We start from the raw sequence: 57,002 nt of genomic DNA on the forward strand, positions 1-57,002 counted from the left end.
AGCCGCACCAGATCCTCGCCGCCGCAGCCTCCGGCGCCGTGGATATCCGGAATGCTCGGGGCGATCGCGATCTCCTCGGTCAGCGCCTGTCGGCAGGCCGAGAGCTGCGGCGCGGCGGGCTCGGCCGGCTTGGCGGCATCAGCGGGCTTGGCCGTCTCGGCGGGCCTTGCCGCCTCGGCAGGCTGCGTTTTGGCTGTGGCGGGAGGCTCCGCCGGCGCCTCAGCCGGGCGTGGCTTCGGCAGCGGCACCGCTGAGCGGCGGGCTGCCTTGTGCGGCCTTTGCGGCCGGGTGCCGAACAGATCGTCCCACGGAAAGCTGGGCGCGCGGCGGGCGGCCTCGGCTGGGCCTGCTTGCATGCCAAGGCAAAGCAGCACGGCGGCGGCGGTAACCATTGCCGCGCCCCCGCGACGAAACGCGCCAACAGGCCATTTTCGGCTTGCTTTCTCCGCGCTAAAGTTCATGTCAGTTCCATGATTTTACTGCCGGCCGTCCAAGATGCCGGCGGATCATGTGTGAGGATCGAGGAGGGATTCGCGTATGCTTGGTTTGATGCAAGATTGGCCCTTGCTGTGTCACAAGATTATTGAGCACGCCGCCAAATATCACGGCACGCAGGAAGTCGTGACGCGGTCGGTCGAAGGCCCGATTCATCGCACCACCTACGCCCAAATCCACGCCCGCGCACTGAAGGTCTCGCAGAGCCTGGAACGCGACGGCATCCAGCTCGGCGACCGCGTCGCCACCATCGCCTGGAACACCTGGCGCCACCTCGAGGTCTGGTACGGCATCATGGGGATCGGCGCGATCTGCCATACGGTCAATCCGCGCCTGTTTCCGGAGCAGATCGCCTGGATCGTCAACCACGCCCAGGACCGCATCGTCATCACCGACCTCACCTTCGTTCCGGTGCTGGAGAAGATCGCAGGCCAGCTGCCGAGCGTCGAGCGCTACGTGGTGCTGACCGACAAGGCGCACATGCCGCAGACCACGCTGAAGAACGCGGTCGCCTATGAGGACTGGATCGCGGCATCCGACGGCAAGTTCGAGTGGAAGACCTTCGACGAGAACACCGCGGCGGCGATGTGCTACACCTCCGGCACGACGGGCGATCCCAAGGGTGTACTTTATTCGCACCGCTCCAACGTGTTGCACGCGCTGATGGCCAATTCGAAGGACGCGCTCGGCACCTCCGCGTCGGACACAATGCTTCCGGTGGTCCCCTTGTTCCATGCCAACAGCTGGGGCATCGCCTTCTCCGCGCCGTCGATGGGCACCAAGCTCGTGATGCCGGGCCCGAAGCTCGACGGCGCCTCGGTGTACGAGTTGCTGTCGACCGAGAAGGTCACGCACACCGCCGGCGTGCCGACGGTGTGGCTGATGCTGCTGCAATACATGGCCGCCAACAACGTCAAGCTGCCGGATCTGCAGATGGTGATCTGCGGCGGGTCGGCGATGCCACGCTCGATGATCCAGGCGTTCCTCGACATGGGCAGCCAGGTGCGCCACGCCTGGGGCATGACCGAGATGAGCCCGCTCGGCACGCTGGCGACGTTGAAGCCACCGTTTACCGAGCGCACCGGCGAGGAGCGGCTCGACATCCTGCAGACCCAGGGCTATCCGCCGTTCGGCGTCGAGATGAAGATCACCGACGATGCCGGCAAGGAGCTGCCGTGGGACGGCAAGACCTTCGGCCGTCTCAAGGTTTCGGGCCCGGCGATCGCCAAGGCCTATTTCCGGGTCGACAGCAACATCCTCGACGATGCCGGCTATTTCGACACCGGCGACGTCTCGACGATGGACGAGCACGGCTACATGCGGATCACCGACCGCTCCAAGGACGTGATCAAGTCCGGCGGCGAATGGATCTCCTCGATCGATCTCGAGAACCTCGCGGTCGGCCATCCGGCGGTCGCGGAAGCCGCCGTGATCGGTGTCCATCACCCCAAATGGGATGAGCGGCCGCTGCTGATCGTGCAACTCAAGCAGGGCCAGAGTGCCACGCGCGAGGACATCCTGAAGTTCATGGACGGCAAGATCGCCAAATGGTGGATGCCCGACGACGTCGCCTTCGTCGACGGCATTCCCCACACCGCGACCGGCAAGATCCTGAAGACGGCGCTGCGCGACCAATTCAAGGATTACACGTTCCCGACCGCCGCGGCGTGAAAACAAACGCTCGTCATGCCCGGGCTTGACCCGGGCATCCACGACTTCATCGTGCGGCAAGACATGGATGGCCGGGTCATAGGCGAGCGCAAGCGACGCCGTCCTTCGGACGGCTATGCGCGGCCATGACGATTCGGGGTAAAGCCCAAATCCCTTGAATTCGCCGCAGGTCCGTGGTCTCACACGACTGATCGCGGCGGCCGAGGTCGCCAGAGGACATCTCAACCGGCAGATTTTTCGACGATGGCGCGCAGGTTTTCCGCTCCCTACCAGCAGGAGCCCGTGTCCGGTCTCGCCACCTGGTCGCGCAACCTCGCCATCTTCTCCGTCGTCGCGGTGGTGGTCTCGATCCTGATCGTCCGCTTCGGGTTCCTGGAGGTCAAGCCGGCGCTGGCGACCTTCTTCGGCGCGCTGGGCCTGGCCGGCCTGTCGATCCTGCTCGGGCTGGCCGCCTTTGCCGCGATCTGGCAGAACGGCACCCGCGGCATGGGCCGGATCCTGCTCGCGCTGCTGATCGACGCGGCGATCCTCGCCTACCCGGCCTACCTCATCTATCAGTACCGCAAGCTGCCGCGGATTTACGACGTCACCACCGACGCGATCGACCCGCCGAAATTCGAGGCGCTGGCGCGGCTGCGCACCGGGGAAGGCACCAATCCTGCCGCCTATGCCGGCCTCTATTCGGCCGAGCGGCAGCGCGCGGCCTATCCCGATATCGAAACCGTCGAGCTCGAAACCCCGGTCGACCGCGCCTATGAGCTGACGCTGCGGCTGGTGAACCGCCGCAAATGGCTCGTCATCGACGCGCGCGCGCCGCAGCCGCCGCGCCGCATCGGCCGCATCGAGGCGGTAGCGCGGACGCCGATCATGGGTTTCCGCGAGGACGTCTCGATCCGGGTCACGCCTGACGACGAGGACTCCCGCGTCGATATCCGCTCGGCGTCGCGCTATTTCGACACCGATCTCGGCAGCAACGCCGCCCGCGTCAAGAAGCTGATCGAAGACCTCAACAGCGCGGCCGAGAACGACAATGCCAAGCCGGCGAAGAAGGCGGCTCCTGTCGCGCCAAAGGCGCCGCCGGCGAAGACGGTGAAGAAGTGACGCGGTAGCGTCATTCCGGGGCATCGCGCAGCGATGAACCCGGAATCTCGAGATTCCGGGTCTGGTGCTTGGCACCATCCCGGAATGACGAACTAGGCCAATCGGTACGTCCCGCCGATCACGGGATCGCCGTCCGTCGCCACGACGCCGCGTGCGACCAGGTCCTCCAGATGCGCCAGCACCGAATAGCCGGCGGCATTGGCGAGCCGCGGATCGAGCCCGATATAGATCGCCCGCACCATGGTCGGAATGTCGGCATCGCCCTTGCCGAGACGATGCAGGATCGATGCCTCGCGCGCCCGGCGATGCCGCGCCAGGAAACGGACGTAACGCGGGCCTTCCGGAATCTCCGGGCCATGGCCGGAGAAATACAGCTGCTCGGGCCGCTGCTCCAGCCGCTCCAGCGAGGCCATGTAATCGATCATCGAGCCGTCCGGCGGCGCCACGATCGAGGTCGACCAGCCCATCACATGATCGCCGACGAAATTGATGCTGCGCTCGGCCCAGGCGAACGCCAGATGGTTGGCGGTGTGGCCGGGGGTCGCGACCGCCTCCAGCGCAAAGCCTGCCCCCTCGATGACGTCGCCGTGCTTGACCTGCACATCGGGCCGGAAATCGCGGTCGGCGCCGGATTCCGGATTGTGCTTTTCGCTCTCGAAGCGCGGCCGCGAGGCGCGGTGCGGTCCCTCGGCATAGACCGGCGCGCCGGTCGCGGCCTTTATCCGCGGCGTGTTCGGCGAATGGTCGCGATGGGTATGGGTGACCAGGATATGCGTCACGGTCTCGCCCTTGACCGCATCGAGCAGCGCCTTGGCATGCGCCTCGTCGTCGGGACCGGGATCGATGATCGCGACCTTCCCCTCGCCGACGATATAGCTGACCGTGCCCGTGAAGGTGAACGGGCTCGGATTGTTGCAGAGGACACGGCGAACGCCGGGGCGGACCTGTTCGACCACGCCGGGCTTCAGCGGAAAGTCGCGGTTGAACGGGATGTCGTCGTTGTCGGCCATGGGGATTTTCTCTGCATCGTCATTCCGGGATGGCCCGCAGGGCCAGACCCGGAATCTCGAAAGAAGGGAAAGGAACGCGGCGCGAGATTCCGGGTTCGCGCCGTCCAAATCGGCTGTTGCCGACTTAGACATTTAAGATCTGCCGAACTCGGGTAAACCTGAGTTCGGTTGGCGCGCCCCGGAATGACGAGCAAGCGCCCTTACGAGAACGCCTGGATGCCGGTGATTGCGCGGCCGAGGATCAGCGCATGGACGTCGTGCGTGCCCTCATAGGTGTTGACCGTCTCGAGGTTCGCGGCGTGACGCATCACGTGATACTCGATCTGGATGCCGTTGCCGCCGTGCATGTCGCGCGCCATGCGGGCGATGTCGAGCGACTTGCCGCAATTGTTGCGCTTGACGATCGAGATCATCTCAGGGGCCATCTTGCCCTCGTCCATCAGGCGGCCGACGCGCAACGAGGCCTGCAGGCCGAGCGCGATCTCAGTCTCCATGTCGGCGAGCTTCTTCTGCACCAGCTGGGTGGCGGCGAGCGGCCGGCCAAACTGCTTGCGGTCGAGCGTGTATTGCCGCGCGCGGTGCATGCAGTCCTCGGCAGCGCCCAATGCGCCCCAGGAGATGCCGTAGCGGGCGCGGTTGAGGCAGCCGAACGGGCCCTTGAGGCCGGAGACGTTGGGCAGCAGCGCGCTTTCCGGCACCACCACATTGTCGAGCACGATCTCGCCGGTGATCGAGGCGCGCAGCGACAGCTTGCCGCCGACCTTCGGCGCCGACAGGCCCTTCATGCCCTTCTCGAGAACGAAGCCGCGGATCTGGTTGTCGTGCGCAGCCGACTTGGCCCACACCACGAACACGTCGGCGATCGGCGCGTTCGAGATCCACATCTTGGCGCCGTTGAGCTTGTAGCCGTCGGCGACCTTCTCGGCGCGGGTCTTCATGCCGCCGGGATCGGAACCGGCATCCGGCTCGGTCAGGCCGAAGCAGCCGACCCATTCGCCGGTCGCGAGCTTGGGCAGATATTTCTTGCGCTGGTTTTCGTCGCCATAGGCGTAGATCGGATACATCACTAGCGACGACTGCACCGAGTTCATCGAGCGATAGCCGCTATCGACGCGCTCGATCTCGCGCGCCACGAGGCCATAGGCCACGTAGCTCGCATTGGCGCAGCCATATTCCTCGGGCAGCGTCACGCCGATCAGGCCGAGCTCGCCCATTTCGTTGAAGATCTCGCGGTCGGTTTTCTCTTCCAGATAGGCCTTGGTGACCCGCGGCAGCAGCTTGTCCTGCGCATAGGCCCGCGCAGTGTCGCGGATCAGGCGCTCGTCTTCGGTGAGCTGGTCGTCGAGCAGGAACGGATCATCCCACTGGAAGCTGGCGGCAGCCGGCTTGTCCTTGGCCTGGGGGCGCACGCTCATGAAACATCCTTTCGCATCGTCTATCGGAAATTGGCGGATAAATTAAAGCGCTATGCTGCGAAGCGCAATTGAATTGGGACCTTCGTCATTCCGGGGCGATGCGTCAGCATCGAACCCGGAATCACAAGATTCCGGGTTCGCGCTATCGCGCGCCCCGGAATGACAGTGCTAGGTCTCCAGCTTCTCGTTCGACACGATCTCGATGCCGAAACCTGACAATCCCTTGTAGTCATGCACCGACGAAGTCAGGTGCCGGATCGAGGTGACGCCGAGATCACGCAGGATCTGTGCGCCGACGCCGACCTCGCGCCACTGCCTGTGGCGATCGGCCTCCGCCGTCTTCTGCTCGCCAACCGGCTCGACCGGAACACCGGCGGCACCATCGCGCAGATATACCAGCACGCCGCGGCCGGCATCCTTGAAATGCCGCAGCACGGCTTCCATTCGCGCCGGCCCGGTGAACAGGTCTTTCACGATGTTCGGCTTGTGCAGCCGCGTCAGCACGTCCCGGCCGTCGCCGATGCCGTTATAGACGAAGGCGGCATGCATGATCTCGTCGAACGGCGAGCGATAGGCGTAGCCCTGCAGCGGGCCGATCGGGCTTTCGGTGGTGAAGGTCGCGACCCGTTCGATCAGCTTCTCGCGCGCCTGGCGATAGGCGATCATGTCCGCGATCGTGACATGCTTGAGCTTGTGGGCGGCGGCGAATTTGGCGACCTGCTCGCCCTTCATCACGGTTCCATCGTCGTTCATCAGCTCGCTGATGACGCCTACCGGCGGCAGGCCGGAGAGCCGGCACAGATCGACCGCCGCCTCGGTGTGGCCGGAGCGCAGCAGCACGCCGCCGTCGCGCGCGATCAGCGGGAAGATGTGGCCGGGACGCGCGAAATCATTGGCGCCGGCATTGGGATTGGCGAGCGCGCGGCAGCAGGAGGCGCGTTCCTCGGCCGAGATGCCGGTGCCACCATCGGGCTTGTAGTCGATCGAGACCGTGAAGGCGGTGGTGTGGTTGGACTCGTTGTGCGCCACCATCGGGTCGAGCCGCAGCCGGCGGGCATCCTCGGTGGTGATCGGCGCGCAGACGATGCCGGAGGTGTGGCGGATGATGAAAGCCATCTTCTCCGCCGTACAGAACGACGCCGCGACGATCAAATCGCCCTCGCCTTCCCGGTCGTCATCGTCGGTGACGACGACGAGTTCACCCTTCGCAAAGGCTTGCAGCACTTCCTGGATCGTATCGGCCATTGTCCTGACATCTCGCTATATGCAGGCAGTGGATTAGCCGGGTTCCGATGTCAGCGCCAGTATCATTATGCAACCCGCCATGCATCCGGCAGGGATACCAGGAGGGGAGATTTCACCTCTCCCAAAGGGAGAGGTCGGATCGCATCGCTCGATGCGATCCGGGTGAGGGGTTCAGCCCTCTCGTGGGACTCGAGCCCCCTCACCCGCTGCGCAAATCGACCTCTCCCCGATGGGGAGAGGTGATGGACAGCCTTGAGACCGGCGTTACGGCAGCACCTCGCGCCGGTCGCTGAGCTGGGCGTCCAGCTCGGCGCGCTTGTCGTCGAGCAGGCCGGCGTCGGCCGCCTCGATCACGGAATAGAGCTCGCCGGCGTCGCTGAGCCGGGTCACCGTCACGTAGTCGGCGCCGGCGCTGTAGAGGTCGTCGACGCCGGTCAACAGGTCCGCGGTGGCAACGATCCGCGCGGTCGGATTGAGGGCGCGGACGTGGCGCACCAGCTTCTCATTGTCGGCGCCGACCAAGAGGAAATCCGGCACGCTCAGGATGATGATCTCGGCCTTGCCGATGCCGGCATGAACCAGGGTGTCGACATTGCTGATGTCGCCATAGATCACATGCATGCCGCGGTCGGACAGCGTGCGGAACACCAGCGGGTTGAAATCGATGACGCTGATCTGCTCGAGCAGCGACTGGTTCTGCCGCTCGATCTGGCTGATCAGCGCGCTCGCCGCGCGGAAAAAGCCGAGGATGACGATGCGCCGGATCTCGCCATGTCCGCCCTCGTGCCCGGCCTCGCCGCGGCCCTGGCCTTCCTGATCGAGGTCGCGCAGCCCGATCCGCTTCAACGGACCGATCAGGCCGCGCACGATCTGGTCGCTGCGCCCCATCGCGAAGGTCGAGAGCACCGCCAGCACGACGAAGGCGAACGAGGCCGCACTCGCGGTTTCGGTTCCGATGTGGTTGGCGGCGACGCCGGTCTGGATCACGACCAGCGAGAACTCGGAGATCTGCGCCAGGTTGATCGCCGGCAGCAGGCTGGCACGCAGGCCCTGCTTCATCAGATAGAGCGGCGTGAACGTCGTGATCAGGCGGCTCGCCACCGTGAAGGCCGCGATGACGAGCGCAAGCCAGATCACCGAGAGGCCCGGAATCGGGATCGTCATGCCGAGCGCGACAAAGAACAGCGTGATGAAGAAATCCCGCAGCGTCGTGACCTTGGCGGTGACGTCGAGCGCATAGGGAAAGGTCGAGATCGAGACGCCGGCGACCAGCGAGCCCATCTCGCGCGACAGATGCAGCCGCTCGGCGATCTCGCCGATCAGGAAGCACCAGGCGAGCGCGCCGAGCAGCACGAGCTCGGGCCGCCGCGCGATCTGGTGGAACAGCCGCGGCAGCACGTAGCGGCTCAGCACCAGCGCGGTCGCGACCAGCACCGCGACGCGGGCAATCGACAACAGCACGACGCTGATCTGCAGATTGTCGAGGCTCGGCTGCACCGCCAGGAACAGGATCGCGAAGATGTCCTGCAGCACCAACACGCCGAGCGTGATGCGGCCCGGCAGCGTATCCAGCTCGCGCTTCTCGTAGAGCACCTTGACGATGATCACGGTCGACGACAACGAGCAGGCGACGCAGAGATAGATCGCGTCGAACTTGCCGCCGCCGACCGCAAGCCCGATAGCGGCAAAGAACGCCACGCCGATCAGGCAGCCGCCGATCAGCTCGCCGGCTCCCGCGAACAGGATGACCTTGCCGGCACGGATGATCTTCTTGAGGTCGATTTCCAGCCCGATCATGAACAGCATGAAGATCAGGCCGAGCTCGGAGATGACGCTGATCGATTCCTGGGACTTGACCCAGCCCATGCCGAATGGACCAATGAAAAAGCCGGCGATAAGGTAGGCCAGTATCAGCGGTTGCCGGGAGAAGTGGGCGAGCAGCCCAATCCCCCAGGCAAACAGGATACAGAGCGTGATATCGGGAATCAGTTCATGCATGCGTCAAAGACTTCCTGTTGCCGCAACCTAGAGGGCCGGGCGTGAGGATCAACCGAGCAATGTGTCACATCCGCGCAGGCGGCATTTTTCTCGCAGTTTTGCTCTGCCTGCTCACCGTGCGCATGTCAGAGGCGCTAGCACAATCCTCGGCAAGTATTGAACAAAATTTCGCGAACTCGTTGACGACGGTGCCATCGGAGGGCCTCACCGCCTCCGGTGCATTCTACGTGCCGGTGTATTCCAGCGTGTCGATGAGCCAGGGCAAGCTCAGGGCCGATTTTTCGGTGACGCTCAGCGTGCACAACGCCTCCGAGACGAAGCCGCTGGTGCTGAAGCGGATCGCCTATTTCGACACATCAGGCAAGATGGTGGAGAGCTACCTTAAATCGCCGGTCGCGCTAAAACCGTTTGCGACCGTCGAGGTCGCGATCGCCACGACCGATACCCGCGGCGGCACCGGCGCGAATTTCGTGGTCGATTGGGCGGCCGCCGGCGAGATCGCGGAACCGGCGGTCGAGGCCTTGATGGTCGGCAGTGTCGGCGCAGGGCACTACGCCTTCATCAGCCAGGGCCGGCCGATCCGGCCGGTCGGCAAGAACTAACCTCATGGAAGGCCGCTTGCCGCGGCCTTCTCAACGATAACAACACGGAGCGAAACGTCCATGTCCACCTCAGCCCAGTTCGACTTTACACCGCTACTCGCGGCCGGCCTGCCTGCCCCGGCCGCACGCTGGACCGGGCTCGCCAAATACAGCTTCGTCGGCGGCAACAACGATCCCGACCAGGTCCCGGTCGACGGGCTGCTGGAGGCGGTCAACGCCGTGTTGAAGCGCGAGGGCAGGAATCTGGCGACCTACAATCTCGCGCACGGGCCGCAGGGCTATCTGCCGCTGCGCCAGTTCCTGACCGAGAAGCTGAAGCGCGACGCCGGGATTGCCTGCACGCCGGACGAGATCATGATCGTCTCCGGCTCGCTGCAGGCGCTCGATCTTGTCAATCACACCTTGCTCGCCAAGGGCGATACCGTGCTGATCGAGCAGGAAACCTATCAGGGCTCACTGAACCGGCTGACACGGCTCGGCGTCAATGCGGTCGGCATTCCCCTCGATGGCGAGGGCATCAGGATCGATGCGCTGGCTGCGGCACTCGCCGATCACAAGCGGCGCGGCATCACGCCGAAATACATCTACACCATCCCGACAGTGCAGAACCCGACCGGCTCGATCCTTCCGGAGAGCCGCCGCGCCGGGATGCTGAAGCTGTCAAGGGAATACGGCGTGCCGATCTTCGAGGACGATTGCTATGCCGATTTGATCTGGAACGGCGAACGGCCGCCCGCGATCTATGCGATGAGCAAGCATGGCGGCGTGATCCATATCGGCTCGTTCTCCAAATCGATCGCGCCTGCGCTACGGGTCGGCTTCATCGTCGCGCCCTGGGGGATCATGTCGCGAATGCTGCCGCTGAAGACCGACGCCGGCTCCGGCGCACTGGAGCAGATGGTGCTCGCGGAATATTGCGCACCGCATTTTTCGACCCATGTGCCGCGCCTGACCAAGGGCCTGCGCGCCAAGCTCGATACGCTGATGGAGGCGTTGAACGAGCAGTTCGGCACCGCGGCCGAATTCGAGGCGCCCAAGGGCGGCATCTTCCTCTGGGTCAAGCTGCCCGACAATGTCGACACGCTGAAGCTCTATCAGGCGGCGCTTGCCGCCGGCGTCTCGATCAATCCGGGACCGGAATGGTCGACCAGCAAGGCCCATTCCGGCAGCCGGCTCCGCCTCTGCTTCGCCAGCCCCTCGCACGAGCAGATCCGCGAGGGCGTTGCCGCGCTGGCCGAGGTGTGCCGCAAGGAGTTCGGCGTGCCGGCGCGCAGCAGCAATGTGGAGAAGCGCGGCTAAATCATGATGACTTTGCGCTGAAGCGAGTTGCGGACTCCGATTCACCTCGCCCCTGCGGGGAGAGGTCGGAACGCATCGTCAGATGCGTTCCGGGTGAGGGGGAGCCTCCGCAACCTCGGCTATCACCGGATATGCGGAGGCAGCCCCTCACCCCAACCCTCTCCCCGTAAGAACGGGGCGAGGGAGCGCAGCGCGCTTGCGGTCGCCATTCGATCTGATCTCATCATGCTCTACGGATCTGCGCGCCTACCTCACCGAGAACGGCGCCTGATAGGGCCGGCCGAACGGCACGCCGTTGACCACGGTCTGCACCGGCTTTAGCAGCAGATTGCCGTCGCGCTTGTTGTTGCGGGTATCGACGAAGGAGACCGGGCCTTCGACGAGATCCATGATCGCGACGTCGCCGGGCGCGCCACGCTGCAGCGTGCCGACCTTCGGGGTCCGGTTGATGATCCGCGCCGGCGCCGAGGTCGCCATCGCCACCACCTGATCCAGCGACGAGCCCATCGCCAGGAACTTGCTCATCACGTTCGGCAGGAACGGAATGCCGGGCGAGTTGCCCGAGAAGACGTGGATGTCGGAGGAGATCGTATCGGGCGCGCAGCCGGCGGGGATCGCGACTTCGGCCACCGTGAAATCGAAGCTGCCGCCGCCATGGCCGACGTCGAACAGCACGCCGCGCTGCTTGGCCGCGAGCGCCGCCGGCAACAGCTTGCCCTCCTGGACGATATTGGTGAAAGCGCCGGACATGTTCGGCGCGCCGGAATAGGCGTGGGTCAGGATATCGCCCGGCCGCAGCAGATCGAGGATGTCGGACATCAGCTCCCTGGTCTCGACGCCGCCGATATGTACCATCATCCGCGCCGGCCAGCCGCACATCTCGCAGGCCTGGATGCCGCGCTTCAGCGGCTCGAGGCCGTGCTTGAAGATGACGTTTTCCGACATCCGCACCTTGACCCCGATCAGGAAGTCGGGGTTCTCGGCCAGCGCCATCGCGCAGGCTTCGACCTGGGCGTTGTCGATGTTGTAGAGCTCGGCCACCGGGAATGCCGACAGGCCGTTGTTGGCGATGTGGACGAAGGCGTAGATCCGCGCCCGCGATTGCGCGACGATGAAGCGCCGCAGCGCCGCGAGGTTGTTGACGCCGGCGTCGCCCGCCGAGACCACCGTCGTGGTGCCCTGGAATTGCACCAGCTCGTCGGCGGGAATGCCGATCGCCGATCCGTACGGGTAGACGTGGCAGTGCAGATCGACCAGACCCGGCATCACGAGCTTGCCCGACGCGTCAATGGTCCTGGCGGCGCGAGCAGCCGGGATCTCGTCTTCGATCGCCTCGATGATGCCCCAGCGGATGCCGATGTCGCGCTTGCCGCGCAGCGACTGGCTGGGATCGATGACATCGCCGTTCTTGATCACGAGGTCGAACTTGTCGTCCGGCCCCATCGCCGCAGCGGCCGGCCTCGCGATGGCTGCGGCAGCGGCCGATCCCGTCACTTTCAAAAAATCCCGGCGTGAAAATTCGCTCATGGCAACGTCCCCCCGAACATTGATTTTTATGGCGCGATGATGCGTCGGACGCAGCGGTTAGGCAAGGCCGGGAAAGCCGCCCGTGCGCTCGCTCATCGGTTGTGCGCACCAACACGCGACGGCAGCAGCGTTCGAGGCAGTTGCTGAACAAGCGTTCAGAAAACTCCTCTGATTCCTGCGGAACGTTTCAACCTCCGTACGGTTTTCTCTTCGCTTATTTGAGGAGGATGAGATGAAAAAGATTGGCTTTGTTCTCGCGGCGGTTGGTGCGCTTGCGGTGGCCGTTCCGTCGATCGCGAGCGCCGAGACGGTCGTGATCAGACATGGCGGTCATCATCACTGGGACCGCGGCTGGGGCGCACGCGCCGAAATGCGCCATGACCGTGGCTGGCATCGCGGTTGGCATCATGGCTGGCATCACGGCCATGACCGGACGGTGATCATCAAGCGTCATCACTACTAAGGACCGACACAACGGAAAATGGCTCCTCACGGAGCCATTTTCTTTTCTGCTTCCTCAGGGCCAGCGGCCTCAATCCCACGCCGGCGCAAACCCCGGATTGACGCAGCGCATGTCCTTGGGCAGCGCGGCAATCGCCTTGCGGTCCGCGTCGTCGAGCTTGACCTTCAGTGCGTCGAGATTGGCCTTTTGGCTTTCGGCGCGCGAGGCTTTCGGAATAGCCGCCACTCCATCCTGATCGAGCAGCCATTTCAGCGCCACCTGCGCCGCGGTCGCATCATGCTTGCTGCCGATTTTCGCCAGCGTCTCGTCGGTGGCGAAGCGGCCCTGGGCGAGCGGACAATAGGCCACCAGCGGGATCGATTTCGCGGCGAGATATTTGCGCACCGGCGTCTGGTCCAGCATCGCGTGATATTCGATCTGGTTGCAGGCGATCGGCGCCTTGATGTCCTCGACCACGGTCTTGAGCAGCGCGGTGGTGAAATTGGCGACGCCGATCGCGCGAGTGCGGCCTTCCTCCCTCAGCTTCATCAGCGTCTCGAAGACGGCAGGCAGCTTCATACTCCGCGACGGCCAGTGCACCAGATAGAGATCGACGTGATCGAGCCGCAGCTTCTTCAGGCTGGCGTCGAACGCTGTCCGGATCGCATCCGGCGCCAGGTTCTCGTGCCAGACCTTGGTGGTCACGTGCAGGTCCCTGCGCGCGACATTCGAGGCAGCGATCGCCGCCCCGATCGCCTCTTCATTGCCGTACATCTCGGCGGTGTCGATATGCCGATAGCCGAGCCCAAGCGCGCTCTCGACCGCCGCGCGGCAGGTATCGCCCTGCATGCGGAAGGTGCCGAGCCCGAGCTGCGGCAGGCTGATGCCCTGTGTCTGCAGATTTTCCATGGATAGCTCCTGACGCGTGGGACGCCGATGCCATCGACGACGTCACGCCAGCAAATCGTTTCGTGGGAATGAAATTGGCAGGACTGCCGACACGCAGTCTGCCCGCAAACCGGGCCCTCGGGCAAGACGCCGGCAATCAAGATGTCGCGACGGATCAGAGACGGCGCTAGATGTGCTGCGCCATGATCTGGCCGGGCCGCGCGTCCGGCCGCGGCTCGATATAGACCGACCAGAGGTCGTGGTTGTCGACGTCCTTCAGCGTCACCGTCATCACGCCGGTCTTGCCGTCGATGTCGACGCGGCCGAAGAATTGCAGCCCGAAGCACGGCGCGAGATTGTCGCCCTGCTCGGCCGAGCAGCCCTTCTGGTACATCGCCTTCGGGCCAAAGGTGTTGTCGAGCTCGCCCGGCGACCAGGTGCCGGCATGCAGCGGACCGGAGACGAACTCCCAGAACGGCTCGAACTCCTGGAACACCGCGCGGTTCGGATCATAGTGATGCGCGGCGGTGTAGTGCATGTCGGCGGTGAGCCACACCGTGTTGCGGACCCCGGCGCGCTTCATGAAGGACAACAGATCGGCGATCTCGTGCTCGCGCCGCGCGGGCGGCCCGTCGCCGAGCGCGACCGCATCGAGGCTGACGAGGCCGATCGGCAGATCCGCCGCGATCACCTTCCAGACAGCATCCGACGCCACCAGCTCCCGCTTCAGCCAGGCGAGCTGGCTCTGGCCGAGGATGCAGGCGTGGTCCGGATCGCCCTGCTTGTTCCAGCTGGAATCGCGATAGGAGCGCATGTCGATGATGAAGACGTCGAGCAGCGGCCCGTAGGGAATCTTGCGGTAGACGCGGCCATCGCGCTCCGGCATCAGCCGCATGGGCATGAATTCGTGGAAGGCGCGGCGTGCCCGTGCCACCAGGCGCGAGCTGCCGTCCGCCTCATAGCCGGTCGCATCGGTGGTGCCGAGTGGCGACCAGTCGTCGGCCACCTCGTGGTCGTCCCACTGCGCGAACATCGGCACCTCGGCGTGGAAGGCGCGGAAACTCTCGTCGAGCCAGTTGTATTTGTAGTTGCCGCGAAACTGATCGAGGCTCTGCGCGACGACGGATTTCTCCTCGGTGACGATGTTGCGCCAGATCTCACCGTTTGGGAGTTTCTGCTCCGACGGCACCGTGCAATCGGCGTAGATGTGATCGCCGGAATGGATGAAGAAGTCCGGACGCTCGTCCAGCATGGTGCGGTAGCTGCGCAAGCCGCCGCGCGCGGGGTCGATGCCCCAGCCCTGCCCGACGACGTCGCCGGACCAGACGAACGAGACGGGACGCCGGTCGGCCGGCGCGGTTCGGAAATGGCCGACCCGGCTTTCGCCTGATGTGCCCTCGCGGTCCTCGAAGCGCACGCGATAGAACAGGTCCTGGCCCGGCGGCAGGCCGTCGAGCAGCAGCTTGGCGGTGAAGTCGCGCTCGGGCAGCGCATCGGCGGACACGGTGCGCAGGATGCTGGCGAAGCTTTCGACCGCGGCGCATTCGATGTGCATCCGCGCGGCGCGATCGGCGCGCGCCCAGATGACAGCGGAATCGCTTGCCACGTCGCCGGACTGGATGCCCGCAATCGCGGGCCGATCCGCGGCGCGGCTCAGATACGGTCTTGCCAGCGCGCCGAATCCCGCCAGCGCCGCGGTCGACGCCGAGCGCACCAGAAGCTGGCGCCGGGTGAGGCCTCGCCGCCTCGCGGAGTTCGCTGTCGGCATCGAATAACCTTCGTCGAATCGCACCGAAGGTTTTGCCTGCGCTCCTTGACTCCGGCCTTACGGTTTCTTGACTCTCCGCCGACGGTTTTGCGACGGCGGGATGACTCGGGGGCGGCTGCTGGGACGGCGGCCCCGGATATCGAGCGCTCAAGCACCAAACCCGTCATCCTGAGGAGGTCGCGAAGCGGCCGTCTCGAAGGATGAACGGCCCGTCCGTGGCCGATCCATCCTTCGAGGCTCGCTTCGCTCGCACCTCAGGATGACGGGTCAAGGATTGACGCACTTCGAGAAAGCAGAGGCGCGAGAGCGCCGCCTCACCGATGCCAGTTGCAGATGCCGCCGGTGCGGCACGGCCAGGTCTGGATCCGTGTGTCACGGGCCTCCGCATCGAGCGGGTTCGAGTGGCGGCGCGCGAGCTTGGCACGGGCGGGCACGCGCGCTTCCGCGCGCTTCTTCTCGTGCGGCGCGGTCACCCTGGTGGTCCGCACGGCTTTCTTCGGCGCGACTTTCGGCTCCTCGACCTGCGGCTCGACATTCGCATGCTGATCGGGGCCATGGTCGGTCTTCGCCTCGACCGGAACGGGCTCGAACTGCGCCGCCGGGCCAAGCGGCTTCGGCGACAACACTGCGCGTGAAAGATCGAGGCTGAAGAACTCGCTGGGGCGATACTCGTCAGCCAACGCCACGCCGCCCAAAGCCAGGCACGCGGTACAAACGGTTGCAACAAAAGCGTTTTTCAGGACCATCAAACGGCCTCCTGAAATCACTCGAACAGACAGCCATCATGTAGGGGCTCGGGCGTACGAATCCAGCCACCGCTTGCAGGCAGGGTTGCCGGTCAACCAGGGCGGCTGTGGAAAGTTCCCCGGCCTTACTCCGCCGCCTGCGCCAGCGGCTGGCTGATCGCGCGCTCCAGCCGAGCGCATTCGGTGCGGTAGCGGGCGACGTTGCCCTCCTTGATGTGGCCATAACCACGCACGAGCTCCGCAGCCTTCGCCAGCGCCACGAGGCGCGGCAAGTCGAGCGGCTTCTTGCCGTCGAGGTGACGCAGGATCATCGCCGAATACTCGACCGGCAATGCGCGCTCCATCTTGCGCTCGGCGGTATAGCCGAAGATGTCGAAGGCGGTGCCGCGCAGGCCCTTCAGCCTTGCGAGCATGCCGAACGCCGTGAAGATCCACGGACCGAATTCACGCTTCTGCAGCCGCCCGGTGACGGGATCGCGCTGGGCCAGCAGCGGCGGCGCCAGCAAGACCTTCAAGCCGGAATTGCCTTGGAATTGTTCCCTCAAGGCCTTGCTGAACTCGCCGTCGGAATAGAGCCGCGCGACTTCGTATTCATCCTTGTAGGCCATCAGCTTGAACAGGCCCTTTGCGAAGGCCTCCGTCAGGTCCTGCGAGCCCGGCGCGGCCGCCGCCTCGGCGGTGCGGACGCGCGCTACATCGTCGAGATAGCGCCTGGCGTAGGCCGCGTCCTGATAGTCGGTGAGGAATTTGGCGCGGAACGCGATCGCCTCATCAAGCGTCTTCTTGGCCGGCGCGGCGCCGGCGCTCTTGAAGCGTGCGGCGCTGACCACGCGTTGCAGATCATGCGCGGCGAGCCGGCCCCACGAGAACGCGGTCTTGTTCATCTCGATGGCGGCGCCGTTGAGCTCGATCGCCTTCAGGATCGCTTCCAGCGACAGCGGGATCGCGCCGCGCTGAAAGGCAAAGCCGAGCATGAAGGCGTTGGTGGCGATGCTGTCGCCCATCAGCGCGGTGGCAAGCCCGGTGGCATCGAGGATATCGAGGTCGCCAGGCGTCACCGCGCCGTTTAGCGCATCGCGCATCGAGCTGGCTTCGAAGTCGATATCGGGATCGATCACGAAGCTCGCGGTCGGCAAGAGATCGGCGTTGACCACGGCGCGGGTGACGCCGCGCTCGGCGCGGCTCAGCGCCGGCACGCTGGTGGCGACGACGAGGTCGCAGCCGAGGATCAGGTTGGCATTGCCCGGTGCGATGCGCACCGTGGTCAGCATGTCGGAGGCGGGCGCGAGCCGGACATGGCTCATCACGGCGCCGTTCTTCTGCGACAGGCCGGTGAAGTCGAGCGTCGAACAGGCGAGCCCCTCGACATGCGCGGCCATGCCGAGCAGCGCGCCGATGGTGATCACACCGGTGCCGCCGATGCCGGTGATCAGGATGTTGTAGGGATTGCTCAACGCGGCCACAGGCGGCGTCGGCAAGTCGGCGAACAACGCCTTGGGATCGGCGGCAGCGCGGTCCGCCTTGCGCAGCTTGGGGTCCTGCACCATCACAAAGCTCGGGCAAAAGCCCTCGATGCAGGAGAAATCCTTGTTGCAGTTCGACTGGTCGATGCGGCGCTTGCGGCCGAGTTCGGTCTCCAGCGGCTGCACCGAGACGCAGTTCGACGCCACCGAGCAGTCGCCGCAACCCTCGCAGACGCGCTCATTGATGAAGACGCGCTTGGCCGGATCGGGGAACAGCCCGCGCTTGCGGCGACGGCGCTTCTCGGCGGCGCAGGTCTGGTCGTAGATCAGGACGGTGAGGCCCTCGATCTCGCGCAGGATGCGCTGCACGGCATCGAGCTCGCGGCGATGATGAATGGTAGCGCCGGCCGGGAAATAATTGGCGGGATATTTGTCTGGATCGTCGGAGACGATCGCGAGCCGCTTGGTGCCCTCCGCCCAGACCTGGTGTGCGATCTGCGACACCGTAAAGCCGCCCTCGGCCGGCTGGCCGCCGGTCATCGCAACCGCATCGTTGTAGAGGATCTTGTAGGTGATGTTGACGCCGGCCGCGGCCGCTGCGCGCAGCGCCAGCAAGCCGGAATGGGTGTAGGTGCCGTCGCCGAGGTTCTGGAACACATGCTGTTCGCTGGTGAACGGCGCCTGCCCGATCCAGCTCACGCCCTCCGCGCCCATATGCGAGATGGTCTGGGTGTTGCGGTTCGGCACCGACAGCGCCATGCCGTGGCAGCCGATGCCAGCCATGGCGCGGCTGCCCTCGGGGATCTTGGTCGACGAGTTGTGTGGGCAGCCCGAGCAGAAATACGGCGTGCGCTGCAGCTTCGCGGTGCCCGTGCCCTCGGCGGGGCGATCGAACGCCTCGAGTTTTGCCAAACGCTGCTCCAGCAGCGGGCTGCGGTGACCGAGCCGGCGCAGCCGCGCCACCACGGCGGCGGCGACCATGGTCGGCGTCAGCTCGCCCTCGCTCGGCAGCAAGGGAGCGCCGCTCTCGTCGCGCTTGCCGACCACCGAGGGACGCTTGGAGGCGTCCATGTTGTAGAGGATGCGGACCAGCTGGTCCTCGATGAAGCCGCGCTTCTCCTCGACGACCAGCACATCCTGCAGGCCCTCGGCGAAGGCGCGCGCGCCGCGCGCTTCGAGCGGCCAGGTCAGCGCCACCTTGTAGATGCACAGCCCGAGCGCCTGCGCATCGGCATCGGTGATGCCGAGATCGGCGAGCGCCTGGCGCAGATCGAGATAGGCCTTGCCGGTCGCCATGATGCCGAGCCGCGCCGGCTTCGAATCCAGCACGATGCGATCGAAGCGGTTGACGCGGGCGAAGGCCGCGACCGCCTCCATCTTGGGCCCGTGCAACCTGCGCTCGGCTTCGAGCGGCGGATCCGGCCAGCGGATCGAGAGCCCGTCCGGCGGCATCTCGAAATCGTCGGGCATGATGATCTTGATGCGATCGGGATCGCTGACGATCGAGGCCGAGCTTTCCACCGTCTCGGAGATCGCCTTGAAGCCGACCCAGCAGCCGGAATAGCGCGACAGCGCGAAGCCGAGGATGCCGAGGTCGAGATAATCCTGCAGCGTCGCCGGATTGACCACCGGCATCAGCGCCGAGGCGAACACCTGCTCGCTCTGATGCGCCAGGGTGGAGGATTGGCAGCCATGGTCGTCGCCGGCCAGCGCGATCACGCCGCCGTTCGGCGAGGTGCCGGCGGAATTGGCGTGCTTGAGCGCGTCGAGTGAACGGTCGACGCCTGGGCCCTTGCCGTACCAGATGCCGAACACGCCATCGACCTTGGCGCCGGGGAACATGCCCACCTGCTGGCTGCCCCACACCGCGGTCGCCGCCAGATCCTCGTTGAGGCCCGGAACGAAGGCGATGTCATGTTCCCTGAGGAAGGATTTCGCCCGCCACAGCGCGTGGTCGTACATACCGAGCGGCGAACCGCGGTAACCGGAGATGAAACCGGCGGTGTTCAGCCCGTGCGCGCGGTCGCGTTCGCGCTGCAACATGGGCAATCGGACCAGCGCCTGGGTACCGGAGAGGAAGATTCGTTTCGTGTCCAACCGGTACTTGTCGTCCAGTCCAACTTCCATCAACGCCATCAGTTTCCCCGTCAGTCAGCCACGCCGGTCCGGACCGGTCTGATTATCTTCCGAAATGATCATGCATCAGCATGCACTGATTTTGTTATGCATGAACAGCCCCGTTCCATGGCCGCAGCACATATCTCATGTTGCGCATGCGAGGCCTTGTCGTTCTGCAAGGCCTTGCCGAACCCCGGCATCTTTGAAACGGTGGCGCGCAAAGGGAGACCAAGGATGATTACAGTCGAATCCGCGTTCACGACGGAAATCTTGGAGAACGGCGATCTGCTGGTGGGTCCCTGGCGCAGCCCGAAGCAGATGCTGCAGGCCCAGACCTACGACTCCCACGCCTCGATTCACGACGATGCAACCGCGCAGAAGCTCGGCTTTCGCGGCGGCACGATCGAGGGACCGACCCATTTCAGCCAGTTCGCGCCGCTGTGCGAGCGGATCTGGGGCCGCGCCTGGTTCATCACTGGCTGCCTATCCGCGCATTACCGCAACCCGGTGTTCGAAGGCGAAGAGGTGCAGGCCCAGATCGAGAAGCCGAAGCCGGGCCAGACCGTTTGCACGATCGGGATGGTCAGGCGCGACGGCACCGAGATCCTGCGCGGCACCGCCTCGATCGATGGCAACGGCAGCGAGACGGCGCTCAGCCGCCGGCTCGGCGAATTGAAGCCGCTGACCGATCCCGTGATCCTCGCCGACATCAAGGTCGGCATGAAGACGCCGCGGCAGGCGATCAAGATGGATTTCGACCAGAACATGGGCGATCTCTATCCATTTTCGCTGGCCGAAAAGCTCAAGGTGATCACCGAGCCTTCGGATTATTATTCGCTGGAGCACAATCCCTGGGGCCGCGCCATCATCCCGATGGAGATGCTGAGCGTGCTGTTCCAGTACCGCGCGCGCGAGGACCGGCTGCCGGTCCGCGGCCCCGCCGTCGGGCTGTTCGCCGACCAGGAGATTCGTCTTCTGCGCGGGCCGCTCTTCCCCGGCGAGACCTATTGGGTCGAGCGCGAGGTCGTGGCGCTTTCCGGCAGCAAGCGCACCGAGAGCATGTGGGTGCGCTCGACCGTGTTCGATGCCGACAACGCGGTGGTCGGAACGATGCTGCTCAACGGCGCCAGCATGAAGGATTCCTACGCCAACTACGAAAGCGAGCACAAAGCCCTCTACGGCTGAAACAACAGCCGCCTCTTCCGCAAGCCGCCGAAACAAGGACAACAACAATGGCCCGCCTGCCCTATCTCGAAGCCGATCAGGTCGCCCCCGAATATCGCGACATGCTCAAGCGCAACACCAATCTGCACAAGCTGCTGGTGAACTCGCCGGACATGGCGCGCGCCTTCAACGGCGTCGGCGGCTATATCCGCTTCAAGAGCAAGCTCGATCCGCGCTTACGCGAACTCGCGATCCTGCAGGTCGGCTGGCTCGAGCAGTCGGAATACGAATTCACCCACCATGTGAAGATCGGCAAGGAGTTTGGCGTCACCGACGAGGATATAAAGGGCCTGATCGCGGAGACCAGTGGCCAGCCGTCGAAGCTCGAGCCGCTGGCAAAGGCGATCCTCAAGGGCGCCCGCGAGATGGTGCGCGAGCTCGCGATGTCGGAAGCGACCTTCGCCGAGATCAAGCAACATCTCTCCGACGAGCACATGACCGATCTCGTGCTGACGATCGCATTCTACTGCGCCGTGGTGCGGGTGCTCGCCACCATGCAGATCGACAACGAACCTTACTACAAGGAGGTACTGCAGCAGTACCCGCTACAGGGAGTGAAGTGAGATGCGCCTGCAAGATCGCGTCGCCATCGTCGTCGGTGCAGGCCAAAGCCCCGGCGAGGGCATCGGCAACGGCCGCGCCACCGCGCTGACCTTCGCGCGCGAAGGCGCCAGGGTGCTGTGCGTCGATTACAATCTGGCTTCGGCGCAGGAGACGGTCGACCTGATCGCGGCCAAGGGCGGGACTTCAGTCGCCTTCAAGGCCGACGTCACCAAAAATGCTGACATCAAGGCGATGGTGGCGGACGCACATGGCCGCTGGGGCAGTGTCGACATCCTGCACAACAATGTCGGCGTCAGCCTCTCCGGCGGCGATGCCGAACTGCTTGATATCACCGAGGAGGCGTTCGACCGCTGCGTGGCGATCAATCTGAAGAGCTGCATCCTCGCCGCCAAGCATGTGATCCCGATCATGCGCGCGCAGCAGCGCGGCTCGATCATCAACATCTCGTCGATGGCCGCGATCACGACCTATCCCTACGTCGCCTACAAGGCGACCAAGTCGGCGATGATCGCCTTCACCGAACAGCTCGCCTACCAGAATGCGCAATATGGCATTCGCGCAAACGTGATCCTGCCGGGATTGATGAACACGCCGATGGCGGTGGACACCCGCGCCCGCGAATTCAAGAAGAGCCGCGCCGAGGTCGAGGCCGAGCGCGACAGCAAGGTGCCGCTGCGTCACAAGATGGGCACCGGCTGGGACGTCGCCAATGCCGCGCTGTTTCTCGCCTCCGATGAAGCAAACTTCGTGACCGGCGTCACGTTGCCGGTCGATGGCGGCGCAAGTGTGCGGCGCGGTTAATCGAGACGATTAACCTGTGTGACAATTTGGGATTAATCAATGTGACGAAATCACGCGTTATTGCGCCGCAATGATTCGAAAAAATTGAAGTATTCCAATGACACGGCGATGTGACGACGCGTCCACATAAATCGAAATCCTGACTCGTTGTGGTCGCACGAAATTCATCTGCGCTCTGTATCTCGCACGCCAAGAACTTCTGGAGTGCCTGGACCGATGAGCGAAGAATTCGAACTCAGACCCGATCAGTGGGATGCGCTGAAAGCGTTGCGGGCTCCCGCAGCAAACCCTTCACGGCTGAACAGGTTCGCCGTCGAAAGCCTGATCACGCTCGGCTATGTCGCCGTGCGCGGCGATTCGTTTGAGCTGACACCCGCGGGCCGCAAGGTGCTGGTCCGCGGTTCATCACAATTGCTGCTCGATATCGCAGCCTGATTCCGTTCGAAGCTGACACGAACGAGAGCTTCAGTTTTGATTGAATCAAAGCTGAAGCTCTCGTTTTTTTGTCTTGCCGCGTTTTCTTCACGCGAACCGGTATCCACTTCGCTCGAAAACGCTCTGCACACGCGGCATCATGCCGCGTGTGCTTTTCCAGGGATGGTCGTCTCGCCGTGCTGCGTCAGCGGCTTCATCCCGGTGAGGCTGCGCAGCAGCACGTAGAACACCGGCGTCAGGAACAGGCCGAACACCGTGACGCCGATCATGCCGGAGAACACCGCAACGCCCATCGCGCGCCGCATCTCCGAGCCCGCGCCGGTCGACAGCACCAGCGGCAGCACGCCCATGATGAAGGCCATCGACGTCATCAGAATCGGTCGCAGCCTTAAGCGACTCGCCTCGATCGCGGCACGGATCGGTGACCGCCCGGCGAATTCGAGCTCGCGCGCGAATTCGACGATCAGGATGGCGTTCTTGGCCGACAATCCGACCAGCACGATCAGGCCGATCTGGGTGAAGACGTTGTTGTCGCCCTTCGACAGCCAGACCCCGAACATCGCGGCCAACAGCCCCATCGGCACGATCATGATGATCGAGAGCGGCAGCGCCAGGCTCTCATAGAGCGCGGCGAGCACCAGGAACACCAGGAGGATCGCCAGCGGAAACACCCAGATTCCGGAGTTGCCGGCGATGAACTCCTGATAGGTCAGGTCGGTCCATTCGAAAGCGAATCCGGGCGGCAGCACTTCGGCCGCGATCCGCGTCGCCGCCTCCTGGGCCTGGCCGGAGGAATAGCCCGGCGCGGCAGCCGCGTTGATGTCCGACGACAGGAAGCCGTTGTAGCGGATCGCGCGTTCCGGACCCGCGCTCTGGCGGACCTTCAGCAACGCCGACAGCGGCACCATGTCGCCCGACGACGAGCGCACCTTCAACTGCCTGATGTCGTCGGCACGCGCGCGGAACGGCGCGTCGGCCTGCACATAGACCGAGTAGGTGCGGCCGAATTTGTTGAAGTCGTTCACATAGTAGGAGCCGAGATAGATCTGCAGCGTGTTGAAGACCTCCGTGACGGGCACGCCGAGTTGCAACGCCTTGGTACGGTCGATATCGGCGAACAACTGCGGCACGTTGACCTGGAAGCTGGAGAACACGCCGGCAATCTCCGGCGCCTTCTGCATCGCCGCCATGAACGCCTTAGTCGCGTCGTTCAGCGCTTCATAGCCGAGGCCGGCGCGGTCCTCGATCTGCAGCTTGAAGCCGCCGATGGTGCCGAGGCCGTTGACCGGCGGCGGCGGGAACATGGCGATGAAGGCATCCTGGATGCCGGCATATTTCTTGTTGAGCGCCGCCGCGATCGCCGGACCGCTGAGCGAGGGATCCTTTCGCTCGTCGAATGGCTTCAAGGTCGAGAACACGATGCCGGCGTTGGAGGAGTTGGTGAAGCCGGAGATCGACAGGCCGGGGAACGCCACCGAGCTTTCGACGCCGGGCTGGGTCAGCGCGATGTCGCTCATCTTGCGGATCACTTCCTCGGTGCGGTCGAGCGTCGCGCCATCGGGCAGGCGGGCAAAGCCGACCAGATACTGCTTGTCCTGGCCCGGCACGAAGCCGCTCGGCACCTGCTTGAACAGCACGCCGGTCAGGCCGATCAGCAGCACATAGAGGCCGATCACCGCGGCCTTGCCGTAGATCACCTTGGTAACGGTGCGGCCGTAGTTCTCGGAGGACTTGGTGAAGACCTTGTTGAAGCCGCGGAAGAACCAGCCGAGCGACCTTTCCATGATCCGGGTCAGCCAGTCCTTCGGCTCGTGATGTCCCTTCAGCAGCAGAGCCGACAGCGCCGGCGACAGCGTCAACGAATTGATCGCTGATATCACGGTCGAGATCGCAATCGTCAGCGCGAACTGCTTGTAGAACTGTCCGGTGAGGCCGGAGATGAAGGCGAGCGGCACGAACACCGCGATCAGGACCAGCGCGATCGCGATGATCGGGCCGGACACTTCGCGCATCGCCTGGTTGGTGGCATCGCGCGGCGACAGGCCGGATTCGATGTTGCGCTCGACGTTCTCCACCACGACGATGGCATCGTCGACCACGATGCCGATCGCCAGCACCAGGCCGAACAGGCTGAGCGCGTTGATTGAGAAGCCGAACACATGCATCACCGCGAAGGTGCCGACGATCGACACCGGGACCGCGATCAATGGGATGATCGAGGCGCGCCAGGTCTGCAGGAACAGGATCACGACCAGCACGACGAGGGCGACCGCCTCGAGCAGCGTGTGGATGACAGCCTCGATCGACGAACGCACGAATTGCGTCGGATCGTAGACGATCTGGTAGGATACGCCTTCCGGCATGTTCTTCTTGATCTCGGCCATCGTGGCGCGGACATGGTCGGAGATCTCCAGCGCATTCGACCCCGGCGCCTGGAAGATCGGGATCGCGACCGCCTGCTTGTTGTCAAGCAGCGAGCGCAGGCCGTATTCGGAGGCGCCGAGCTCGACCCGCGCGACGTCGCGCAGCCGCACCACCTCGCCTGCCGAACCCGTCTTCACCACGATGTCGCCGAACTGCTCCTCGGTCGACAGCCGTCCCTCGGCGTTGACGGAGAGCTGGAGGTCGATGCCCTTGACGCTGGGCGAGGAGCCGACCACGCCGGCGGCAGCCTCGACGTTCTGGGCCTGGATCGCGCGTACGACGTCGCTCGCGGTCAGCGAATGCTCGGCGGCTTTCTGCGGATCGACCCAGACCCGCATCGAATAGTCGCCGGCGCCATAGAGCTGGACGTCGCCGACGCCGTCGATCCGCGCCAGCCGGTCCTTGACGTTGAGTACCGCGTAGTTGCGCAGATACGTCATGTCATAGCGGTTGTTCGGCGACAGCAGATGCACGACCATGGTGAGGTCGGGCGAGCTCTTCTTGGTGATGATGCCGAGCTGGCGCACCACAGCCGGCAGGCGCGGCTCGGCCTGCTGCACGCGATTCTGCACCAGTTGGGTCGCCTTGTCGGGGTCGGTGCCGAGCCGGAACGTCACCGTCAGCGTCATCGCGCCGTCGGTGGTCGCCTGGCTCGACATGTAGAGCATGCCTTCGACGCCGTTGATCTGCTCCTCGATCGGGGTCGCGACCGTCTCGGCGATCACCTTCGGATTGGCGCCGGGATAGGTCGCGCGCACCACGACCGACGGCGGCACCACGTCGGGATATTCCGAGATCGGCATCGCCAGCAGCGAGATCAGCCCGGCCAGGAAGATCAGGATCGAAAGCACGCCGGCGAAGATCGGCCGGTCGATAAAGAATTTTGAGAGATTCATGGCTCCGCCCCCGCGTGCAGCGCCTAGCGCTGCACGACGTGCTGGTTGGTTTCAGTGGATGCCTGCTTCACGCCGCGCGCGCCCATTTCGGCGACTTCCATCTTCAGGAGTGCGCCGGGACGCACGCGCTGCAGGCCGTTGACGACGATGCGGTCGCCGGATTTCAGGCCGGCGGTGACGATCCGCAGGCCATCGACCGAGCCGCCAAGCGTGATGGAACGATAGACGGCGCGGCTGTCGTCGCCGACAAGCATCACGAACTTCTTGTCCTGGTCGGTGCCGACGGCGCGCTCGTCGATCAGCACTAGCGTCTGCTGCTTGGGCTGGCCCATGCGCACACGGGCGAATTGCCCCGGGATCAATCGGCCGTCATCGTTCTTGAACACGGCGCGGACTCGGATGGTGCCGCTCTGCCCGTTGACCTGGTTGTCGATGAGCTGGATGTGCCCCTTGGCGCTGAGGCCGCCCGACGTCACCATGTCGACCGGAATCTGGTCGAGATTGCCGCGCTTGCCGGAGGCATCCGCGATCGAGTTCAGCGCGCGCAGCACCACTTCCTCATCGGCATCGAAGCTCGCATAGATCGGATTGACCGAGACCAGCGAGGTCAGGACCGGTGACGAGGTGCCGGCGGCGACGAGATTGCCGACGGTGACCTCGATCCTGCCGACCCGGCCGTCGACCGGCGCCCGCACCTCGGTATAGTCGAGATTGAGTTTGGCCATCTGCAGCGCGGCCTCGGCGGCCTTGACGTTAGCGACTGCCTCGCGGTTGGCGTTGTCGCGCTGGTCGAAATCGCGCTTGGTCACGATGTTGTTGCCAACCAGCTGCGCGCCGCGCTCGACTTCGCTCGTGGTGAACACGACGCGGGCCTTGGCGGCCTCGAGCTGCGCCTGGGCGCGATCGACCTCGGCGGCGTAGGGCGCGGGGTCGATCTTGAACAGGATGTCGCCGGACTTCACCAGCGCGCCCTCGGTGAAGTTAGTCGAAAGGATCGCGCCCGCCACCCGCGGCCGGAGCTGAACCCGGTCGACGGCTTCGAGCCGGCCCGAGAAGTCATCGAACAGCGTGGTCGGCCGCGGCTGGATCACGGCAACGGTGACCGGGACCGCCGGCTCGGGGGCCGCGGCAGTCGCGGTCGCCTGTGCGGCATGGAAATAGTGGCCGGTCGCGATCGAACCGGCCACCGCTAGGGCGCCAAGGATCACGATACCGCCGACGACACGTCGGAAGCGGCCGGAACGGGGATTTTGGATAGACGAGGGCATTCACGCGCTCCAGATATCTGTAGTGTTCGCTACAGATGTGGAGCTGGACGCCGGTTCGCAAGATACTTATGTATCAAGCACTATGAATTTCTTATCTCATTCATGGGGAAATGGGAAGTCGCGGAAAAACATCACGTGCAACAAGAGGATAAGCCAGGGACAATCCGTCATAGAAACGGCACCCGGCTTACGGAGCAACGAAAAATGGGAATGGGACGCCCCCGCGCTTTCGACGCGGACGCCGCTTTGGACCAGGCCATGGATGTGTTCTGGCGCCATGGTTACGAGGGCGCGACGATCGCGCAGCTCACCGAGGCGATGAGCATCAATCCGCCGAGCCTCTACGCCGCCTTTGGCAGCAAGGAGGGTCTGCTGAAGGCCGCGCTCGACCGCTACACCGAGAAGCGCGACGCCTGGATGGAAAAGGTTTTGGGCGCCTCCACCGCCCGAGAGGTGGCCGAACGATTTCTCATGGAGCACGCGGACGCCCAGACCGATCCCGCCAACCCGCCCGGCTGCCTGCTGGTGCAGGGCGGCCTTGCCTGCGGCACCGGCTCGGAGAATGTTCCATTTGAACTGGCAGCGCGCCGCACCCGAACGGAGGACCAATTGCACGAGCGTTTTGTCCGCGCGAAGGCCGAACGCGACCTGGGCGAAAGCGCCGATCCGGCCACCCTTGCCCGCTATCTCTCCGCGGTGACATCAGGCATGTGCGTGATGGCTTCCTCGGGCGCCGACCGCAACGCGCTGCGCGAGATTGCAGCGGTGTCGCTGAAGGCGTTTGATGAGCAGGCGAAGGGTTAAAGCGGTTGAAGGGGTAGAGCGGTTCACGTCAAGCGCCTGCGGCCCCAACGACGTTGGGAGTGACCGGCGATGAAGCATTGGACCGGCTGGCTGCCGGGTCTCACCACGCTGCGTCGATATCAAGCGGCGTGGCTCCCACACGACATCGTCGCCGGGCTGGTGCTCGCGACCATGCTGGTCCCGGTCGGCATCGCCTATGCGGAGGCGTCCGGCCTGCCCGGCATCTACGGGCTCTATGCGACGATCATCCCGCTGCTCGTCTACGCGCTGTTCGGGCCGAGCCGCATCCTTGTCCTTGGGCCGGACTCGGCGCTTGCGGCCATCATCCTCGGCGTCGTCGCTCCGCTGTCTGGCGGCGATCCGATGCGTGCGGCAACCCTGGCCGCCATGATGGCGGTGGTCTCCGGGACGATATGCATCGTCGCGGGTATCGCGCGGCTGGGATTCCTGACCGAGCTTCTCTCCAAGCCGATCCGCTACGGCTACATGAACGGCATTGCCCTGACCGTGCTGATCAGCCAGCTGCCAAAGCTGTTCGGCTTTTCCATTGAAGGCGATGGACCTCTGCGCAGCCTCTGGGCGGTCATCGGAGCAATCGTCGACGGAAAGACGAATTGGGCGACCCTCGGGATCGGCCTTGCGACGCTGGCGGTGATCCTGCTGCTAGCCCGGAACAAGCGGTTGCCCGGCATTCTCATTGCCGTCGTCGCCGCGACGGTCGTCACCGGGGTTCTCGATCTCGGGGCCCGCTTCGGCGTGACGGTCCTGGGTTCGCTTCCCCAGGGCTTGCCGGGATTTGCCATTCCCCGGATCGGCTATGGCGACATCGTGCAGGTGCTGATCGGCGGCTGCGCCGTCGCGCTGGTGTCGTTCGCCGATACCAGCGTCCTGTCGCGCGCCTATGCAGGACGATTGGGCGATCGCGTTGATCCCAACCAGGAGATGGTGGGGCTCGGCGCGGCCAATCTGGCGGCCGGCTTCTTTCAGGGTTTTCCGATCAGCAGCAGCGGATCGCGAACGCCCGTTGCGGAAGCTGCCGGAGCGCGCACGCAATTGACCAGCGTCATCGGCGCGCTGGCCATCGCCTTCCTGCTGCTGATAGCGCCGAATTTGCTGCAGCACTTGCCCAACGCAGCATTGGCGGCCGTCGTCATCGCCGCTGCGCTCGGCCTGTTTGAGATCGGCGACCTCAGGCGAATCTACCGCATTCAGCAGTGGGAGTTTTGGCTATCGATGGTCTGCTTTGTCGGCGTGGCCGTGCTGGGCGTGATCCCCGGAATAGGCCTCGCCATCGTGCTCGCGATCGTCGAATTCCTGTGGGACGGCTGGCGGCCGCATTCCGCCGTGCTGGGCCGCGCCTCCGGCGTGAAGGGCTATCACGACATCACGCGATACCCGGACGCGTGCCAGATCCCCGGCTTGGTGCTGTTCCGGTGGGATGCGCCGCTGTTCTTTGCCAATGCCGAGTTCTTCAAGGAACGCGCGCTGGATGCCGTGGCGAAATCCCCGACGCCGGTGCGCTGGCTGGTGGTCACGGCCGAGCCGGTCACCAGCGTGGACGTGACCGCCGGCGACATTCTCGCCGAGCTCGACGAGGCATTGCATGCACAGAAGATCGAGCTGTGCTTTGCCGAGCTCAAGGATCCCGTCAAGGACAAGCTGAAGAAATTCGGCCTGCTGGCGCAACTTGGCGAAAACAACTTCTTCCCGACCATCGGCGTCGCCGTTGCGCGCTACCTCGAGATCAATGCTGACGTGACCTGGGAGGACTGGGAAGACCGCGCCGCCGAGGCCTAAAGCGCGATGGGTTCAATCGTCAGCGCGCTATAGCGCTTTTGTTTGAGCATGATCTCCGCGCAAACGCTTCGCGTTTGTCGCAGGGAAAACCGCTTCGCACTTTTCCGGATCATGCTTCCCAGCCGTCCGGGCGCATCACCACATCGTCTGTCGCGCGCGCTCCGGCCATTCCCGATCGTATTTTTCGCCGCCGACCGTGTGCTCGCTCATCTCGGCGAGGATCTGGCCCGGCGTCGGCAAGACCTTCGGATCGACCCGCTTGTCCGGATTCCAGAGATCGGAGCGCACGATCGCGCGCGCACACTGGAAATAGATCTCCTCCACATGCATTACGATCACCGTGCGCGGTGCCTTGCCTTCCATCATGAAGGAGGCGAGCAGCTCCGGTTCGGCCGTGACATAAGCGCGGCCGTTGACGCGCAGCGTGCTGCCCGAGCCGGGAATCAGGAACAGCAAGCCGACGCGGGGATCGCGAACGATGTTGCGCAGCGAATCGCAGCGATTGTTGCCGCGGCGATCCGGCATCATCAGCGTCTTCGCATCATGGATGCGCACGAAGCCCGGCAGGTCGCCGCGCGGCGAGCAATCGAGCCCTTCGGGGCCTGCGGTCGCAAGCGACACGAACGGCGACTTCTCGATGAGCACACGATAGAGCGGCGTCACGTGATCGGCGACCTTCACGGTCGACGCGTCGTTCGGGAAGCCGTAGATCGCCTCAAGCTGCTCGACCGTTTCGATCACCGACATTCGTGCCGTTCTCCTATGGTTGCTAGTCGTCCCAGCGTTCGCCCTTGATGATGCGGACAAGCTGTCGCGCATGATAGTCGGCGGTGCCGGAATTGACGATGGTGAAATCGGGCGTCGACGTGCTCTCGTCGACGGTGCGGGCCAGCCGCCGCTCGAGAAGGCCGTCGCTGCTGCGCGCCCGCATCGCGAGCCGCGCGGCCAGCACATCCGGCGGCGCCGTGACCAGCACCACGACAGCATTGGCATAGTTGCGGCGCGCCGCGGCGATCACGGTGCGCGAGACGTTCGCGATCACGGTGCGCCCGGCGCCGATATCGTCGTTGATCGACCGCGACAGCGCGTAGCGATGGCCGTGCGCTTCCCAGTGCATGGCGTAGTCGCCGGCGGCTACCGCGCGCTGGAAGCTCTCCGCGCTGACCTCCTCATTGTCCTCCGACGCCGAGGCCTGGCGGGTGATCAGCCGGCGCGGAAACACGACATCGCGATCATCGCCACAGGCCGCCTTGGCGAACCCCAGCAGCGTATCCTTGCCGGCGCCGCTCGGGCCGACCACCAGGATCAGCCGGCCGGGACCGATTCCGGCGCGCCGGTCGGCGACGACGGATGCATCGGTCATGCGACCCTCCCTCCCTCGCGCCAGACGCTGCGCACGACAGGCAGATCGCGCGCAACGTGCACGCGGATCAGGTCGGCGCGCCGGCCGACCGCGATCTCGCCGCGGTCGGTGAGCCCGACCGCTTCGGCCGGCGTCTTGGTCACGGTGCGCACGGCGGAAGCGAGATCGATCGCCGGCACATGCCGCGGCAGCTGCAGCGCCGCCATCAAAAGGCTGGACGGGATGTAGTCCGACGACAGGATATCGAGCATGCCCTCATTGGCGAGATCGACGGCCGCGATGTTGCCGGAGTGCGAGCCGCCGCGCACCACATTCGGCGCGCCCATCAGGATGTCGATGCCGGCGGCGTGCAAGCCTCGCGCGGCTTCCATCGTGGTCGGGAACTCTGCCACCGCGACCTTGTCGTTGACGGCGTCGACCACGTTCTCATCCGTGGTGTCGTCATGGCTCGCCAGCGGGATCCGGTATTCATGCGCCAACGCGACGATCGCGCGGGTGTTCGCCACCGCATATTCCTTCTGATAGGCGAAGCGCCGTGCGAACAGCACGTCGAGCTGGGCGTCGGTCATGCCGCCGCCCTTGCCGCGATAGTAGTCGCGCAGCTTGACCTCGTCGCGGAACTGGCGCTGGCCCGGCGTGTGGTCCATCAGCGACATCAGCCGCACGTCCGGCCGGTCGATCAGCTCCTTGGCCTCGGCGACCACGTCCGGCATCGGGACCTCGCAGCGCAGATGTAGGAAGTGATCGGCGCGCAGCAGATTCTCCTCGCGCGCCGCCGCGATCGCCGCCGCCAGCACGCCGGCGCGGCCGTCGACATCCTCGGCGCCGTCCTCGCGCCAGACCCGCAGCGAATCCAGCACCGTGGTGATGCCTGAGGTCGCGAGCTGCCCGTCATAGGAGATCACGGCCGCGACCGGATTCCAGAACACCTTCGGCCGCGGCACATAGTGCATCTCGAGATGGTCGGTGTGCAGCTCGATCAGCCCGGGCATCAGGAGATCGCCGCCGGCATCCTCGGCGGCCTCGGGCGCCCTGCCCTCGTCGAACTCGGCGATCTTGCCATCAGCAATCGCGACCCAGCCCTGCTCGATCACGCGATCGGCGAGGACCAGCCGGGCGTTGCCGATGATAGTGTCTTGCTTGGCGGTCATTTCAAACGGTCCTTCAGGCAGCAGCCGCGAACGAGGTCACATCGACGATGCGGTCGGCAATCAGATGACGGATTTCGTCGTCATGGACAATGGCGACCATCGCGACGCCCTTGGTTTTCTTCTCCGCGATCAGCTCGACCACCACGGCGCGATTCGCCGCATCGAGCGAAGCGGTCGGCTCGTCCAGCAGCAGGATCGGCAGGTCCGAGATGAAGCCGCGCGCGATGTTGACGCGCTGCTGCTCGCCGCCGGAGAAGGTGGAGGGCGGCAAGGTCCACAGCCGCTCCGGAATGTTGAGCCGGCGCAGCAGCTGGCCGGCGCGCGCGCGGGCCTCCTCGCGCGCCACGCCGTTGACGATCAAAGGCTCGGCGACGACGTCGATCGTCGCCACCCGCGGCACAGCGCGCAGGAACTGGCTGACATAGCCGATGGTCGAGCGGCGGATGCTCAGCACCTGGCGCGGCTCGGCGGTGGCAAGGTCGACAACCATGCCGTGATGGCGGATGCCGATCCGGCCGCTGTCGCAGCGATAGTTGCCGAAGATCATCTTCAGGATGGAGGATTTGCCGGCGCCCGACGGGCCCGACAGCACCACGCACTCACCCGGATCGGCGTGGAACGAGACGCCGCGCACCACGGGCAGTTCGACGCCGCCCTGCAGATGCATGGTGAAGGTCTTCTCGGCGTTGGCAAGTTCGATCATCGCGGTCATTGGCACGCTCATGGCGGAAGAATCGAGGAAACGAGCAGCTGCGTATAGGGCTCACGCGGATCGTCGAGCACCTGGTCGGTGAGGCCGGTCTCGATGACGCGGCCGCCCTTCATCACCATCACGCGATGCGAAAGCAACCGCGCCACGGCGAGATCGTGGGTCACGACGATCGCGGCGAGCCCGAGCTCGCTGACGAGGTTGCGCATCAGGTCGAGCAGGCGGGCCTGCACCGAGACGTCGAGGCCGCCGGTCGGCTCGTCCATGAACACCAGCCGCGGCTCGGTGACGAGGTTGCGGGCGATCTGCAGCCGCTGCCGCATGCCGCCGGAATAGGTCTTCGGCGCATCGTCGATGCGGCCGGTATCGATCTCGACCCGCTCCAGCCAGGTCGACGCGGTGTCACGGATGCGGCCGTAATGATTCCAGCCGACCGCCATCAGCCGCTCGCCGACATTGGCGCCGGCCGAGACGCCCATGCGCAGCCCCTGCGCCGGGTCCTGGTGCACGAAGCCCCAGTCGGTGCGGAACAGGAAGCGCCGCTCGGCCTCGCCGAGTTCAGCGAGATCGCGCAGCACGCCGTCGCGCATCCGGTAGCACACCCGGCCCGCGCTCGGCGCGAGCTGCGCCGAGAGCAGCTGCAGCAGCGTCGACTTGCCCGAGCCGGACTCGCCGACGATCGCCAGCACCTCGCCGGGATAGAGCGCGAACGAGACGTCGCGGCAGGCGGTAAGCCGGCCGTAATTCTTGGCAAGCCCCTCGGCCACCAGCAACGGCTCGTCGTTGTCGAGGCTCGAGAGCTCAGACATGCGCCTTCTCCTTGTGCGGCGCTGCGCTCTCGGTGCCGTGATGGCCGGCGGCCTGGCGCTGCTCGCAGAAGTCCGTGTCGGAGCAGACGAACATCCGCCCGCCCTTGTCGTCGGTGATGATCTCGTCGAGATAGGAATTGTCGGCGCCGCACAGCGCGCAGGGCGCGTTGAAGCGGTAGCGCGTGAACGGGTGATCCTCGAAGTCCAGCGACACCACGGTGGTGTAGGGCGGGATCGCGTAGATGCGCTTCTCGCGGCCGGCGCCGAACAGTTGCAGCGCCGCGCAATTGTCCATCTTCGGATTGTCGAATTTCGGCGTCGGCGACGGGTCCATCACGTAGCGTGCGTTCACCTTCACCGGATAGGCGTAGGCGGTCGCGATATGGCCGAAGCGCGCGATGTCCTCGTAGAGCTTGACGTGCATCAGCCCGTATTCGGCGAGCGCGTGCATGCGCCGCGTCTCGGTCTCGCGCGGCTCGAGGAAGCGCAGCGGCTCGGGGATCGGCACCTGATAGACCAGCACCTGTCCGGCATGCAGCGACGCCTCGGGAATGCGGTGCCGGGTCTGGATCACGGTCGCGTCCGTGGTCGAGGTCGTGGTCGCGACACCTGCGGTCTTGCCGAAGAATTTGCGGATCGAGATCGCGTTGGTGGTGTCGTCCGAGCCCTGGTCGATCACCTTCAGCACGTCGTCGGGACCGAGGATCGCGGCGGTCACCTGCACGCCGCCGGTGCCCCAGCCATAGGGCATCGGCATCTCGCGGCTCGCAAACGGCACCTGATAGCCGGGGATCGCGATCGCCTTGAGGATCGCGCGGCGGATCATCCGCTTGGTCTGCTCGTCGAGATAGGCGAAATTGTACGTCGGCGCGTTCATTCCGCGGCCTCCTGCATTTCCACGGCCTCGTTGGCTTCCGCGAACTCCTGCCGCAGCTTGCGCAACAGGCCGAGCTCGGACTGGAAGTCGACATAGTGCGGCAGCTTGAGATGCTCGACAAAGCCGGTCGACTGGACATTGTCGGAGTGCGACATCACGAACTCCTCGTCCTGCGCCGGCGCCGCCGCCTCCTCGCCGAGCTCGCGCGCACGCAGCGCGCGATCGACCAGCGCCATCGACATGGTCTTGCGCTCGCTCTGCCCGAAGGCGAGGCCATAGCCGCGGGTGAAGCACGGCGCCTCGGTCGTCGAGCCCTTGAACTGGTTGACCATCTGGCACTCGGTCAATTCGATCGAGCCGAGCGGCACGGCAAAGCCCGCGTCCTCGGCGAAGAACTCGACCTCGACCTCGCCGAAGCGGATCTCGCCGGCGAACGGGTGATTGCGGCCGTAGCCGCGCTGCGTCGAGTAGCCGAGCGCGAGCAGGAAGCCCTCATCGCCGCGCGCCAGATTCTGCAGCCGCAAATCGCGGTCGGCCGGAAAGCTCAGCGGCTCGCGCGTGAGGTCGCCGACCGGCGTGTTGCTATCTGCCTGCGGCGAGGATTCGATCAGACCGTCACGGCCGAGAATGTCGGTCACCCGCGGCGTGGCGGCCTGCGAGGCCTCCGCGGTCGCCGGCTGCTCCGGCACAAAGCCTTCCGCGAGCTGCGGATCGAGCAGGCGATGGGTGTAGTCGAAGGTCGGCCCCAGGATCTGGCCGCCCGGAACGTCCTTGAAGGTCGAGGAGATCCGCCGCCGTACCTGCATCTCGCCGGTGTTGACCGGCTCGGTGGCGCCGAAGCGCGGCAGCGTGGCGCGGAAGGCGCGGACCAAGAAGATCGCTTCGATCATGTCGCCGCGCGCCTGCTTGATCGCGAGCGCCGCGAGCTCGCGGTCGTAGAGCGAACCTTCGGTCATCACGCGATCGACGCCGAGCGCGAGTTGCTCGGAAATCTGTGCCAGCGTCACCTCGGGCACCTCGCGGTCGCCGCGCCGCTCATGCGCGAGCAGACGATGGGCGTTCTCGATGGCGCGCTCGCCTCCCTTGACGGCTACATACATCGCTCACACTCCGCTTGCGATCAGCCGCGTGGTGCGCGGGATCGCCACAATGGCATCGTCATGGACCAGCACGACATCGATGCCGCGCGGGAACAGGGCTTCGTTGATCGCAAGCCGCTGGAACAGGTCGCGCGGCTTGAGCATCGCCTGCAGCACGGCGCTGCCGTCGATGCCGGGTCCTTTCAGCTCGAAGGCCGGGCCCTGCGACAGGCTGTCGATCTGCAGGATCAGCGTGGTCGACCGGTCAGGATATTCGCTGCTGCCGAATGCGAAGCGATCGAGCGCCGGCAGGCTCGCGGCATCGCCGACCAAAGCGAAGCTCGCGATCGAGGAATCGGTGATCACCGGCGCGCTGGCATGGAACTTCAGCCAGCGGGCAACGTCCGGCGTCGCCGACATCGCGGCGTCGAGCCAGATCGGCGTGTCGTGATCGAACAGCGTCAGCGCGATCGCGGCCGAGCCGCGCATCATGCCGGCCGGTGTTCCGACATCAGCGGCGACGCGCTGCACGCTGCCCGGGCGCGCCATCGCATCCATCACGGAACGGAAAGTCGACTGCGCCGACAGCACCTTGTCGGCAAAGCCCGCGGGCATTTCGGCAATCGTCGTCATTGCATCATCCCTCACCGCGCACCATCGTGTAGAAATCGACCCGCGTCGCCGCGGTTTCCGCTGCCTTGCGGCCGCGTTCGGCGTTCATGGCGACGCGCAGCGGCGCGATCACCTTGGCCTCCACCTCGCCGGACAACTCCGCCGACTGCACCATGGCGTCGCACAGCGCGATCATCTGCGCCTTCCGCGCGTCGCGGCCGAGCGTGTAGCCGAAGCCGACCTCGCCGGTCGCAAGCCTCACCGCCGCGCGCGACACCGTCGCCTCGCCGAGATTGAATGGCGCACCGTCGCCGCCGATCCGCCCGCGCAGCATCACAAGGCCGTTTTCCGGCTCGCGCAGGTTCTCATGCGCGGGCACCGCGATCGCGGCCAGCCTGCCTGCGATGTCCGTAGCGGCGGCGTGCGCCAGCACCGTCATCGCGGCCTTGCGCTGGGCCTGTTTGCTGTTTGGTCCGGTCGGACTCATGGTCGAACTCATGGGCAAACCTTTGGGCAACCTTGCTTGCATCAAGTTGTCTATGATACTAGACAACTTGATAGCGGAGCGCCATGACTGTTTCGTGACAAACCAAAGATTTCTGGTATCACCGCGCCATGAGCATGCAGGAAAGTTCCGGCGTCGCCTTGTGGCGGCAGGTCGCCGACGGCATCGAGCGCGGCATCGCTGACGGCCGCTTCGCCGCCGGCGAAAAGCTGCCCGGCGAGATGGAGATCGCCGAGACGTACCGGGTCAACCGGCACACCGTGAGGCGGGCACTCGCCGCATTGGCCGAGCGCGGCCTGGTGCGCGCGGAACGCGGTAGCGGCACCTATGTCGAAGCCCAGCGCCTCGCCTATCCCTTGCGCTCACGCACGCGATTTTCCGAGATCGTCGGCGCCGGCGGCCACGAGCCGCGCGGCCAGCTGATCGATGCGAGCAGCGATGTCGCCAACCGCGAGATCGCGCGCGAGCTCGGCCTGAAGATCGGTGCGCCGCTGATCCGGATCGAAGCGGTGCGGCTCGCCGACCGGACGCCGATCTGCGTCTCCACCACCTGGCTGTCGACCGAGCGGTTTCCCGATGCCGGCAGCGTGTTCGCCAACGTCCGCTCGATGACGAAGCTGCTCGGGCATTACGGCGTCAAGGACTACCACCGCGCCTCGACCCGGATCACCGCGGCGATCGTCGATGCGACCGACGCCGCACGGCTCGACCTGCCGCTGGGACGGCCGGTGCTGGTGGTCGACGCCACCGACGTCGACATGCTGGACCAGCCGCTGGTGACCAAGCGCTCGCGCTTCGCCGCCGAGCGCGTGGAGTTTCTGGTCGAGAACGGCTGACAATCCCCTTTGTAATCCGAACTAAACGGTCGAGCCCTGCAAGGCCCGATGTCTTGTTACACACGCCCAGGCCAGTATGAACGTTGGTCGTCGTCAGGTGCCCGATATTGCCTCGCTGCGCAACCACGGCTCATCCATGAGCCGATCGAGCACCCCAGGTAAAAGCGCGGTACGATCCACTGCCCTCCAGCGCGAGATCGACCAGCACGGTATCGCGCACTTGGCCCGCGCGTGTTTGCGGCTCCTTCAAGGACATGGCGGGCTCCGACTGGCGTGCGGCCACGTCGCGGCCGGCGAACGATAGACAAAGCGGCCATCAGCTCCTGCCGGGAAGCGGTTGCGGGAGTGGTTGCGGACGCTGGATTCCTGGCCGCCCAGGTCTCGGAGGCCGAGTGACCGGGCGGTGGCCTGGCCGTCGCCATCCGTGCCATCCCGCCGGACCACCCCAACCCATGCCGCGCCTTGAACCAAAACCACACCGATACCAACCGCCGCCGCGCCATCCCCTGCTGTACCAACAGTAGCGGTGGCCCCTCCAGGTGAATTGGACAGTTTCCGCGAGACGAAGCTCGTCGGCGGCCTGGCGCAGACCCAGCGGCGCAATGAGGCCGGCCTGCGAACGACCGCTGGTCGCCGTGATCGCCACCGAAGCAATCCCAAGTGCTAGGCCCCATAGAAACAATTTGCGCATGATTTCTCCCGGCTCCTGGCTGCGCGGAAGGGAAGCGAACGCGGAGCCGAACGCCGCAGCCAACCTCATCGCTGGCGATCCGCCCAAGGACCGATGCTGTTGCGCACTGATCCCCACGCAAGTCCGCAGCGTATTAGGCCGCCACAAGATCGGCGACTAGGCAGCCTTGGCCTGAGTTGCAGCTGCGAGCGCGTCGCGAAGGTGCTGCTCCCTCTTTTCATCGAGCGAGGTCGTCAGGACGATCCCTCCCGCATCCTTGATCGCATTGAGAACCTTGTCTGAGGTCATGGACTTGATCAGCAGGAACAGAACGGCATCTCCCGATTTCACCTTCGACGCGAGATCCTTCATGAACTGGTCTCTGATCCCGAAATCGGTCAGCGCACCGCTCAAAGCGCCTGCGCCGGCTCCGAGCGCCACGCCGAGAAGGGGATTCAGGCCATCCCCAAGAGCAGTCCCCAGAAGCTGCCACTGGCAGCGCCGGTCATGGTGGTGTTCACGAGCTGATTGAGCTTTACAGCGTCCCCGGTTTTGACTGCGATCACGGCATCGCTGATCGTGATCAGGTACTCGCTCTGAAGCTTGAGTATTTTTTGCCGAACTTCCTCTGCTTTGACTTCGGATGGGTACACGATCGCAACGAGATCTGACATTGAACACTCCCTGATGGCTCGAAGTGCTGCCCCTATTCCGCGCGTGATGCACGGCCGAAACTTAGCACAGACCCGAAAGTCTCTTGCCGCGCAATCATGCACGCAGCTTCACAATCCCGAGATGTTTTTAGCGCTCGGTGCAATTGAGTAAGCGACATTGTCGCATGTGTCTTGAACAAGGACTCGCCGCAAGCCTGTGTGCCGCGCCCTTCTGAGTTCGACCCGTGCGACCAAAAAGCCGTCGCTTGATCCGCCGGATGGCGAATCCTCGTCTCCTGCTGACTTCAGGGCGCCGCTGCTTTAGGTTGATTGGTTCAATTGTCGGTGCACTGCGAAGAGAGCACGCATGTCGACGGCGATTTCGATCCTCGGTGGAGTTGGTTTTTTCCTGCTTGGCATGAGCGTCATGACCGCCGGCCTCAAGGGACTCGCCGGATCCAAATTGCGGACAGTCCTGAGCAAGGCAGCAGCAACCCCGCTATCCGGTGCGCTGTGGGGCGCCATCGTGACCTTGATCGTGCAATCGTCCAGCGCCACGACGATGACCACCATCGGTCTGGTAAGCGCGGGCGTGCTGACCTTTCCACAAGGGCTGGCCCTGGTGTTCGGTGCGAACGTCGGAACCACGGGAACCGGCTGGCTCGTTGCGCTGATCGGCGTTCGCGTCTCCCTCACGGCCGCGGCGCTCCCGATGATTTTCGTCGGCGCATTGATCAAGCTGTTGGGCCGTGGCCGTGTATCCGCAGCGGGAGCAGCCCTTGCGGGGTTCGCGCTGGTGCTGTTCGCGCTGACGACCCTGCAGCAGGGCATGGGAGGACTAGCCGAACGGTTGCACCCGGCGGACTTGCCGGCCGTTCTCGGCGCCACCTGGTGGGCCGGCTTGTACGGGGTGCTGGCGCTGGCCGTCGTCGGACTGGTGATGACCGCCGTGATGCAATCGTCGACCGCGGCTATCGCGGTGACGCTCTCGGCACACTATGCTGGAGCCATCGGCCTAGACCAGGCATGCGCACTGATCATTGGGCAGAACATCGGAACGGCGACCAGTTCCGCCATGGCGGCAATCGGCGCGAGCAGCACCGCCAAGCGATTGGCCTTGGCGTACATCCTGTTCAAGCTGATTGCGGCGGCTATTGCGCTGGTGCTCTTCCCCGTGACCATTCCCCTTCTGGTCCGCGCCTCAGACAGCATTGGTGGTGTAACGCTGCTTGCAGCTTATCACACCGCCTACAACGTCATCGGCGTCCTGGTGCTGCTGCCTGTGATCAATGGCTTTACCCGGTTCGTCGAGCGCATCCTGCCCGAACGAGGCTCACCGCTGACCAGGTGCCTGGATCCGGCAGCGCTCGCGACCCCGATCGCAACCGTCGAGGCAGTGCGACGCACGGTCGCGCGCGCGCTTGAAGCGATGTGCGGATCATTGGCGACAGCACTGTCAACAGCGAGTCAGGACGCCTCCGTCCCGGCGAGACAGAACACAGTGCCAGCGGGGGAAGCTGCCTCTGCCCTGCGCCAGGCGCAGGAGTTCATGTCAGAAGTAAGTGGACCTCCTGAATCGCAGAATGAGCAGCGGCGGCTCACCAGCACGGTACATGCACTTGACCACGCGTCTCGCCTGGCCGAAACCTTCGGCGAGGAAATCGAACTCGGTCGGCTCCCCAGCGGCTCCCAGGACATGCGCGCGGTGGAAATCTGCGTGGAGGCCATGCGTAGCGCGGCATCGCTCGCCGCTGAAGTCGCTGTCGTGCCCGACGCTTCCGATTCCGCCAGAAAGATCAAGCCGAGAACAGCGCCGACGCGGTCGCACCACCCAGGGAAGGCACTCGCCACAGCCGGGACATCGACCGAGCAGGCCCTTGCGCATCTGGAACACTGCGCGAAAGCACTCGGCGAAGTGCGGAGAGACCACCGCAAGGCCACGCTCGACTCTGTGGCGGATGGAACGACGATCGCGGACGACGCAATCGCTCGCGTCGATACCGTACGGCGCCTTGAAACGCTCACGCATCACGCCTGGCGCTCCCTCGCGCATCTTCACGGTCGCAGCGCATAGTGCGGTACAAAACTCGAGGCGCCCCGCAAGAGCAGGGCGAGGCAAGGTTCTACACCACGGCACGCTGGCCGATGATGGCAAAGCGCAGCTTGCTGGAGATGAAGTCGATCGCCGCGACCGCGATTAGGATCATCAGGATCAGGAACGATACCTTCTGCCATTCCAGCACACGGATCTGCTCGGCGAGCTGCAACCCAATGCCGCCGGCGCCGACGATGCCGATGATGGTGGCCGAACGGGTATTCGACTCGATGAAGTAGAGCACCTGCCCGGCGATCACGGGCAGCACCTGCGGCAGCAGGCCGAAGCGGATCTCGTGCAGCGCGTTGCCGCCGGACGCGCGGATGCCCTCGACCTGCTTGCGATCCGCCGCCTCGATCGCCTCCGAGAACAGCTTTCCAAACGCGCCGAAGTCCGACACCATGATCGCGAGCACGCCCGCGAACGGGCCGAGGCCGACGACGTTGATCCAGACCAGCGCCCAGATCAGCGTATCGACGCCGCGGATCGAGTCCAGGAAGCGGCGCACCGGAAAGCGGATCAGGTTCGAGGGGATGATGTTGCGCGCCGCCAGCAGGCTGACCGGGAGTGCCAAAACCGCGGCAAGCGTGGTGCCGAGCACCGCGATCGACAGCGTCTCGCCGAGCGCCTGCATGTAGAGCGGGAACGACGAGCCCGGATTCGGCGGGAGCATCAGCATCGTGATCCAGCCGAGCTGGCCGAGGCCCGCGATCAGCCTGGACGGCGAGAAATCGAGATCGACCAGTCCGAACACGAAGATCGCGAGCGCCGCCACGATCATGGCCGACATCGCCAGCCGTGCCGATGTGGGACGTTCGAAGACGTCGGGGTACTTCGCGCGCAGTTCCGCGGTGTCCGGCCTCGGCATCTGGCTCATCGACGGGTCTCCTTGCCGAACAGCCGGCCGCGCAGCCAGCCGGTCGAGATATCGATGATGAAGACGGTGACGATGATGGTGATGAGGATGGCGCTGACGTCGGAATAGTAGAACTTGCGGATCGCGACCACCAGCTCCTGGCCGATGCCGCCGGCGCCGACGAAGCCCATCACCGACGCCTCGCGGACGTTGATCTCGAAGCGCAGCAGCGCATAGCTGGCATAGCCGGCCGAGACCTGCGGCAGCACGGCAAAGCGCATGCAGGACAGCCAGCTCGCGCCGGTGGAGCGGATGCCCTCGACCGGCTTCATGTCGGCATTCTCGACGATCTCGGCGAACAGCTTGCCGAGCGCCCCGGTGGTGTGGATCGCGATCGCCAGCACGCCGGCCATCGGCCCGAGGCCGAACGCGATCACGAAGATCAGCGCGAACACGATGCCGGGGACGGTGCGGGCGAATTCCAGCAGGCGGCGGATCGTGAAACGTACCCACGGGCCCGGCGACGTATTCTGGGCCGCGAAGAAATTGAGCGCGAAGGCGAGCACGGCACCCGTCAGCGTGCCGACATAGCTGATCAGGATCGTCTCGCCGAGCATCTTCAGCCACTTATGCCAACCCCAGAACCATTCGGCGGGATCGGTCCAGACCCGCGCGCCGGAATCCAGCGTCAGGATGCGATCGAAATAGCTGACGAAATTGCCGAAATAGGTGAACAGCGTGCGCAGGTTCACTTCCGCGCCGAACGCCGCGATCACCAGCACCGCACAGAATGCCGCCGTTGCCAGCGCGGCCTTCAACCGCTTGCGTGCGACGGACTTGCGGTAGGCGTCCCCCAGCGTCGCCAATTGCTGCGCTGGAAGAATGGATACGGCGGTCGCCATCGACGCGTGCCAGTCCGGTTCGGAGTTGAGTGGAGAGAAAGAGCCGGGCTATACGCCCGACCCTCGTGACGTCAGGCGTGCGATCAGCTCGCCTTCTTTCGCAAACCGTCGACGAACTTGATCAGCTCGATGGTGCCGTCCCAATCCTTGGTGGTGGCGGGATGGAAGCCCTTCTTCTGACCGTCGGACAGACGGTCGAAGGCGGCCTTGTCCTTGGTCGGGGCGTCGAAGAAGGCCTTTGCGATCGCGGCCTTCAGGTCCTCCGGAAGATCGGTGTTGTACGCATAGGGGCCGTTGATGATCAGCGCCGACTTGTGGATGATGCGGAAATCATCCTTCTTCATCGCCGAGCCGTCGGCATTCTTCAGCATGCCCTTGGTCAGCATCTGGGCGAGCGTGGAATCATCCTCGTTGGTCCACTGGTTGGCGGCCACATCAACGGTTCCCTGCGACAGCGCCAGGACGGCGTTCTCGTGGCTGCCGGTGAACACGACCTTGCCGAAAAAGCCTTCGGCGTTCGCGATGCCCATCTTGTTGAGTTCGAAGCGCGGCACGTTGTTGCCGGACGTCGAGTTCGGATCGACCAGGCCGAGATTCTTGCCCTTCAGGTCCTCGACGGTCTTGTACGGGCTCGACGCCTTGACGAAGAACACCGAGTAATAGCCGGTCGAACCGTCGGCGTTCATATCGTTGGCGAACGCGTCGGTCTTGACGCCGGTCACGCGCGCGCGAGAGAACGAGGCCGAGCCGTAGCTGGCGATCTGGATGTTGCCGGCGCGCTGGCCTTCGATGACGGCCGCGTAGTCGTTGGCGATGCGCAGTGTGACCTTCACGCCGAGTTCCTTCGACAGATACGCCACGAACGGCGTCCAGCGCTCGGTGACGCCGGAGGCGTTCTCGGCCGGCACCACCGCGAAGGTGAGCTCCGGATACTTTGCCTTCCAGTCCTGCGCGGAGGCCGAACCGGCAAATGCCAGCGCGGCGGCGCCAGCCAGAATGATGCGACGAGTGAACATGACTACCCCTCTTTTGTTGTAGTTGCACCTGTTGGCCGGGCAAAATGCCCGGCCTCCCAGATTGAAAAATGCGCGACGCTCAGGCCGCGGCTGCGGTGCCGAGTGCCGGCGCAGTTGCATCGTCGGGCGCGGGCAGCGGTGCTGCGCCGATGACGTCATTGGCCTCGAGGTCATAGAGCTCGCGGGCGATATGGTCGGTGAGCGCCGCGGGGGCGCCATCGAACACCACGCGACCTGCGGCCATGCCGACCAGGCGGTCGCAATAGGTCCGCGCCAGGTCGAGCGAGTGCAGATTGCAAAGCACTGTGATGCCGAAATGCTTGTTGATGCGCAGCAGCGCGTCCATCACGATCTTGGTGTTGCGCGGATCGAGCGAGGCGATCGGCTCGTCGGCGAGAATGATGTCGGGCTCCTGCACCAGCGCGCGGGCGATCGCGACGCGTTGCTGCTGGCCGCCGGAGAGCTGGTCGGCGCGCTGTGCCGCCAGCTGGGCGATGTCGAATTGCTCGAGCGCCGACAGTGCGAGCGCCCTGTCCTGCTCCGGCCAGACCTGCGCCAGCGAGCGCCATGACGGAATTTGGGCCAGTCGGCCCATCAGCACGTTGGTCAGCACATCAAGGCGGCCGACCAGATTGAACTGCTGGAAGATCATCGCCGAGCGCGCGCGCCACCGCCGCAGTTCCTTGCCGCGCAACGCGGTGACGTCGGTGCCCTCGAACAGGATACGGCCGGAGGTCGGATCGGCGAGACAGTTGATCATCCGCAGCAGCGTCGACTTGCCGGCGCCGGAGCGGCCGATCACGCCGACAAAGCTGCCCGGCGCGATCGAAAAGGACGCGTTGTCGACTGCGGCTTTCGTGCCGAAACGGCACGTCAAACCTTCCACCACCAGCATGTAATGCTCCAACCGCGCCTCGTTGGGCCATCGCTATCCCCGGCGTTTTACAGTTATGTGACGACAGCGCTGCGGTGCGGCGATCGTCCACACCCCTCCCTTGTCGCTCCCTTGCCGTCATCGCAACGTCATGATGTTGTCATCAAGCATCCCGATGACGAGCGCGCATCCCCCGGAAGCCCAAGATTCTTGAAGATTTGCGGAGGCCCTGATGGCCGGAAAAACACTCTCGGTTGTGCCGACCGTCGACCCGACCGCGTCGGTCCGTGAGAGCAAGCTCGGCAAATATACCGAGGTCGGCGCGCGCACGATCCTGCTTGAAGTGACCATGGATGACTATTCCTACGTCGTGAACGACAGCCAGATCACCTACACCTCGATCGGCAAGTTCTGCTCGAAGCGATGACCCGCATCAACCCCGGCAACCACCCGATGCATCGCGCGACTCAGGCGCATTTCACCTACCGCGCCAGCGCGTATTTCCCCGGAGAGAGCGACGACACCGACTTCTTCAACTGGCGACGTGCGCATCACGTGCATATCGGCCATGACGTCTGGATCGGTCATGGTGCGATCCTGTTACCAGGACGGAACGTCGGAACCGGCGCCGTCGTCGCCGCCGGCGCGATCGTGACCAAGGACGTTCCCGGCTACACCATCGTGGCCGGTAATCCGGCGCGGCCGGTGAAGCGGCGCTTCTCCGAGACGATCGCCGACCGCCTCGCCGCGCTCGCATGGTGGGACTGGGATCACGAGACGCTCCGCCGCGTCCTGCCCGACTTTCGCAAGCTCGCGGTCGAGGAATTCCTCGACAAGCATGAGGCCAAGGCCGTATCCCAATCACAAGCCAAACAACGGAGCGCCGCATCGTGACGGACATTTTCATCGAGGGCGGGCGCACGCTGGTTGACGGCGCCTTGGTCGAGACCTCGCTGCGGACCGCTGGTCGCGACATCGGCGCGCTCGACGCCGAGCAGGGTCGCGCCGCGCTTCACATCGATGCTAGTGGCCTCCTGGTGCTGCCCGGCATCATCGACCTGCATGGCGATGCGTTCGAGCGGCAGATGATGCCGCGCCCCGGCGTCGACTTCCCGACCGACGTGGCGCTGATCGACAGCGACCGGCAGGCGATCGCCAACGGCATCACCACCGTGTTCCACGGCACGACCTGGTCGTGGGAGCCCGGCCTGCGCAGCGCGGAGAATGCGCGCAAGCTGCTCGATGCGATCGAGGCGCTGCGGCCGCACCTCGCCGCCGACACCCGCTTCCACCTGCGCCACGAGACCCACAATCTCGAGGCCGAGGCCGAGATCATTCAATGGCTCAGTGAAGGCCGCATCGACCTGTTCGCCTTCAACGACCACAGCAACGTCAAGCCGAAGAAGCGCAACCAGCTGGCCGAGCGCACCGGGCTCTCCGTCGAGGCCGTCAACGACATGCTCGACCGGATCGTGGCGCGTCGCCCCGAGGTGCCGGCCTCGATAGCGCGACTGGCCGCTGCCGCGCGCGCGGCCGATATCCGCATGCTCTCGCACGACGACAACAGCCCGGCGATGCGCCAGGAGTTTCGCGCGCTCGGCGCCACGATCGCCGAATTCCCTGTCAACGAGGAGACCGCGCGCGACGCCGCCGCGGCGGGCGATTTCATCGTGTTCGGCGCGCCCAATGTGGTGCGCGGCGGCAGCCATACCGGCTGGACCAAGGCATCCGACATGATCGCACAGGGCCTCTGCTCGGTGCTGGCGTCGGACTATTACTATCCGGCGCAGCTGCTCGCGGCGTTCCGCCTCGCCGACGACGGCATCCTGCCGCTCGCCAGGGCCTGGGACCTGATCTCGTCGGCGGCGGCCCGCGCGGCCGGGCTCGCCGATCGCGGCGTGCTCGCCGCGGGCCGCCGTGCCGACATCATCGTCGTCGACGACAAGGTGCCGCTGCGGCCGCGCATCGTCGCCGTGATAGCGGCCGGACGGCTGGTGCACCTGGCGGACGCGAGCTGCCTCGTTCATTCGCTCGCGCCGCGCAAGACGGTTGCGGCGGCGTAGCCCAGTCCCATGGCCAGCACTCCGCGCTACGCGATCTATTATGCGCCGTCACCCGACAGCGTCCTGCACCGCTTCGGTTCGACACTGCTCGGTTACGATGCGGTGTCGGGCGACGACCTGCCGTTTCCCGAAGGCGTCACGCCGGACTGGCGCGAGATCACCGAAGATCCGCGCAAGTATGGATTCCACGCCACGCTGAAAGCGCCCACCGCGCTCGCCGACGGTCGAAGCGAGGCCGAGCTTCTCGATGCCTGTGCCGCCTTCGCCGGCCGCGCGCGGCGCATTCCGGTGATCGAACCGGTGGTCGATGCGATCAGCGGCTTCATCGCGGTGATCCCGGCCAGCCGCTCGGATGATCTGCAGCAGCTTGCCGCCGATTGCGTCACCGAATTCGACGCGTTCCGCGCGCCGCTGACGCCGGAAGATCGCGCGCGCCGCAGGCCAGAGAAACTCACCGCGCGGCAGTGCGACTATCTCGACCGCTGGGGCTATCCCTACGTCATGGAGGAGTTCCGCTTCCACATGACGCTGACAGGGCGGCTGAGCGACGAGCGGCGCGGCCCGATCGTGGCGCAGCTGCGCTCACGGTTCGCGGCGATCGACCTCGCGCGGCTCGCAATCGACCGCATCGCGCTGTTCAAGCAGACCGACAGCGCATCGCGCTTCCGCATCATCGGCAGCTGGCCGTTGCGGGCGTAGCGCGCGCTATTCCTCCGCCCGGGTGCGGGCGATGATCTCGGCGGCGCCCTTCTCCAGCAGCTCCATGCCCACGGCGCGGCCGAGTTCGCGCGGCCGGTCCGCGGGTCCGCGCCGCGTCACCTCGATGAAGCCGGCGCCGGCCTCGTCGAGCACGGAGGCGCGCAGCGTCATCTCGGCTCCCGCGAGCGTGGCGTGGCCCGCGATCGGCGAATTGCAATGACCGTTGAGCACCCACAGCACCTCGCGCTCGGCCTCGGCCGCAAGCCGCGACTGCACGTTGTCGATCCCGGCAAGCCGCGCACGCGTCGCCCAGTCGGTCTCGACGCATTCCACCGCGACAATGCCCTGGCCGACCGCCGGCAGCATCTCGCCGACCGAGAAATCATGCGCGATGCGCGCGGTCATGCCGATGCGCTCCAGGCCCGAGCGCGCCATCACCAGCGCATCCGCCGGCCCCACGTCGCCGCCGCCGGGCAGCCGCTGCTTGTCGCCGCGATCGAGCTTGGCCACGCGCGTGTCGGCGGCGCCGCGATAATGGATCACGGTCGCTTCCGGAAACAGCCGGCGCAGATAGGCGGCGCGGCGCACGGCGTTGGTGCCGATCATGAAGCCCTTGCCGCGCGCGGCGCGCAGCGTTTCCAGCGACAGGCCGGGACGCAGCACGAGGCTGTCATTGGCGGCATCGCGCGCCAGCATCGCGGCGATGACAAGACCCGGCGTCTCCTCGTTGCCCGGCACGTCCTTCAGCGAATGCATCGCCGCCTGCAAGGTGCCGGCACGCATGGCTTCGCGGATCTCGGCGACGAAGGCGCCGCCCTTGCCGCCATGACGCAACAGCTTGCTGGTCTGGTCCTGGTCGCCGCGGGTCTCGAACTTGACGATGTCGACGGCAAGGTCCGGCGCCGAAGCGCGCAGCAGGCGTGCGACCTCATCCGTCTGCGCGAGCGCCATCGCGCTCTTGCGCGTCCCAATCCGCAAAACCTGTCCCGACACGAAAGCTCCGCTGCGCGTGATCATCAACGGCTGGGGATTAGAACAAAAAGCCAGTCAAAACAACGGTTTTTGCCCCCCTTTGGCGATGCTCAGACGAGCTCCTCGACAAGCTCCACCCCGGCCTTGCGCATCGCCGCGGTCGCGACGGCAAGCGAACCGCCGAGATCGATGGCGCGGCAGCCCGCCAGCACCACCGTGGTCTCGAAACCGAGCCGGCGCGCATCGAGCGCCGAATACTGCACGCAATAGTCCGTGGCGAGCCCCGCCATCACGACGCGCCTGAGGCCGCGCTCGCGCAGATAGCCGGCGAGCCCGGTCGGCGTCTTGCGGTCGTTCTCGAAAAACGCCGAATAGGAATCGATCGCGGCCCGGAACCCCTTGCGGATCACGAGCTGGGCCCGCTCGGTGGCGAGATCGGGATGAAACGCGGCGCCGGCCGTACCCTGGATGCAATGATCCGGCCACAGCGTCTGCGGCCCATACGGCATGGCGATCTCGGAGAACGGCGCCGCGCCCGGATGCGAGGTCGCAAACGAGCTGTGGCCCGCCGGGTGCCAGTCCTGGGTCAGCACGACATGGTCGAACCGGCCGGCCAACCGGTTGACGACCGGCACGACGGCATCGCCGTCCGCGACCGCCAGCGCGCCGCCGGGGCAGAAATCGTTCTGCACGTCGATGACCAGGAACAGATCGTCGGGCGCAATCTTCATCAGGTGCCTATCCGCAATGACGCGCGCAGCTTGCGCAGGCAGGCGATCACCGACAGCGAGGTGATGCGGCCGGTCTTCGGGTTCTCTGAGGGAATGTTCTCGATCATCATCGAGAACCGCGCGGAATCGGAATCGACCTCGATCCGGTGGGTGTTGCGGGTCACGGTCGGATCCGCCCATATCTCGACCCTCGTGCGGTCGGGGCCGATGCCGGCCAGCGACAGCGCCACCGCGACGTTAAGGTTGGCCGGAAAACCCTTTGCGGCGTCGCGCGCACTGCCCTCGAAGATGCGCAGCGGCTCGGTGATGCCTTCGATCCGGATGTTGTTCTCGACCAGATGCGGCGCGCCGACGAGGCCCGCGACCGGCTTGCGCGTCACCAGCCTCGCCGAATGAATGGTCCCGATCGCCGCGGCGGTCACCGCATCGAGCCCGATCAGCGCGCCGGTCGGCACGATGATCTGGCCGCCATGGGCCTTCGCGAGATCGACGAGGTCCTCGTTCTGCAGCAGCGCGCCGACGCTGAGCACGACCGCGGTCTTGCCGCGCTCGACCACCGGCGCCACGATCGAACGGACCAGTTTGCTCGGCGCGCATTCGACCACGATGTCGGCAATCTCGGCCAGCTGCTCGATCGGCACCAGCTTCGGCGCAGACTTGAGCTCCGCCACCCAGCCGCGATGCTTGTCCGGGCTGTTCGCCGACACCGCAACCAGCGCGAGGCCCTCGATGCCCTGATCGAGCGCCTTGACGACGTCGGTGCCGATCGCGCCGAGGCCGGCGACCGCAACCCGTGTCCTTGTCTTGCTGTCAGCCATCATTTCCCGCCGGCGAGCATCTTGACCAGGCGATAGAGATACTCCTCGCCCTCGTAGAACGACTTGACGAGCACGCGCTCGTCCTTGCCATGGATACGGTTGTCGTCGACATCGGCGGCCAGCCCGGAGTGGCCATAGGTCGGAATCCCCGCGTTACGCAGATAGCTGCCGTCGGTCGCGCCGGTGCTCATGACCGGAACGATCGACGCATCCGGCCAGAACTCCTTCGACAGCTTCTCGATCGAACCCATGATCTCCTCGTTGAGGGGCGACGGCGGGCTCAGCACGGCCTTGCCGGTCGGAGCCACCGCGATCTCCTTGTCGGCGAGCACGCGCTCGATCGTCGCCTGCACGCCCTCGAGCGGCTCGCCGGGCAGGATCCGGCAGTTCACCTTGGCGGTCGCCAGCTGCGGCAGCGCGTTGATGGCGTGGCCGCCCTCCAGCATGGTCGCAACGCAGGTGGTGCGGAGCTGCGCATTATAGCCCGGATTCTCCGACAATCGCGCCAGCGCCGCCGGGTCGGGCTGCGGCGCCAAAATGGCCTTGATATCGTCGGCATGCGACGTGTCGACCTCGGCGGTCTTGGTGAAATAGATTCGCGTGGTCTCGTTGAGATTCATCGGGAAGTCGTATTTGGAGAGTCGCACCAGGCCTTCGGCGAGGTGATAGATCGCATTGTCCTTGCGCGGCAGCGACGAGTGGCCGCCGCGATCCTTCACCGTGAGCTGGTAGCCGATCGAGACCTTCTCGCTGGTCTGCACGCTGTTGCGGATCGCCTTGCCGTTCTTGAGGCCGACGCCGCCGCCTTCATTGAGCGCGAACTCGGCATCGATCAGGTCGCGGTGGTTCTTGATCAGCCACTGCATGCCGAGGCCGTTGGCATCGAGGATCTCCTCGTCGGTCTCGAGCGCCACAATGATGTCGCGATCGGGCTTGTAGCCCTCCTTCTTGTAGCGGATCAGATTGGTGATGAATGCGGACGCCATGTATTTGTCGTCGCTGGAGCCGCGGCCGTAAAAATAGCCGTCCTGCTCGGTGAGCTTGAACGGATCGACCGACCAGTCCTCGCGGTTGGCGGGGACGACGTCGATATGGGCGACCAGGAGGATCGGCTTGCGCGCGCCGGAACCGCGCAGCCGCGCCACCAGATTGCCCTTGTGCGGCGCCGGCGAGAACACGTGCACGTCGGCCTCGGGGAAGCCCGCCGCGCGGAGCCGCGCGCCCATCGCCTCCGCCGCCTTCTGGGTATCGCCGGTCGCGGTGGTCGTGTTGATCTCGACCAGCTCCTGGTAGATGCCGCGGGCGAATTGCTGCTGCTCGGTCAGCCCCTGCGCCGCGGCGCCGGTTGCCAGCAGCGCCGGACCAAGCGCTGCCGCGAGCCGCAGCGATCGAACCGTGTCTCTAGCCTTGTGCGACATCGTACTCTCCCAGAATTCCGCCGCCTGATCGGAGACGAATTCAGACAGGCGACACGCGCTTTGGCAAGACGGCGAGCCCTTCAATTTCCGCGCGCATGCTCCGCGGTTTCGCGCACGCTATTTGCAGTCCTTATTTCGAGTCCTTGGCCGCGATCACCTCGATCTCGACCAGGAATCCGGGATTGGCGAGCGCGGCGACGCCGACCACCGAGCGCGCCGGCAGGTTCGGCTGGCTGCCGCCGAAGAACTGGGTGTAGCCCTCCATGAAGGCCTTGAAGTCCATCGGCGCGGATGCGTTGTGCACCAGGAATACCTGCATCTTGACGACGTCGCCCATGCCAAGGCCCTGGCCTTCCAGAATGGCCTTGATGCGGTTGAGCACGCCGACGGTCTGCGTCTTGGTATCGCCATAGGCCTGCGGGCTCGACGGATCGGCGTCCTTGTTGATCGCCGGCGGCACCTGGCCGCTGACGTAGACGGTCGTGGTGTTGCCGGTGACGGTCACGGCCTGCGCGATCGGGAAGGTCGAGTTGGGAATCGGATGCCTGACCACGTCAGCCGAGGCAGCGGTCGCCATCGCGGATAGCGCGGCGCCCAGTGTGATAGTTGCTAATCTCATGATTTCTCCATTACTCGATAGAAGTTCGTGCGGCACACATCGTTCATTTCGTCATTCCGGGGCGCGCGCAGCGCGAACCCGGAATCTCGAAGTTGCGGAACTCCGAGTACATCACCTCTGGATTCCGGGTTCGCGGGCCTTGCCCACGCCCCGGAATGACGGAACGGCGCCTCTAGCGGCGGGCGTCCTGGACATCCTTGGTCGTCACCGCGTCCTCATAGTTGTTGCTGAAGTGCGTCCGCAGATAATTCACAACGGCGGCGATCTGACCATCGGTCATCATGTCGCCGAACGCCGGCATGCCGCGGCGGCCGTTAATGACCAGGAAGACCGGATAGCTGCCGGCCTCGAGATTCTTGTTGCCGGCCAGCGACGGGTAGCTGCCCGCCCCGCTGGCGCCCGTCGCATCCGGCATGTGGCAGCCCTGGCACACATTGGCGAACAGCTCCTCGCCGGTCATCTCGACGAAGCGGTAGCCCGAAGAGAAGGTGCGCTTGCCCGCGCCGCTGTCCTGCCCAAGGGCTGCCGTCGCCCACAGCAGCGCCAGTCCAGCGACGACGGATGTTGCGGTCCGCATCATCATGTCTTCACCACGCGTTCGTGCAGCCGGGAGATGACGTCGAGCGCGGACAGGATGGCGCCCTCCTGCCAGGCCGGCAGCTGCGAGGCGTGCTCGCCCGCCAGCACGATACGGCCGTCGATCTGGCAGAGATTGCGGTAATGCTGCGCGCGGGTGGCTTCGGTCCATTCGCCGGCGCAGCCGAGCGTGAACGGCACGCGATGCCAGGCCACCGCGACGCCGTTCTCGAATTCGTTCCTGTACTGCGGATGGATCGCGGCGCCGAACTCGACCGCGCTGGCGACCCGCTCGGCCGGCGTCATCGCGGTGAACTCGAACGAATTGGCACCGCCATACATATAGGCGCCGAGCAGGATGCCGCGGCCGCCGCGGTTGAAGCCATAGTTCGGGTAGGCGATTTGCCGGATCGGCAGGTCGGTGTAGCTGATGCCGCCATAGATCGCGTCATCCTCCTCCCAGAACCGCCGCTTGAACTGCAGGCCGATCTTCACCGAGGCTGCATAGGGCACGGAGTCGATCGCACTCTTCATCGGCGCGCTGACATCGACCGGCAACTGGCTCAGGATCGGCAACGGGATGGTGCAGATGCACCAGTCGGCGGTGGCCTGCTGCACCGTCGATGGACTGGCGGTGTCGACATAGCTCACGGTGACGCCGGAGCCGTTCTGCTGGATCTGCGTCACCTTGGCGCCATAGCGGATGAGATCGCCGACCTCGCGCGCGAACGCCTTGCCGATCATGTCCATGCCGCCGACCGGCTGGAACATGGTGGTCTGGAAATCGTAGCGCGCAAAGGTCTGCAGATAGCGCCACATCCGCGACCGCAGCAGCTCCTGCAGCGGGATCGGCTCGCTGGGCAGCGGATCGCCCATCAGGCCGCCGCCGGGATCGCGCGCATAACCGCGGAACTCGGCCGACACGAGGTTGGCATTGTACTTGTAGTCGCGATCCAGCGCGCCCCAGTCGCGCAGCGACTGCAGCAGGATCTCCTGATCTTCCTTGCCGACGGTCTCGTCGAGCCGGCCCTGCTGGGTGATCTTTGCGAGCAGCTCCGAAACCCCGCCCTGGAAATCCGCCTTGATGCTGCGAAAGCGCTGCGGCTTGCCGCTGAATGCACGCGTCGCGTGCAGATAGGCGTTGTGATTGAGCTGGATGAAGGGTTCCAGCGTCACATTGAGCCGGCGGCAGTAGTCGAGCAGCGCACGGTGATGATAGGGAATCCGCCACGGGCCGGGATTGAGATAGAGCCCCTGCTCGAACTGGCTGGTCTGCCTGAAGCCGCCGAGCTCGACAAAACTGTCGCCGCCGCGGATCGACCAGTTGCGGCCGCCGGCGCGGCTGTTGAATTCGAGGATCTGGACCTTGTAGCCGGCCTTGCGCAGCTCCAGCGCCGCCGTCATGCCGGCAAGCCCCGCGCCGAGAATCAGCACCGAGGCGCCCTTCACATCGCCTGCGAGCTTCAGCGGCCCCTTGTAGGCGGATTCGGACGCGAAGCCGAGGCTCGTCATCGCGTGATACATCGCCGAACTGCCGGCAATGGTGCCAATCAGCGCCAGCAGATCACGCCGCCTGATCACAGATTCGTTCTGCACCCGCGCTCACCCAGCCGCTGACGTCGATGGCGAAGGGAAACGGTTGACGCGATCCGTGTCAAGAAAGGGCGCACGCTTCCACATGCACCCACACGCGCTTTTGATGCATCACGCGACCGCCACGTCACACCACGCGCTCGCGATGCACGCGCCGGCAATCCATTTCGAAGTCGAGGCCAACCACCGGCGGCCGGTCGAAATGCCAGGTCAAGCCGTTGCGCAGCACGCCGCGGCGGCCGAGCTCGCTTTCGAGCACCGGATAGGCGTCGTGCACAGTGTAGAGCTGCACCGCGGTGGTGTCCTGCCAACGGCCGCCGAACGCGCTCATCCGGCGTTCCATCTCGTCGGCCACGAATTTCGCCTTCGCCAGCAGGCCGGCCGGGCTGGTGTCGCCGAGGGCTACGGTATGATCGCGATAATTGGCCTTGCCCTCGACCGACTCGCCGCTGCCGGCGACGACAAAGCTGGCTGGTTCGTCCATGGCGGCCGGCACCGTGTAGCAGAAGGCGTGGAAGCTCGGCTCACCGGGCGGATCGAGCTTCGGACAGACATTGCTGCGCGCCACCGGATTGACGCCGTCCCGCATCGCACCCCAGGCCACGAGCGTCTTGATGTAGATCTCGTTGAAGGCCCTGAACCCGTCCTCGGTGAACGGCGCCGGGGAACGCAGTTCGCAGGCGCCAAATGACGTCAGCGGACGACCCGCCGCTTTGATGATGTCGGCAATCCTTGCAAAACCCGCGCCCAACGGCACCGGTTCAGAGAACCTGACGCGCTCGATGGCAAAGCCGGGCAGCGCAGCGATGCCGCAGGAATACTGGCTGACGCCGGGCATGAAGCGGTAGCCGCCGTCGGAAGCCTCGATGGTGTTGGTCATGGTGCCTCGTGAACACGGTGATGGGGCCGTCGCGATGACGCCTCGCTTGATTTCACCACAGCTGTCGTCCCTGCGAAAGCAGAGACCCATACTCCGCGGCCGAGGTTGTTAAAGGGACTCGTCATTTCGGCGTCGTGAAACAATGACGATCGGTGGTTATGGGTCCCTGCTCCCGTGCGCAATTGCGCACTAGGCAGGGACGACACTGAACTTGTTGCACGACCACCGGTGGAAGGGCTCCCTTCCCTCTCACCGTCGTCCCGCGACGAGCCGGGCGGTCGTCGGCCGACAGCGATCGTCAGTCGGCCGGGATGAAGTGGAGTGTGCCTGCCCGGCGCGTCGGCTTGCCGGTGTCGTTCGTATGATTGACGCCGTCCATCACAGGCACCTCGGGGAAGTCGAACGGGCTTACACCATCCAGGCAGGCCACGTTGACGGCATACAGGTTCTGGTTCGATCGCCGTTGATGATGGGTGTAGATCCCGCAGCGCGAACAGAAGAAGTGCTGCACCGATCCGGTATGGAAGCGGTAGCTTGTTAGCGCATCCTCGCCGTGCAGGATCTTGATCCCGCCCATTTCGGCCATGGCAACGACGGCGCCCCGCATCCGGCAGTAAGAGCAGGTGCAGCGGCGGATCGAATTGAAGCCGTCGCTGAGCGTCACCTCGAAACGCACCGCGCCGCAATGGCACTGGCCAGCCCGAACACCCATGTCGCCCGTCATGTTGCTGCGTCTCCTGTCCAGATCGCCTCTGCGCCCGGTCTGGCCGGGCGGACGAGAAGGTCTCAGCGACGTCAACGCGCAGCAAGCCCGCAGTTCGCGGGGAACCGCGCAGGAGCATGATCTGCCAACTGAGACTGATCTCAATCCGAACGTATCGTCAGGATCGGCGCCGGACAACCGATCAAAACTCGCGCATGATAGGAGAAAAACTCACGCGAGGGCTCGATGCAAATTTCTGAAGGGCTAGGTGGTGTGGACATTTATCGCATCCATAAGACGATGGCTGCGAGAGTAACGACGGCCAGGTAATTTCGGGCGGTCTTTTCGAAGCGGGTTGCGACGCGGCGGAACTGCTTGAGTTTTGAGAAGCAGCATTCGACGAGATGACGCTGGGCATAGAGATGCTTGTCCAGCGGATATTTGAGCGCACGTGACGGGTTGTTGGGGATGACGGCGAGCGCGCCTTTGGCAGCGATCGCCTGGCGCAAGTGATCGGCGTCATAAGCCGTATCCGCCATGACGACCTGGGCAGGTAATCCCTCGATCAATTCGGCGGCTTGCGGTACGTCGCTCTTCTGACCTGCGGTGAGCTTGAACCGTACGGGACATCCCAGGCCGCGAACGGCCATATGTATCTTGGTGCTCAGGCCACCGCGCGAGCGACCGATCGCCTGATCTTCAGACCCCCTTTTTTCGCCCCAGCGGCGTGCTGGTGCGCCCGGACGATGGTGGAGTCGACGATCAGATACTCGAAGTCCGGATCACCGGACATCGCTTCGAATATGCGCCACCAGACCCCCTTGATGCTCCATCGACTGAAGCGCCGAAACACGCTGTTCCAGTCTCCAAACACCTCCGGAAGATCACGCCAGGGAGAGCCAGTGCGCACGATCCAAAGTAC

The 57,002-nt window shown here is 65.1% G+C and carries 50 protein-coding genes and 3 pseudogenes (2 of these 53 cut by a window edge); 16 read left to right on the top strand and 37 right to left on the bottom strand.

Annotated features, from left to right (window positions below; translation table 11 throughout):
• On the bottom strand, positions 1-461 hold the 5' portion of the coding sequence (locus tag J2R76_RS16330) for an extensin family protein (RefSeq protein ID WP_375166495.1). 682 nt of this gene lie to the left of the window's left edge; the window shows 461 of its 1,143 coding nt (coding positions 1-461); its start codon is at positions 459-461; its stop codon lies off the left edge, out of view.
• Positions 462-537: 76 nt separating this feature from the next.
• Between J2R76_RS16330 and J2R76_RS16335 the strand changes: the two genes are divergently transcribed.
• Together J2R76_RS16335 and J2R76_RS16340 are read left to right on the top strand one after the other, a co-directional pair.
• A complete protein-coding gene (locus J2R76_RS16335) occupies positions 538-2,166 on the top strand; it encodes a fatty-acid--CoA ligase (RefSeq protein WP_253624183.1) in 1,629 nt (542 codons plus the stop codon).
• A gap of 243 nt (positions 2,167-2,409) precedes the next feature.
• The gene (locus J2R76_RS16340) at positions 2,410-3,267 is read left to right on the top strand and encodes a DUF1499 domain-containing protein (protein ID WP_057015203.1); all 858 of its coding nucleotides are present in this window, start codon (positions 2,410-2,412) and stop codon (positions 3,265-3,267) included.
• A 92-nt stretch (positions 3,268-3,359) separates the two neighbouring features.
• Here the strand turns inward: J2R76_RS16340 and J2R76_RS16345 are convergent, their stop codons facing one another.
• The 4 genes from J2R76_RS16345 to J2R76_RS16360 all read right to left on the bottom strand — a co-directional run bounded on the left by J2R76_RS16345 (position 3,360) and on the right by J2R76_RS16360 (position 8,935).
• The gene (locus J2R76_RS16345) at positions 3,360-4,277 is read right to left on the bottom strand and encodes an MBL fold metallo-hydrolase (RefSeq protein WP_253624184.1); all 918 of its coding nucleotides are present in this window, start codon (positions 4,275-4,277) and stop codon (positions 3,360-3,362) included.
• A gap of 200 nt (positions 4,278-4,477) precedes the next feature.
• Positions 4,478-5,692, bottom strand: a complete 1,215-nt coding sequence (locus tag J2R76_RS16350) for an acyl-CoA dehydrogenase (RefSeq protein WP_253624185.1) — start codon at positions 5,690-5,692, stop codon at positions 4,478-4,480.
• A gap of 168 nt (positions 5,693-5,860) precedes the next feature.
• Positions 5,861-6,937, bottom strand: a complete 1,077-nt coding sequence (ribB, locus tag J2R76_RS16355; protein WP_028334516.1) for a 3,4-dihydroxy-2-butanone-4-phosphate synthase — start codon at positions 6,935-6,937, stop codon at positions 5,861-5,863.
• Between the two features lie 264 nt (positions 6,938-7,201).
• A complete protein-coding gene (locus J2R76_RS16360; protein ID WP_057015201.1) occupies positions 7,202-8,935 on the bottom strand; it encodes a cation:proton antiporter in 1,734 nt (577 codons plus the stop codon).
• Positions 8,936-8,994: 59 nt separating this feature from the next.
• Between J2R76_RS16360 and J2R76_RS16365 the strand changes: the two genes are divergently transcribed.
• Together J2R76_RS16365 and J2R76_RS16370 are read left to right on the top strand one after the other, a co-directional pair.
• Entirely contained in the window at positions 8,995-9,537 is a 543-nt protein-coding gene (locus J2R76_RS16365) for a DUF3124 domain-containing protein (protein ID WP_375162624.1), read from the top strand.
• Between the two features lie 60 nt (positions 9,538-9,597).
• Positions 9,598-10,836 carry a PLP-dependent aminotransferase family protein gene (locus J2R76_RS16370; protein WP_168857204.1) on the top strand — a complete coding sequence of 413 codons (1,239 nt, stop codon included), beginning with the start codon at positions 9,598-9,600 and terminating at the stop codon, positions 10,834-10,836.
• Between the two features lie 246 nt (positions 10,837-11,082).
• Here J2R76_RS16370 and J2R76_RS16375 read toward each other — a convergent pair whose 3' ends face one another.
• Positions 11,083-12,363, bottom strand: a complete 1,281-nt coding sequence (locus J2R76_RS16375) for an amidohydrolase family protein (protein ID WP_253587669.1) — start codon at positions 12,361-12,363, stop codon at positions 11,083-11,085.
• A 232-nt stretch (positions 12,364-12,595) separates the two neighbouring features.
• Here J2R76_RS16375 and J2R76_RS16380 point away from each other — a divergent pair, with 232 nt between their 5' ends.
• Entirely contained in the window at positions 12,596-12,826 is a 231-nt protein-coding gene (locus tag J2R76_RS16380) for a hypothetical protein (RefSeq protein WP_050387960.1), read from the top strand.
• A 69-nt stretch (positions 12,827-12,895) separates the two neighbouring features.
• On the opposite strand, the gene J2R76_RS16385 is transcribed toward J2R76_RS16380, so the two are convergent.
• From J2R76_RS16385 to J2R76_RS16400, 4 genes are all read right to left on the bottom strand, one after another.
• Positions 12,896-13,714, bottom strand: a complete 819-nt coding sequence (locus J2R76_RS16385) for an aldo/keto reductase (RefSeq protein ID WP_057015422.1) — start codon at positions 13,712-13,714, stop codon at positions 12,896-12,898.
• A gap of 166 nt (positions 13,715-13,880) precedes the next feature.
• Positions 13,881-15,461, bottom strand: a complete 1,581-nt coding sequence (locus J2R76_RS16390) for an alkaline phosphatase (protein ID WP_057015423.1) — start codon at positions 15,459-15,461, stop codon at positions 13,881-13,883.
• Positions 15,462-15,775: 314 nt separating this feature from the next.
• Complete coding sequence (locus tag J2R76_RS16395) at positions 15,776-16,207, bottom strand: hypothetical protein (protein ID WP_253624186.1); 432 nt, start codon at positions 16,205-16,207, stop codon at positions 15,776-15,778.
• Between the two features lie 125 nt (positions 16,208-16,332).
• A complete protein-coding gene (locus J2R76_RS16400) occupies positions 16,333-19,806 on the bottom strand; it encodes an indolepyruvate ferredoxin oxidoreductase family protein (protein ID WP_253624187.1) in 3,474 nt (1,157 codons plus the stop codon).
• A gap of 216 nt (positions 19,807-20,022) precedes the next feature.
• Here J2R76_RS16400 and J2R76_RS16405 point away from each other — a divergent pair, with 216 nt between their 5' ends.
• The 4 genes from J2R76_RS16405 (at position 20,023) to J2R76_RS16420 (ending at position 22,812) form a co-directional block, all read left to right on the top strand.
• Positions 20,023-20,973 (top strand): hypothetical protein, encoded by a 951-nt coding sequence (locus J2R76_RS16405; RefSeq protein ID WP_229190636.1) that lies wholly within the window; start codon positions 20,023-20,025, stop codon positions 20,971-20,973.
• Between the two features lie 47 nt (positions 20,974-21,020).
• The gene (locus J2R76_RS16410; protein WP_057015427.1) at positions 21,021-21,575 is read left to right on the top strand and encodes a carboxymuconolactone decarboxylase family protein; all 555 of its coding nucleotides are present in this window, start codon (positions 21,021-21,023) and stop codon (positions 21,573-21,575) included.
• A gap of 1 nt (position 21,576) precedes the next feature.
• Positions 21,577-22,377, top strand: a complete 801-nt coding sequence (locus J2R76_RS16415; protein ID WP_057015428.1) for an SDR family NAD(P)-dependent oxidoreductase — start codon at positions 21,577-21,579, stop codon at positions 22,375-22,377.
• Between the two features lie 216 nt (positions 22,378-22,593).
• Positions 22,594-22,812, top strand: coding sequence for a hypothetical protein (locus J2R76_RS16420; RefSeq protein ID WP_076828992.1), 219 nt, complete (start codon positions 22,594-22,596; stop codon positions 22,810-22,812).
• 137 nt (positions 22,813-22,949) lie between these two features.
• On the opposite strand, the gene J2R76_RS16425 is transcribed toward J2R76_RS16420, so the two are convergent.
• Together J2R76_RS16425 and J2R76_RS16430 are read right to left on the bottom strand one after the other, a co-directional pair.
• Positions 22,950-26,132 (bottom strand): efflux RND transporter permease subunit, encoded by a 3,183-nt coding sequence (locus J2R76_RS16425; protein ID WP_253624188.1) that lies wholly within the window; start codon positions 26,130-26,132, stop codon positions 22,950-22,952.
• A gap of 23 nt (positions 26,133-26,155) precedes the next feature.
• Positions 26,156-27,400, bottom strand: a complete 1,245-nt coding sequence (locus J2R76_RS16430; RefSeq protein WP_253624189.1) for an efflux RND transporter periplasmic adaptor subunit — start codon at positions 27,398-27,400, stop codon at positions 26,156-26,158.
• 204 nt (positions 27,401-27,604) lie between these two features.
• Here J2R76_RS16430 and J2R76_RS16435 point away from each other — a divergent pair, with 204 nt between their 5' ends.
• Both J2R76_RS16435 and J2R76_RS16440 read left to right on the top strand, forming a co-directional pair.
• A complete protein-coding gene (locus J2R76_RS16435) occupies positions 27,605-28,204 on the top strand; it encodes a TetR/AcrR family transcriptional regulator (protein ID WP_229190635.1) in 600 nt (199 codons plus the stop codon).
• Positions 28,205-28,273: 69 nt separating this feature from the next.
• Positions 28,274-30,001, top strand: a complete 1,728-nt coding sequence (locus tag J2R76_RS16440; protein ID WP_253624190.1) for a SulP family inorganic anion transporter — start codon at positions 28,274-28,276, stop codon at positions 29,999-30,001.
• 135 nt (positions 30,002-30,136) lie between these two features.
• On the opposite strand, the gene J2R76_RS16445 is transcribed toward J2R76_RS16440, so the two are convergent.
• From J2R76_RS16445 to phnG, 9 genes are read right to left on the bottom strand one after another with little or no spacing between them, the layout of a single operon-like run.
• Positions 30,137-30,748 carry a pyridoxamine 5'-phosphate oxidase family protein gene (locus tag J2R76_RS16445; RefSeq protein ID WP_057015434.1) on the bottom strand — a complete coding sequence of 204 codons (612 nt, stop codon included), beginning with the start codon at positions 30,746-30,748 and terminating at the stop codon, positions 30,137-30,139.
• 22 nt (positions 30,749-30,770) lie between these two features.
• Entirely contained in the window at positions 30,771-31,364 is a 594-nt protein-coding gene (gene phnN, locus J2R76_RS16450) for a phosphonate metabolism protein/1,5-bisphosphokinase (PRPP-forming) PhnN (RefSeq protein ID WP_253624191.1), read from the bottom strand.
• Positions 31,361-32,515: an alpha-D-ribose 1-methylphosphonate 5-triphosphate diphosphatase gene (locus J2R76_RS16455; RefSeq protein ID WP_076829001.1), complete on the bottom strand. Its 1,155-nt coding sequence runs from the start codon at positions 32,513-32,515 to the stop codon at positions 31,361-31,363. The genes phnN and J2R76_RS16455 overlap by 4 nt, the downstream gene beginning before the upstream one ends.
• 13 nt (positions 32,516-32,528) lie before the next feature.
• Positions 32,529-33,227: a phosphonate C-P lyase system protein PhnL gene (phnL, locus tag J2R76_RS16460; RefSeq protein WP_057015437.1), complete on the bottom strand. Its 699-nt coding sequence runs from the start codon at positions 33,225-33,227 to the stop codon at positions 32,529-32,531.
• Between the two features lie 8 nt (positions 33,228-33,235).
• Positions 33,236-34,033, bottom strand: coding sequence for a phosphonate C-P lyase system protein PhnK (gene phnK / locus J2R76_RS16465; protein WP_253624192.1), 798 nt, complete (start codon positions 34,031-34,033; stop codon positions 33,236-33,238).
• Positions 34,026-34,910, bottom strand: coding sequence for an alpha-D-ribose 1-methylphosphonate 5-phosphate C-P-lyase PhnJ (locus J2R76_RS16470; protein WP_229190631.1), 885 nt, complete (start codon positions 34,908-34,910; stop codon positions 34,026-34,028). Before J2R76_RS16470 ends, phnK begins: the two co-directional genes overlap by 8 nt.
• Positions 34,907-36,010 carry a carbon-phosphorus lyase complex subunit PhnI gene (locus J2R76_RS16475; RefSeq protein WP_076829004.1) on the bottom strand — a complete coding sequence of 368 codons (1,104 nt, stop codon included), beginning with the start codon at positions 36,008-36,010 and terminating at the stop codon, positions 34,907-34,909. Before J2R76_RS16475 ends, J2R76_RS16470 begins: the two co-directional genes overlap by 4 nt.
• 3 nt (positions 36,011-36,013) lie before the next feature.
• Positions 36,014-36,622, bottom strand: coding sequence for a phosphonate C-P lyase system protein PhnH (phnH, locus tag J2R76_RS16480; RefSeq protein ID WP_253624193.1), 609 nt, complete (start codon positions 36,620-36,622; stop codon positions 36,014-36,016).
• A 4-nt stretch (positions 36,623-36,626) separates the two neighbouring features.
• Entirely contained in the window at positions 36,627-37,088 is a 462-nt protein-coding gene (gene phnG / locus J2R76_RS16485; RefSeq protein WP_082653675.1) for a phosphonate C-P lyase system protein PhnG, read from the bottom strand.
• Between the two features lie 128 nt (positions 37,089-37,216).
• Here phnG and phnF point away from each other — a divergent pair, with 128 nt between their 5' ends.
• Positions 37,217-37,942 (top strand): phosphonate metabolism transcriptional regulator PhnF, encoded by a 726-nt coding sequence (phnF, locus tag J2R76_RS16490; RefSeq protein WP_057015442.1) that lies wholly within the window; start codon positions 37,217-37,219, stop codon positions 37,940-37,942.
• A 96-nt stretch (positions 37,943-38,038) separates the two neighbouring features.
• Here phnF and J2R76_RS16495 read toward each other — a convergent pair.
• Both J2R76_RS16495 and J2R76_RS16500 read right to left on the bottom strand, forming a co-directional pair.
• Positions 38,039-38,198: pseudogene (locus J2R76_RS16495) on the bottom strand (patatin-like phospholipase family protein); the annotation flags it as partial.
• Between the two features lie 591 nt (positions 38,199-38,789).
• Positions 38,790-39,286 (bottom strand): annotated as a pseudogene (locus J2R76_RS16500) (DUF1269 domain-containing protein).
• Positions 39,287-39,632: 346 nt separating this feature from the next.
• On the opposite strand from J2R76_RS16500, the gene J2R76_RS16505 reads away from it, so the two are divergent.
• Positions 39,633-41,339 carry a Na/Pi cotransporter family protein gene (locus tag J2R76_RS16505; RefSeq protein WP_253624194.1) on the top strand — a complete coding sequence of 569 codons (1,707 nt, stop codon included), beginning with the start codon at positions 39,633-39,635 and terminating at the stop codon, positions 41,337-41,339.
• Between the two features lie 49 nt (positions 41,340-41,388).
• On the opposite strand, the gene phnE (J2R76_RS16510) is transcribed toward J2R76_RS16505, so the two are convergent.
• From phnE (J2R76_RS16510) to phnC, 4 genes are all read right to left on the bottom strand, one after another.
• Positions 41,389-42,237, bottom strand: coding sequence for a phosphonate ABC transporter, permease protein PhnE (phnE, locus tag J2R76_RS16510; protein WP_253624195.1), 849 nt, complete (start codon positions 42,235-42,237; stop codon positions 41,389-41,391).
• A complete protein-coding gene (gene phnE, locus J2R76_RS16515; RefSeq protein ID WP_057018813.1) occupies positions 42,234-43,118 on the bottom strand; it encodes a phosphonate ABC transporter, permease protein PhnE in 885 nt (294 codons plus the stop codon). The genes phnE (J2R76_RS16510) and phnE (J2R76_RS16515) overlap by 4 nt, the downstream gene beginning before the upstream one ends.
• A gap of 83 nt (positions 43,119-43,201) precedes the next feature.
• Complete coding sequence (gene phnD / locus J2R76_RS16520; RefSeq protein WP_253624196.1) at positions 43,202-44,134, bottom strand: phosphonate ABC transporter substrate-binding protein; 933 nt, start codon at positions 44,132-44,134, stop codon at positions 43,202-43,204.
• Positions 44,135-44,213: 79 nt separating this feature from the next.
• The gene (gene phnC / locus J2R76_RS16525; protein ID WP_253624197.1) at positions 44,214-45,029 is read right to left on the bottom strand and encodes a phosphonate ABC transporter ATP-binding protein; all 816 of its coding nucleotides are present in this window, start codon (positions 45,027-45,029) and stop codon (positions 44,214-44,216) included.
• A gap of 211 nt (positions 45,030-45,240) precedes the next feature.
• Here phnC and J2R76_RS16530 point away from each other — a divergent pair.
• The 3 genes and pseudogenes from J2R76_RS16530 (at position 45,241) to J2R76_RS16540 (ending at position 47,770) form a co-directional block, all read left to right on the top strand.
• Positions 45,241-45,902 (top strand): annotated as a pseudogene (locus tag J2R76_RS16530) (chloramphenicol acetyltransferase).
• Positions 45,899-47,071 carry an alpha-D-ribose 1-methylphosphonate 5-triphosphate diphosphatase gene (locus J2R76_RS16535; protein ID WP_253624198.1) on the top strand — a complete coding sequence of 391 codons (1,173 nt, stop codon included), beginning with the start codon at positions 45,899-45,901 and terminating at the stop codon, positions 47,069-47,071. The pseudogene J2R76_RS16530 and the gene J2R76_RS16535 overlap by 4 nt, the downstream one beginning before the upstream one ends.
• Before the next feature lie 9 nt (positions 47,072-47,080).
• Entirely contained in the window at positions 47,081-47,770 is a 690-nt protein-coding gene (locus J2R76_RS16540; RefSeq protein WP_076829018.1) for a DUF1045 domain-containing protein, read from the top strand.
• Between the two features lie 6 nt (positions 47,771-47,776).
• Here the strand turns inward: J2R76_RS16540 and hemC are convergent, their stop codons facing one another.
• The 10 genes from hemC to J2R76_RS16590 all read right to left on the bottom strand — a co-directional run.
• Positions 47,777-48,787 (bottom strand): hydroxymethylbilane synthase, encoded by a 1,011-nt coding sequence (hemC, locus tag J2R76_RS16545; protein ID WP_253624199.1) that lies wholly within the window; start codon positions 48,785-48,787, stop codon positions 47,777-47,779.
• Between the two features lie 65 nt (positions 48,788-48,852).
• Positions 48,853-49,473, bottom strand: coding sequence for a bifunctional nicotinamidase/pyrazinamidase (gene pncA / locus J2R76_RS16550; protein ID WP_253624200.1), 621 nt, complete (start codon positions 49,471-49,473; stop codon positions 48,853-48,855).
• Complete coding sequence (locus J2R76_RS16555) at positions 49,473-50,291, bottom strand: aspartate dehydrogenase (protein ID WP_253626013.1); 819 nt, start codon at positions 50,289-50,291, stop codon at positions 49,473-49,475. The genes pncA and J2R76_RS16555 overlap by 1 nt, the downstream gene beginning before the upstream one ends.
• A complete protein-coding gene (locus J2R76_RS16560; protein ID WP_253624201.1) occupies positions 50,291-51,709 on the bottom strand; it encodes a M20/M25/M40 family metallo-hydrolase in 1,419 nt (472 codons plus the stop codon). The genes J2R76_RS16555 and J2R76_RS16560 overlap by 1 nt, the downstream gene beginning before the upstream one ends.
• A 130-nt stretch (positions 51,710-51,839) precedes the next feature.
• Positions 51,840-52,328 carry a Rid family hydrolase gene (locus J2R76_RS16565; protein WP_253624202.1) on the bottom strand — a complete coding sequence of 163 codons (489 nt, stop codon included), beginning with the start codon at positions 52,326-52,328 and terminating at the stop codon, positions 51,840-51,842.
• Positions 52,329-52,500: 172 nt separating this feature from the next.
• The gene (locus tag J2R76_RS16570) at positions 52,501-52,911 is read right to left on the bottom strand and encodes a cytochrome c (RefSeq protein WP_244558863.1); all 411 of its coding nucleotides are present in this window, start codon (positions 52,909-52,911) and stop codon (positions 52,501-52,503) included.
• Entirely contained in the window at positions 52,908-54,500 is a 1,593-nt protein-coding gene (locus J2R76_RS16575) for an NAD(P)/FAD-dependent oxidoreductase (protein WP_082653918.1), read from the bottom strand. Before J2R76_RS16575 ends, J2R76_RS16570 begins: the two co-directional genes overlap by 4 nt.
• Positions 54,501-54,624: 124 nt before the next feature.
• Entirely contained in the window at positions 54,625-55,377 is a 753-nt protein-coding gene (locus J2R76_RS16580) for a hypothetical protein (RefSeq protein ID WP_057018823.1), read from the bottom strand.
• Positions 55,378-55,675: 298 nt separating this feature from the next.
• Entirely contained in the window at positions 55,676-56,101 is a 426-nt protein-coding gene (locus J2R76_RS16585) for a GFA family protein (protein ID WP_076829027.1), read from the bottom strand.
• A gap of 260 nt (positions 56,102-56,361) precedes the next feature.
• A protein-coding gene (locus J2R76_RS16590) for an IS5 family transposase (protein ID WP_139481326.1) occupies positions 56,362-57,002 on the bottom strand; the annotation gives its coding sequence in 2 pieces (ribosomal slippage) (positions 56,362-56,787 and positions 56,790-57,002; 762 coding nt in all); it runs 123 nt beyond the window's last position.

Origin of the sequence: Bradyrhizobium sp. USDA 4532 (assembly GCF_024171315.1) — a bacterium.
GTDB classification, from domain to species: Bacteria; Pseudomonadota; Alphaproteobacteria; order Rhizobiales; family Xanthobacteraceae; genus Bradyrhizobium; species Bradyrhizobium australafricanum.

Coding starts and splice junctions, on each gene's coding strand:
- J2R76_RS16335 (WP_253624183.1), top strand. CDS start 538: ATGCTTGGTTTGATGCAAGATTGGCCCTTGCTGTGTCACAAGATTATT.
- J2R76_RS16340 (WP_057015203.1), top strand. CDS start 2,410: ATGGCGCGCAGGTTTTCCGCTCCCTACCAGCAGGAGCCCGTGTCCGGT.
- J2R76_RS16345 (WP_253624184.1), bottom strand. CDS start 4,277: ATGGCCGACAACGACGACATCCCGTTCAACCGCGACTTTCCGCTGAAG.
- J2R76_RS16350 (WP_253624185.1), bottom strand. CDS start 5,692: ATGAGCGTGCGCCCCCAGGCCAAGGACAAGCCGGCTGCCGCCAGCTTC.
- ribB (WP_028334516.1), bottom strand. CDS start 6,937: ATGGCCGATACGATCCAGGAAGTGCTGCAAGCCTTTGCGAAGGGTGAA.
- J2R76_RS16360 (WP_057015201.1), bottom strand. CDS start 8,935: ATGCATGAACTGATTCCCGATATCACGCTCTGTATCCTGTTTGCCTGG.
- J2R76_RS16365 (WP_375162624.1), top strand. CDS start 8,995: ATGTGTCACATCCGCGCAGGCGGCATTTTTCTCGCAGTTTTGCTCTGC.
- J2R76_RS16370 (WP_168857204.1), top strand. CDS start 9,598: ATGTCCACCTCAGCCCAGTTCGACTTTACACCGCTACTCGCGGCCGGC.
- J2R76_RS16375 (WP_253587669.1), bottom strand. CDS start 12,363: ATGAGCGAATTTTCACGCCGGGATTTTTTGAAAGTGACGGGATCGGCC.
- J2R76_RS16380 (WP_050387960.1), top strand. CDS start 12,596: ATGAAAAAGATTGGCTTTGTTCTCGCGGCGGTTGGTGCGCTTGCGGTG.
- J2R76_RS16385 (WP_057015422.1), bottom strand. CDS start 13,714: ATGGAAAATCTGCAGACACAGGGCATCAGCCTGCCGCAGCTCGGGCTC.
- J2R76_RS16390 (WP_057015423.1), bottom strand. CDS start 15,461: ATGCCGACAGCGAACTCCGCGAGGCGGCGAGGCCTCACCCGGCGCCAG.
- J2R76_RS16395 (WP_253624186.1), bottom strand. CDS start 16,207: ATGGTCCTGAAAAACGCTTTTGTTGCAACCGTTTGTACCGCGTGCCTG.
- J2R76_RS16400 (WP_253624187.1), bottom strand. CDS start 19,806: ATGGCGTTGATGGAAGTTGGACTGGACGACAAGTACCGGTTGGACACG.
- J2R76_RS16405 (WP_229190636.1), top strand. CDS start 20,023: ATGATTACAGTCGAATCCGCGTTCACGACGGAAATCTTGGAGAACGGC.
- J2R76_RS16410 (WP_057015427.1), top strand. CDS start 21,021: ATGGCCCGCCTGCCCTATCTCGAAGCCGATCAGGTCGCCCCCGAATAT.
- J2R76_RS16415 (WP_057015428.1), top strand. CDS start 21,577: ATGCGCCTGCAAGATCGCGTCGCCATCGTCGTCGGTGCAGGCCAAAGC.
- J2R76_RS16420 (WP_076828992.1), top strand. CDS start 22,594: ATGAGCGAAGAATTCGAACTCAGACCCGATCAGTGGGATGCGCTGAAA.
- J2R76_RS16425 (WP_253624188.1), bottom strand. CDS start 26,132: ATGAATCTCTCAAAATTCTTTATCGACCGGCCGATCTTCGCCGGCGTG.
- J2R76_RS16430 (WP_253624189.1), bottom strand. CDS start 27,400: ATGCCCTCGTCTATCCAAAATCCCCGTTCCGGCCGCTTCCGACGTGTC.
- J2R76_RS16435 (WP_229190635.1), top strand. CDS start 27,605: ATGGGAATGGGACGCCCCCGCGCTTTCGACGCGGACGCCGCTTTGGAC.
- J2R76_RS16440 (WP_253624190.1), top strand. CDS start 28,274: ATGAAGCATTGGACCGGCTGGCTGCCGGGTCTCACCACGCTGCGTCGA.
- J2R76_RS16445 (WP_057015434.1), bottom strand. CDS start 30,748: ATGTCGGTGATCGAAACGGTCGAGCAGCTTGAGGCGATCTACGGCTTC.
- phnN (WP_253624191.1), bottom strand. CDS start 31,364: ATGACCGATGCATCCGTCGTCGCCGACCGGCGCGCCGGAATCGGTCCC.
- J2R76_RS16455 (WP_076829001.1), bottom strand. CDS start 32,515: ATGACCGCCAAGCAAGACACTATCATCGGCAACGCCCGGCTGGTCCTC.
- phnL (WP_057015437.1), bottom strand. CDS start 33,227: ATGACCGCGATGATCGAACTTGCCAACGCCGAGAAGACCTTCACCATG.
- phnK (WP_253624192.1), bottom strand. CDS start 34,033: ATGTCTGAGCTCTCGAGCCTCGACAACGACGAGCCGTTGCTGGTGGCC.
- J2R76_RS16470 (WP_229190631.1), bottom strand. CDS start 34,910: ATGAACGCGCCGACGTACAATTTCGCCTATCTCGACGAGCAGACCAAG.
- J2R76_RS16475 (WP_076829004.1), bottom strand. CDS start 36,010: ATGTATGTAGCCGTCAAGGGAGGCGAGCGCGCCATCGAGAACGCCCAT.
- phnH (WP_253624193.1), bottom strand. CDS start 36,622: ATGACGACGATTGCCGAAATGCCCGCGGGCTTTGCCGACAAGGTGCTG.
- phnG (WP_082653675.1), bottom strand. CDS start 37,088: ATGAGTCCGACCGGACCAAACAGCAAACAGGCCCAGCGCAAGGCCGCG.
- phnF (WP_057015442.1), top strand. CDS start 37,217: ATGAGCATGCAGGAAAGTTCCGGCGTCGCCTTGTGGCGGCAGGTCGCC.
- J2R76_RS16505 (WP_253624194.1), top strand. CDS start 39,633: ATGTCGACGGCGATTTCGATCCTCGGTGGAGTTGGTTTTTTCCTGCTT.
- phnE (WP_253624195.1), bottom strand. CDS start 42,237: ATGAGCCAGATGCCGAGGCCGGACACCGCGGAACTGCGCGCGAAGTAC.
- phnE (WP_057018813.1), bottom strand. CDS start 43,118: ATGGCGACCGCCGTATCCATTCTTCCAGCGCAGCAATTGGCGACGCTG.
- phnD (WP_253624196.1), bottom strand. CDS start 44,134: ATGTTCACTCGTCGCATCATTCTGGCTGGCGCCGCCGCGCTGGCATTT.
- phnC (WP_253624197.1), bottom strand. CDS start 45,029: ATGCTGGTGGTGGAAGGTTTGACGTGCCGTTTCGGCACGAAAGCCGCA.
- J2R76_RS16540 (WP_076829018.1), top strand. CDS start 47,081: ATGGCCAGCACTCCGCGCTACGCGATCTATTATGCGCCGTCACCCGAC.
- hemC (WP_253624199.1), bottom strand. CDS start 48,787: ATGATCACGCGCAGCGGAGCTTTCGTGTCGGGACAGGTTTTGCGGATT.
- pncA (WP_253624200.1), bottom strand. CDS start 49,473: ATGAAGATTGCGCCCGACGATCTGTTCCTGGTCATCGACGTGCAGAAC.
- J2R76_RS16555 (WP_253626013.1), bottom strand. CDS start 50,291: ATGGCTGACAGCAAGACAAGGACACGGGTTGCGGTCGCCGGCCTCGGC.
- J2R76_RS16560 (WP_253624201.1), bottom strand. CDS start 51,709: ATGTCGCACAAGGCTAGAGACACGGTTCGATCGCTGCGGCTCGCGGCA.
- J2R76_RS16565 (WP_253624202.1), bottom strand. CDS start 52,328: ATGAGATTAGCAACTATCACACTGGGCGCCGCGCTATCCGCGATGGCG.
- J2R76_RS16570 (WP_244558863.1), bottom strand. CDS start 52,911: ATGATGATGCGGACCGCAACATCCGTCGTCGCTGGACTGGCGCTGCTG.
- J2R76_RS16580 (WP_057018823.1), bottom strand. CDS start 55,377: ATGACCAACACCATCGAGGCTTCCGACGGCGGCTACCGCTTCATGCCC.
- J2R76_RS16585 (WP_076829027.1), bottom strand. CDS start 56,101: ATGACGGGCGACATGGGTGTTCGGGCTGGCCAGTGCCATTGCGGCGCG.